At 50.7% G+C, this 56,778-nt stretch carries 61 protein-coding genes, 1 riboswitch and 1 other annotated feature (2 of these 63 running past the window's edge); of the genes, 30 read left to right on the top strand and 31 right to left on the bottom strand.

Features of this window, described 5'->3' with window-relative positions; genetic code table 11:
- The 9 genes from AC07UY_RS13395 to wzzB form a co-directional block, all read left to right on the top strand.
- Positions 1-590 carry the 3' portion of a glycosyltransferase family 4 protein gene (locus tag AC07UY_RS13395; RefSeq protein ID WP_494701313.1) on the top strand. 628 nt of this gene lie to the left of the window's left edge, so only the last 590 of its 1,218 coding nucleotides appear in the window; its start codon lies off the left edge, out of view; its stop codon occupies positions 588-590.
- Entirely contained in the window at positions 562-960 is a 399-nt protein-coding gene (locus tag AC07UY_RS13390; RefSeq protein ID WP_494701314.1) for a WbuC family cupin fold metalloprotein, read from the top strand. Before AC07UY_RS13395 ends, AC07UY_RS13390 begins: the two co-directional genes overlap by 29 nt.
- Before the next feature lie 165 nt (positions 961-1,125).
- The gene (locus AC07UY_RS13385) at positions 1,126-2,361 is read left to right on the top strand and encodes an EpsG family protein (RefSeq protein WP_494701315.1); all 1,236 of its coding nucleotides are present in this window, start codon (positions 1,126-1,128) and stop codon (positions 2,359-2,361) included.
- A 16-nt stretch (positions 2,362-2,377) separates the two neighbouring features.
- Positions 2,378-3,661 carry an O-antigen translocase gene (locus tag AC07UY_RS13380; protein WP_494701316.1) on the top strand — a complete coding sequence of 428 codons (1,284 nt, stop codon included), beginning with the start codon at positions 2,378-2,380 and terminating at the stop codon, positions 3,659-3,661.
- A gap of 16 nt (positions 3,662-3,677) precedes the next feature.
- The gene (locus tag AC07UY_RS13375) at positions 3,678-4,802 is read left to right on the top strand and encodes a glycosyltransferase (RefSeq protein ID WP_494701317.1); all 1,125 of its coding nucleotides are present in this window, start codon (positions 3,678-3,680) and stop codon (positions 4,800-4,802) included.
- 89 nt (positions 4,803-4,891) lie between these two features.
- On the top strand, positions 4,892-5,890 hold the full coding sequence (gene galE / locus AC07UY_RS13370) for a UDP-glucose 4-epimerase GalE (RefSeq protein ID WP_494701318.1): 999 nt from the start codon (positions 4,892-4,894) through the stop codon (positions 5,888-5,890).
- Between the two features lie 142 nt (positions 5,891-6,032).
- Positions 6,033-7,439, top strand: coding sequence for an NADP-dependent phosphogluconate dehydrogenase (gene gnd, locus AC07UY_RS13365; protein ID WP_494701319.1), 1,407 nt, complete (start codon positions 6,033-6,035; stop codon positions 7,437-7,439).
- A 239-nt stretch (positions 7,440-7,678) separates the two neighbouring features.
- Positions 7,679-8,845, top strand: coding sequence for a UDP-glucose 6-dehydrogenase (gene ugd, locus AC07UY_RS13360; RefSeq protein WP_494701320.1), 1,167 nt, complete (start codon positions 7,679-7,681; stop codon positions 8,843-8,845).
- Positions 8,846-8,990: 145 nt separating this feature from the next.
- Entirely contained in the window at positions 8,991-9,974 is a 984-nt protein-coding gene (gene wzzB, locus AC07UY_RS13355) for an LPS O-antigen chain length determinant protein WzzB (protein ID WP_494701359.1), read from the top strand.
- An 80-nt stretch (positions 9,975-10,054) separates the two neighbouring features.
- Here the strand turns inward: wzzB and hisIE are convergent, their stop codons facing one another.
- From hisIE to hisL, 9 genes are all read right to left on the bottom strand, one after another.
- Positions 10,055-10,666, bottom strand: a complete 612-nt coding sequence (hisIE, locus tag AC07UY_RS13350) for a bifunctional phosphoribosyl-AMP cyclohydrolase/phosphoribosyl-ATP diphosphatase HisIE (RefSeq protein ID WP_494701321.1) — start codon at positions 10,664-10,666, stop codon at positions 10,055-10,057.
- The gene (gene hisF / locus AC07UY_RS13345) at positions 10,660-11,436 is read right to left on the bottom strand and encodes an imidazole glycerol phosphate synthase subunit HisF (RefSeq protein ID WP_494701322.1); all 777 of its coding nucleotides are present in this window, start codon (positions 11,434-11,436) and stop codon (positions 10,660-10,662) included. The genes hisIE and hisF overlap by 7 nt, the downstream gene beginning before the upstream one ends.
- Entirely contained in the window at positions 11,418-12,155 is a 738-nt protein-coding gene (hisA, locus tag AC07UY_RS13340; protein WP_203360743.1) for a 1-(5-phosphoribosyl)-5-[(5-phosphoribosylamino)methylideneamino]imidazole-4-carboxamide isomerase, read from the bottom strand. Before hisA ends, hisF begins: the two co-directional genes overlap by 19 nt.
- Complete coding sequence (gene hisH, locus AC07UY_RS13335; RefSeq protein ID WP_494701323.1) at positions 12,155-12,745, bottom strand: imidazole glycerol phosphate synthase subunit HisH; 591 nt, start codon at positions 12,743-12,745, stop codon at positions 12,155-12,157. The genes hisA and hisH overlap by 1 nt, the downstream gene beginning before the upstream one ends.
- The gene (hisB, locus tag AC07UY_RS13330) at positions 12,745-13,812 is read right to left on the bottom strand and encodes a bifunctional histidinol-phosphatase/imidazoleglycerol-phosphate dehydratase HisB (RefSeq protein ID WP_494701324.1); all 1,068 of its coding nucleotides are present in this window, start codon (positions 13,810-13,812) and stop codon (positions 12,745-12,747) included. Before hisB ends, hisH begins: the two co-directional genes overlap by 1 nt.
- Positions 13,809-14,888 (bottom strand): histidinol-phosphate transaminase, encoded by a 1,080-nt coding sequence (gene hisC / locus AC07UY_RS13325; RefSeq protein ID WP_494701325.1) that lies wholly within the window; start codon positions 14,886-14,888, stop codon positions 13,809-13,811. The genes hisB and hisC overlap by 4 nt, the downstream gene beginning before the upstream one ends.
- Positions 14,885-16,189, bottom strand: a complete 1,305-nt coding sequence (gene hisD, locus AC07UY_RS13320; protein WP_494701326.1) for a histidinol dehydrogenase — start codon at positions 16,187-16,189, stop codon at positions 14,885-14,887. Before hisD ends, hisC begins: the two co-directional genes overlap by 4 nt.
- Positions 16,190-16,195: 6 nt before the next feature.
- Positions 16,196-17,095 carry an ATP phosphoribosyltransferase gene (hisG, locus tag AC07UY_RS13315; protein ID WP_162379918.1) on the bottom strand — a complete coding sequence of 300 codons (900 nt, stop codon included), beginning with the start codon at positions 17,093-17,095 and terminating at the stop codon, positions 16,196-16,198.
- A 45-nt stretch (positions 17,096-17,140) separates the two neighbouring features.
- Positions 17,141-17,263 (bottom strand) — a sequence feature (His leader region).
- On the bottom strand, positions 17,239-17,289 hold the full coding sequence (gene hisL, locus AC07UY_RS13310) for a his operon leader peptide (protein ID WP_001364200.1): 51 nt from the start codon (positions 17,287-17,289) through the stop codon (positions 17,239-17,241). (Overlaps the previous feature by 25 nt.)
- Before the next feature lie 174 nt (positions 17,290-17,463).
- On the opposite strand from hisL, the gene AC07UY_RS13305 reads away from it, so the two are divergent.
- The 4 genes from AC07UY_RS13305 to plaP all read left to right on the top strand — a co-directional run bounded on the left by AC07UY_RS13305 (position 17,464) and on the right by plaP (position 20,884).
- Positions 17,464-18,288 carry an SDR family oxidoreductase gene (locus tag AC07UY_RS13305; RefSeq protein WP_203360748.1) on the top strand — a complete coding sequence of 275 codons (825 nt, stop codon included), beginning with the start codon at positions 17,464-17,466 and terminating at the stop codon, positions 18,286-18,288.
- Positions 18,289-18,334: 46 nt separating this feature from the next.
- Entirely contained in the window at positions 18,335-19,258 is a 924-nt protein-coding gene (locus AC07UY_RS13300; RefSeq protein ID WP_494660284.1) for a LysR substrate-binding domain-containing protein, read from the top strand.
- Positions 19,259-19,473: 215 nt separating this feature from the next.
- On the top strand, positions 19,474-19,536 hold the full coding sequence (gene yoeI / locus AC07UY_RS13295; RefSeq protein ID WP_181684280.1) for a membrane protein YoeI: 63 nt from the start codon (positions 19,474-19,476) through the stop codon (positions 19,534-19,536).
- A complete protein-coding gene (plaP, locus tag AC07UY_RS13290; RefSeq protein ID WP_494660285.1) occupies positions 19,526-20,884 on the top strand; it encodes a putrescine/proton symporter PlaP in 1,359 nt (452 codons plus the stop codon). Before yoeI ends, plaP begins: the two co-directional genes overlap by 11 nt.
- A gap of 106 nt (positions 20,885-20,990) precedes the next feature.
- Here the strand turns inward: plaP and sbcB are convergent, their stop codons facing one another.
- The gene (gene sbcB / locus AC07UY_RS13285; protein WP_494701327.1) at positions 20,991-22,415 is read right to left on the bottom strand and encodes an exodeoxyribonuclease I; all 1,425 of its coding nucleotides are present in this window, start codon (positions 22,413-22,415) and stop codon (positions 20,991-20,993) included.
- A gap of 398 nt (positions 22,416-22,813) precedes the next feature.
- Here sbcB and phsA point away from each other — a divergent pair, with 398 nt between their 5' ends.
- The 7 genes from phsA (at position 22,814) to AC07UY_RS13250 (ending at position 30,067) form a co-directional block, all read left to right on the top strand.
- Positions 22,814-25,090 (top strand): thiosulfate reductase PhsA, encoded by a 2,277-nt coding sequence (phsA, locus tag AC07UY_RS13280; protein WP_494701328.1) that lies wholly within the window; start codon positions 22,814-22,816, stop codon positions 25,088-25,090.
- A 14-nt stretch (positions 25,091-25,104) separates the two neighbouring features.
- Positions 25,105-25,683 carry a thiosulfate reductase electron transport protein PhsB gene (gene phsB, locus AC07UY_RS13275; protein ID WP_494701329.1) on the top strand — a complete coding sequence of 193 codons (579 nt, stop codon included), beginning with the start codon at positions 25,105-25,107 and terminating at the stop codon, positions 25,681-25,683.
- Entirely contained in the window at positions 25,680-26,447 is a 768-nt protein-coding gene (phsC, locus tag AC07UY_RS13270; protein WP_494701330.1) for a thiosulfate reductase cytochrome B subunit, read from the top strand. The genes phsB and phsC overlap by 4 nt, the downstream gene beginning before the upstream one ends.
- A gap of 151 nt (positions 26,448-26,598) precedes the next feature.
- Positions 26,599-27,771: a serine-type D-Ala-D-Ala carboxypeptidase DacD gene (gene dacD, locus AC07UY_RS13265; RefSeq protein ID WP_494701331.1), complete on the top strand. Its 1,173-nt coding sequence runs from the start codon at positions 26,599-26,601 to the stop codon at positions 27,769-27,771.
- A 122-nt stretch (positions 27,772-27,893) separates the two neighbouring features.
- The gene (gene sbmC, locus AC07UY_RS13260; RefSeq protein ID WP_494660291.1) at positions 27,894-28,364 is read left to right on the top strand and encodes a DNA gyrase inhibitor SbmC; all 471 of its coding nucleotides are present in this window, start codon (positions 27,894-27,896) and stop codon (positions 28,362-28,364) included.
- A gap of 136 nt (positions 28,365-28,500) precedes the next feature.
- Entirely contained in the window at positions 28,501-29,559 is a 1,059-nt protein-coding gene (locus AC07UY_RS13255; RefSeq protein ID WP_494660292.1) for an FUSC family protein, read from the top strand.
- A 172-nt stretch (positions 29,560-29,731) separates the two neighbouring features.
- Positions 29,732-30,067, top strand: coding sequence for a DUF496 family protein (locus AC07UY_RS13250; protein WP_162379907.1), 336 nt, complete (start codon positions 29,732-29,734; stop codon positions 30,065-30,067).
- 33 nt (positions 30,068-30,100) lie between these two features.
- Here AC07UY_RS13250 and AC07UY_RS13245 read toward each other — a convergent pair whose 3' ends face one another.
- From AC07UY_RS13245 to pduA, 21 genes are all read right to left on the bottom strand, one after another.
- On the bottom strand, positions 30,101-30,967 hold the full coding sequence (locus tag AC07UY_RS13245) for an L-threonine kinase (protein WP_494660293.1): 867 nt from the start codon (positions 30,965-30,967) through the stop codon (positions 30,101-30,103).
- A 92-nt stretch (positions 30,968-31,059) separates the two neighbouring features.
- Positions 31,060-32,274, bottom strand: a complete 1,215-nt coding sequence (locus AC07UY_RS13240) for an acetate/propionate family kinase (protein WP_494660294.1) — start codon at positions 32,272-32,274, stop codon at positions 31,060-31,062.
- Complete coding sequence (gene pduV, locus AC07UY_RS13235; RefSeq protein ID WP_494701332.1) at positions 32,259-32,711, bottom strand: propanediol utilization protein PduV; 453 nt, start codon at positions 32,709-32,711, stop codon at positions 32,259-32,261. Before pduV ends, AC07UY_RS13240 begins: the two co-directional genes overlap by 16 nt.
- A 4-nt stretch (positions 32,712-32,715) precedes the next feature.
- Complete coding sequence (gene pduU, locus AC07UY_RS13230) at positions 32,716-33,066, bottom strand: propanediol utilization microcompartment protein PduU (RefSeq protein ID WP_192612689.1); 351 nt, start codon at positions 33,064-33,066, stop codon at positions 32,716-32,718.
- On the bottom strand, positions 33,066-33,620 hold the full coding sequence (gene pduT, locus AC07UY_RS13225; RefSeq protein ID WP_494660296.1) for a propanediol utilization microcompartment protein PduT: 555 nt from the start codon (positions 33,618-33,620) through the stop codon (positions 33,066-33,068). The genes pduU and pduT overlap by 1 nt, the downstream gene beginning before the upstream one ends.
- A gap of 2 nt (positions 33,621-33,622) precedes the next feature.
- Complete coding sequence (locus AC07UY_RS13220) at positions 33,623-34,990, bottom strand: 4Fe-4S dicluster domain-containing protein (protein ID WP_494660297.1); 1,368 nt, start codon at positions 34,988-34,990, stop codon at positions 33,623-33,625.
- Entirely contained in the window at positions 34,987-36,099 is a 1,113-nt protein-coding gene (locus AC07UY_RS13215) for a 1-propanol dehydrogenase PduQ (protein WP_494660298.1), read from the bottom strand. The genes AC07UY_RS13220 and AC07UY_RS13215 overlap by 4 nt, the downstream gene beginning before the upstream one ends.
- Before the next feature lie 10 nt (positions 36,100-36,109).
- On the bottom strand, positions 36,110-37,495 hold the full coding sequence (pduP, locus tag AC07UY_RS13210) for a CoA-acylating propionaldehyde dehydrogenase PduP (protein ID WP_494701333.1): 1,386 nt from the start codon (positions 37,493-37,495) through the stop codon (positions 36,110-36,112).
- On the bottom strand, positions 37,492-38,499 hold the full coding sequence (pduO, locus tag AC07UY_RS13205; protein ID WP_494660353.1) for a two-domain cob(I)yrinic acid a,c-diamide adenosyltransferase PduO: 1,008 nt from the start codon (positions 38,497-38,499) through the stop codon (positions 37,492-37,494). The genes pduP and pduO overlap by 4 nt, the downstream gene beginning before the upstream one ends.
- 9 nt (positions 38,500-38,508) lie before the next feature.
- Entirely contained in the window at positions 38,509-38,784 is a 276-nt protein-coding gene (locus AC07UY_RS13200) for a EutN/CcmL family microcompartment protein (protein WP_494660300.1), read from the bottom strand.
- Positions 38,785-38,787: 3 nt separating this feature from the next.
- Positions 38,788-39,279, bottom strand: coding sequence for a microcompartment protein PduM (gene pduM, locus AC07UY_RS13195; RefSeq protein WP_494660301.1), 492 nt, complete (start codon positions 39,277-39,279; stop codon positions 38,788-38,790).
- Positions 39,276-39,908: a phosphate propanoyltransferase gene (locus tag AC07UY_RS13190; RefSeq protein ID WP_494660302.1), complete on the bottom strand. Its 633-nt coding sequence runs from the start codon at positions 39,906-39,908 to the stop codon at positions 39,276-39,278. Before AC07UY_RS13190 ends, pduM begins: the two co-directional genes overlap by 4 nt.
- Complete coding sequence (locus AC07UY_RS13185; protein ID WP_494660303.1) at positions 39,908-40,372, bottom strand: BMC domain-containing protein; 465 nt, start codon at positions 40,370-40,372, stop codon at positions 39,908-39,910. Before AC07UY_RS13185 ends, AC07UY_RS13190 begins: the two co-directional genes overlap by 1 nt.
- A gap of 24 nt (positions 40,373-40,396) precedes the next feature.
- Positions 40,397-40,672: a propanediol utilization microcompartment protein PduJ gene (pduJ, locus tag AC07UY_RS13180; RefSeq protein ID WP_162379893.1), complete on the bottom strand. Its 276-nt coding sequence runs from the start codon at positions 40,670-40,672 to the stop codon at positions 40,397-40,399.
- Positions 40,673-40,691: 19 nt separating this feature from the next.
- The gene (locus AC07UY_RS13175; RefSeq protein WP_494701334.1) at positions 40,692-41,042 is read right to left on the bottom strand and encodes a glycerol dehydratase reactivase beta/small subunit family protein; all 351 of its coding nucleotides are present in this window, start codon (positions 41,040-41,042) and stop codon (positions 40,692-40,694) included.
- Complete coding sequence (locus AC07UY_RS13170) at positions 41,032-42,864, bottom strand: diol dehydratase reactivase subunit alpha (RefSeq protein ID WP_494660305.1); 1,833 nt, start codon at positions 42,862-42,864, stop codon at positions 41,032-41,034. The genes AC07UY_RS13175 and AC07UY_RS13170 overlap by 11 nt, the downstream gene beginning before the upstream one ends.
- 13 nt (positions 42,865-42,877) lie before the next feature.
- Positions 42,878-43,396, bottom strand: coding sequence for a propanediol dehydratase small subunit PduE (gene pduE, locus AC07UY_RS13165; RefSeq protein ID WP_494660306.1), 519 nt, complete (start codon positions 43,394-43,396; stop codon positions 42,878-42,880).
- Positions 43,397-43,410: 14 nt separating this feature from the next.
- On the bottom strand, positions 43,411-44,073 hold the full coding sequence (locus AC07UY_RS13160; RefSeq protein ID WP_203360772.1) for a propanediol/glycerol family dehydratase medium subunit: 663 nt from the start codon (positions 44,071-44,073) through the stop codon (positions 43,411-43,413).
- A 10-nt stretch (positions 44,074-44,083) separates the two neighbouring features.
- The gene (gene pduC, locus AC07UY_RS13155; protein ID WP_192612675.1) at positions 44,084-45,748 is read right to left on the bottom strand and encodes a propanediol dehydratase large subunit PduC; all 1,665 of its coding nucleotides are present in this window, start codon (positions 45,746-45,748) and stop codon (positions 44,084-44,086) included.
- Between the two features lie 18 nt (positions 45,749-45,766).
- Complete coding sequence (pduB, locus tag AC07UY_RS13150; protein WP_192612674.1) at positions 45,767-46,579, bottom strand: propanediol utilization microcompartment protein PduB; 813 nt, start codon at positions 46,577-46,579, stop codon at positions 45,767-45,769.
- Positions 46,576-46,860 carry a propanediol utilization microcompartment protein PduA gene (gene pduA, locus AC07UY_RS13145; protein ID WP_001183618.1) on the bottom strand — a complete coding sequence of 95 codons (285 nt, stop codon included), beginning with the start codon at positions 46,858-46,860 and terminating at the stop codon, positions 46,576-46,578. The genes pduB and pduA overlap by 4 nt, the downstream gene beginning before the upstream one ends.
- Before the next feature lie 516 nt (positions 46,861-47,376).
- Between pduA and pduF the strand changes: the two genes are divergently transcribed.
- The 10 genes from pduF to cbiG form a co-directional block, all read left to right on the top strand.
- Positions 47,377-48,186, top strand: coding sequence for a propanediol diffusion facilitator PduF (pduF, locus tag AC07UY_RS13140; protein ID WP_494660307.1), 810 nt, complete (start codon positions 47,377-47,379; stop codon positions 48,184-48,186).
- A gap of 200 nt (positions 48,187-48,386) precedes the next feature.
- The gene (gene pocR, locus AC07UY_RS13135; RefSeq protein WP_494701335.1) at positions 48,387-49,298 is read left to right on the top strand and encodes a transcriptional regulator PocR; all 912 of its coding nucleotides are present in this window, start codon (positions 48,387-48,389) and stop codon (positions 49,296-49,298) included.
- Between the two features lie 312 nt (positions 49,299-49,610).
- Positions 49,611-49,785: riboswitch (cobalamin riboswitch) on the top strand.
- Between the two features lie 96 nt (positions 49,786-49,881).
- Positions 49,882-51,261 carry a cobyrinic acid a,c-diamide synthase CobB gene (locus AC07UY_RS13130; protein ID WP_494701336.1) on the top strand — a complete coding sequence of 460 codons (1,380 nt, stop codon included), beginning with the start codon at positions 49,882-49,884 and terminating at the stop codon, positions 51,259-51,261.
- Positions 51,258-52,217: an adenosylcobinamide-phosphate synthase CbiB gene (gene cbiB, locus AC07UY_RS13125; protein WP_494660310.1), complete on the top strand. Its 960-nt coding sequence runs from the start codon at positions 51,258-51,260 to the stop codon at positions 52,215-52,217. The genes AC07UY_RS13130 and cbiB overlap by 4 nt, the downstream gene beginning before the upstream one ends.
- 10 nt (positions 52,218-52,227) lie before the next feature.
- The gene (locus AC07UY_RS13120; protein WP_494660311.1) at positions 52,228-52,860 is read left to right on the top strand and encodes a cobalt-precorrin-8 methylmutase; all 633 of its coding nucleotides are present in this window, start codon (positions 52,228-52,230) and stop codon (positions 52,858-52,860) included.
- Entirely contained in the window at positions 52,857-53,996 is a 1,140-nt protein-coding gene (cbiD, locus tag AC07UY_RS13115) for a cobalt-precorrin-5B (C(1))-methyltransferase CbiD (protein WP_494701337.1), read from the top strand. The genes AC07UY_RS13120 and cbiD overlap by 4 nt, the downstream gene beginning before the upstream one ends.
- A complete protein-coding gene (locus AC07UY_RS13110) occupies positions 53,990-54,595 on the top strand; it encodes a cobalt-precorrin-7 (C(5))-methyltransferase (protein WP_494701338.1) in 606 nt (201 codons plus the stop codon). The genes cbiD and AC07UY_RS13110 overlap by 7 nt, the downstream gene beginning before the upstream one ends.
- The gene (locus AC07UY_RS13105) at positions 54,585-55,154 is read left to right on the top strand and encodes a decarboxylating cobalt-precorrin-6B (C(15))-methyltransferase (protein ID WP_203360781.1); all 570 of its coding nucleotides are present in this window, start codon (positions 54,585-54,587) and stop codon (positions 55,152-55,154) included. The genes AC07UY_RS13110 and AC07UY_RS13105 overlap by 11 nt, the downstream gene beginning before the upstream one ends.
- Positions 55,147-55,920: a cobalt-precorrin-4 methyltransferase gene (locus AC07UY_RS13100; protein WP_276294715.1), complete on the top strand. Its 774-nt coding sequence runs from the start codon at positions 55,147-55,149 to the stop codon at positions 55,918-55,920. The genes AC07UY_RS13105 and AC07UY_RS13100 overlap by 8 nt, the downstream gene beginning before the upstream one ends.
- Positions 55,901-56,778 carry the 5' portion of a cobalt-precorrin 5A hydrolase gene (gene cbiG / locus AC07UY_RS13095; RefSeq protein ID WP_494701339.1) on the top strand. Its footprint extends 178 nt past the window's final position, so 878 of the gene's 1,056 nt are visible here — the first part of the coding sequence; the start codon lies at positions 55,901-55,903; the stop codon falls past the right edge of the window. Before AC07UY_RS13100 ends, cbiG begins: the two co-directional genes overlap by 20 nt.

Here is a 56,778-nt window from a genome sequence, read left to right as displayed (position 1 = left end):
TAGGCTTAAAAGATAAAGTGATATTCTTATATGGAGGGAATATTGGCCATGCTCAGGATATGGGAAACTTGCTGAGACTAGTTCGGAGTATGCTTCCGCATGAACAAGCTCATTTCCTTTTTGTTGGTCAGGGCGATGAGGTCGAACTTGTTCATTGCATTTCAGATGAGTGGGGCTTGAAAAATCTTACATATATTCCCTCTGTAACACAGTCAGAGTTTAAAGTTCTTCTTTCAGAAGTCGATGTTGGATTATTTTCTCTTGCCAGACATCATACGGCCCATAATTTCCCAGGAAAAATTTTAGGATATATGGTAAATTCGCTCCCTATTCTTGGGAGTGTAAATGAGGGCAATGATTTAATGCCTCTTGTTAATGATGCTAATGCCGGGATGATCTGTGTTAATGGAGAGGATGAGCGACTTTTTAATTTCGCCTTAACTTTGCTACAGGATAAAAATTTAAGAATAAAAATGGGAGAATATTCTCTGGCCCTTCTTAAAAGTGAGTTTGATGTTAAAGGCATTGCAGCCCAAATACTATCTAAGGTAGTTAAATTTCATGAAGAAAATAGACAAGAAGATTATTGACGAACTCTATCTGAAAGCAAATCATAGTGAAAGAAAACGTTCACATTATCTATTACACAAATCATATGATGAAAAAGTACAACGCTTATTGATTGCATTCATTAAAGGGAGTTATGTAGACCCTCACTTCCATAAAGAAGAACATCAATGGGAGATGTTCATTGTTTTGGAGGGGGTTTTTGAGTTAATTAAATATTCTATTCAGGGATGTATAATCGAAAAAACAATCATTGAAGCAGGTGTTGATATTTTGGCAGTGGAAATTTCTCCGAATGAAATTCATAGTGTTGAATGTCTTTCTGATAAAGGACTTCTTCTTGAAATAAAAGAGGGACCATTTGACCCATCTGCAGCAAAACAATTTTTATGATAATAAATCAATGATGCTTTTGTATGTCATTTTCTTTATTTATATACCATGATTGGAAATAAGATTTCAAAAAAAGTCGTGTGAATTATTTTTTGAGTTTTAAATATTACAATTATTTTTAATTAATGATGCTGTCTCAAATTAAACTATTATATGAAAAATCTGATGATAAAGAAAAATATATTATTTAGACCCTGCGAGTTGAGTTCAGGTATATACATTTTATTATCAATTTATAGTTTACTGGTTAGTGCATACCTTTTTATACCACTTTTTGTGTATGGCGTTATTAAAAATAAAAAAGGTGCGCCAATTTTTATAGGACTATTTTTTGGGGTCATTGGATATAGTTTTTCACCACCTCAAGAGTTTGATTTATATAGGCACTATGAATCATATGAATATTTTCTACAACATGGTGAATTCCTCTACAAGACTAAAGACTTTTATCTTGAGTTTTTGTTTTATGTTGGAAGTTGGCTATCATTAAATAAAGAATTTATATATTTTACATCTGTTGTGATTTATTATACAAGCATCATAACAGTGATAATGAAACTTAAGGAGAGAGCTCAGTTAAAAGGGCTAAGTTTTTTCCTTATTTTCATTCTTTTCCTTTTTACAAACACGATTATTGAAATTACCGGTATAAGGTTTACTACAGCACTTGGTTTTGTATCTTTATTTATTTACTATTATTATATTGAACAACGGAAATTATTATCCTCTGTCTTTTTGATTTTAGCGATTTGCAGCCATTTTTCTCTAGTCATATTACCAGCAGCAATGTTAACCCTACGTATCACTCGTACGTTTTTCAACTCTCGTCAACTTTCGCTCTGTGCCCTGATCATATCGGTTATATCTGGTTTTTGTTTAGTTGAACCTATTGTTACATTTATATTGCTAGGAATAGAACAAGTATTTAATGTCAATATCGGTGCAGCAACCTACACCAGTGGTTTATGGGGAGCAGATCGTGTTTCTCTTCATGGGTTTAGTCAATCTGGAATTGTTTTTGAAAACATAAAGTTGGGAGTAAGTGTAGCGATTCCTTTTATCCTAAGTTACACCTTTATCCAGAATAGAGATTACACCAAGGATGAGTTATCTAGGTTGTTTGTGGTGTGTTCAATAATTTTCTTTATTTTTATTCCTTTTGATACTGTATACATGCGCTATCAATTTTTATTGATAGTTATTGCATTAATAACTTATGCTAAAAGAGATTATAAGATTAAAAATCTTGATGGTCAGTTTATCGGGATTAGCATGATCTATTTGAAATTATTAATGCAAGTAACAGTGGGTTTGTTATCAACGTATGTTTTTTTCTTTCAAAATATAAAGTTGAGTCTGATAAATACAAATCTCGTGGCTGTGCTATTTGATTTTTTTTAACCTCCTGAGGTGATGAGTGAATATTTTCAAAACCGCCGCACTTAGCTTTGTATCTACAGCTGTCAAAATGCTTAGTGCGCTGGTTATTAATAAGGTCGTTTCTATTTATATCGGTCCTACAGGAATAGCAATGATCGGCCAGTTTCAGAATCTCATCCAGATGTCGAACACTTTCTCGCAAGGTGGTATATTAGCCGGTGTAACAAAATATACCGCAGAATATAACAAATACACTCCTGAGTGTCTTAATTATCTGTGGTCCTCAGCATTTAAGATCATCGTAACGCTTTCATTAGTTTGTGGTGCGTTATTGATAATTTGTTCAACATATTTATCTAACTTTCTATTCGCTACATCTGATTATTATCATTTTGTTCAGTTGTTGGGTGGGTTTACTATACTAACCTCATTAAATAGCTTTGTCCTGGCTATATTGAATGGGTTAAAGAAAATTAAGCTTTATGTGATAATTAATATATATCAAAGTATTGTGTCATTAGTTATCTCATCGCTACTAGTCATATATTTTAGTCTTAATGGTGCTTTTTTAGCTCTGATATTGAACCAATCTATTATCTTCCTTACTCTCTCTTTTGCATTTACGCGAAATGGTGGCCTATCAAATATACGGATAATTTTCGGGAAAATATCTGGTGTTGAATCAAAAAAATTATTCTCATTCTCATTAATGGCGATCACTTCGGCGATAGTTGGACCTCTTTCATTAATGCTTATTAGAAATTTCATCCAAGAAAACATCAGCACTACTGCGTCAGGTTATTGGCAATCGATGTGGTATATCTCCTCAATGTATCTATTAGTTGTTACGACAACTTTGTCAATTTATTATCTTCCTCGCTTATCTGAGCTTACAGATCAATATGAACTCAAAAAAGAGTTACTAAATGGACTAAAAATCATTGTTCCTCTTGTTTCTGTAGCTTCTTTTTCTGTGTATTTACTCAGGGATATTATTATATCAATTCTTTTTACACGTGAATTTCATGATATGCGAAATTTATTTAAATGGCAGGTGAGTGGTGATGTTCTTAAAATTACAGCTTGGCTTTTCTCTTATGTATTGATAGCAAAGGCTAAATCGAAAATATTTATAACGCTCGAAGTAATAAATTTTAGCTTTTTTGCAATTTTATCAATATTTATGGTTTATAAGTATGGTCTTGTTGGTGGTTCCTATGGCTATTTTTTATCTAATTTCATTTATCTAATACTTGTCTCTTCTGTTGTATACTTTCATTTTTTTAAAACAAGAAAGAATAATCATACAAAGTACATATAATACAAGGTTATATATTTTGGCTAATTATATCGTTATTGCAAAAAATACTGTGCCGCTTGCAAACCCCGCTGGTTTAGTTATCTATCGGATTGCAAAAGCGCTATCTGATTTAAACCACAATGTCAAAATCTATTCTCTCGATAATCCAACCGGAGAGCAAGAAATACCAGAATGGTTGACAAAGGGTGATCACCTTGCGGTTGAGAGAATTGATATAACAAAATTTAACAAAGTGTTTGTCTATTTAAATTTTCTTTGGCTTTTGTTTCTTAACATTAAAAAACTACTTAAGGAAAATAAGTCACTCTATATAGTGACCCATACTAACCCACTTTATTGCCATTGGTTTGGTTTTTTTTGTAAGCTTATCTTTTTTAAGCGAGTAAAATGGATTACATCATTCACTGATCCTTACGTCCGTTCTCCTTTTACAGGATATGCGAAGATCACTCCAGGTTCAGTTATTAGGTATATTGAGCAAAAATTAGCTTTTCGTTTCAGCGATAAATTAATCTTTGTAACGGCAACAATGAGGGATTATATTTGTAGTGGTCACAAAGAGGTAATATTAAAATCTACTGTTATTCCTTTTTTTTATTTGAGTGATTGGTCAGAAAAAATTAATAGAAAAACAAGTACCCCTCATGATGACAAGCGTTTGGTTATCATGCATGCGGGTTCTATTTATGGCAACAGGGATGTCTCCAAGTTTCTTGACGCTTTAAGTGATTATCAGTCTGAAATTTTATTTAAAAATTTCGGGAGGATAAATAAAATGCTTGAGTCATTAAGCACCAATGTATTAATTAGTGGCTCATTGCCTTATGATGAAATGATTGTTAATCTGAAATCTGCTGATTATATTCTTATTGTCGACTCTTTTTTTGATAATATAAAAAACCCTTATATGCCATCGAAAGTGGTGGATGCAATGTATCTACATAAACCTATTATTGGTATTACTGAAAAAAATTCTGAATTGGACATTTTCTTACATAAAACAGGGAATGTATCGATACCAAATGATAAGCAGATCATTGCAAATCTTCTCTCAACTTTGGTACGCGGAGAAATCAGGAGTGATTATCACATGTATTCCGATAAAAATCTCAGAAAGAAATTTAATGAGCTTGAGTTCTGAGATCATTAACCTGACTTAGCAAGTTTCTTATGAGTTAAATGGTTTAATTTTGTGACTCAGTATCAATAAGAGTATAGTAAGGAAGGCATATGATTTTTGTAACGGGTGGCTTGGGCTATATTGGTTCCCATACTGTAATTGAGTTGCAGTTAAAAGGGTACAACGTAATTGTTCTTGATAATTTATCCAACTCATCACTTGATGTCGCTTCTAAAATCAAAGCGATTAGTGGTGTTGAACCATTAGTCTATGAGGGAGATATCAGAGATGGTGAATTGCTAAGAAAAATATTCACTACTTACAACATTTCTCATGTGTTGCATTTTGCAGGATTAAAATCTGTTAGCGAGTCAATTCAAAAACCCGTTGAATATTATGATAATAATGTTACCGGCACTTTGAATTTAATAAAAAATGTATTGGAATTCAATGTTCAAAATTTCATTTTTAGTTCTTCAGCGACAGTTTATGGAACACCTGAAACGATACCCTTAACAGAAAATTGCAAAATTGGTGGGACGACTAATCCATATGGAACTTCAAAATATCTAGTTGAACGTATATTGCAAGATGTTGCAAAAGCAAATCATCAGCTAGACATAACTATATTGAGATATTTTAATCCAGTTGGTGCGCATACATCAGGTTTGATAGGTGAGTCCCCTAAAGGTATTCCGAATAATTTGATGCCATATATATGTAGGGTCGCTTGTGACCAATCGGAAAATCTCTCAGTATATGGTTCTGATTATGATACACCTGATGGTACTGGTGTCAGGGATTTTATCCATGTGATGGATTTAGCGAGCGGTCATTTGGCAGCATTAGAGAATAAAAATACTAATAATAATTTGCACGTTTATAATTTGGGTACTGGTGTAGGTTACTCTGTGTTGGATATCATAAAAAAATTCGAAAAAATCAATGGTGTAAAAGTGAATTACAAATTCACAGGGCGGAGAGAGGGGGATATTGGCGAATGCTGGTCAGATCCTAATCTAGCTCAAGTAGAACTTAACTGGCAAGCGACAAAAACGCTTGAAGATATGGTGAAAGACGTATGGCGATGGCAAAAAAATAACCACTGAAATTTTACATTGGCACTTAATGTGAGAAATACTTCTTTAAAATTATCTTTTCTGTTCGTTATGATCGAATCTGCGTTAATATCCGGTACACATTCAAGCCGCGCAAACGTCGCGCGGTGACCACACCTGACAGGAGTATGTAATGTCTAAGCAACAGATCGGCGTCGTCGGTATGGCAGTGATGGGGCGCAACCTGGCGCTCAACATCGAAAGCCGTGGTTATACCGTCTCCGTTTTCAACCGCTCCCGTGAAAAGACCGAAGAAGTGATTGCCGAGAATCCCGGCAAGAAACTGGCGCCTTACTACACGGTGAAAGAGTTTGTTGAATCCCTTGAAACGCCTCGTCGTATCCTGTTAATGGTGAAAGCCGGCGCGGGTACCGATGCCGCTATCGATTCACTGAAACCGTATCTGGATAAGGGCGACATCATCATTGATGGTGGTAACACCTTCTTCCAGGATACCATTCGTCGTAACCGTGAACTTTCTGCCGAAGGTTTCAACTTCATCGGTACCGGTGTTTCCGGTGGTGAGGAGGGCGCGCTGAAAGGGCCTTCTATCATGCCTGGTGGTCAGAAAGAAGCCTATGAACTGGTTGCGCCGATTCTGACAAAGATCGCAGCCGTCGCTGAAGATGGTGAGCCTTGCGTAACCTACATTGGTGCTGATGGTGCGGGCCATTATGTGAAGATGGTGCACAACGGCATTGAATATGGCGACATGCAGCTGATCGCTGAAGCGTATTCTCTTCTGAAAGGCGGCCTGAACCTCAGCAATGAAGAACTGGCGAACACCTTTACCGAGTGGAACAATGGCGAGCTCAGCAGCTACCTGATCGACATTACGAAAGACATCTTCACCAAAAAAGACGAAGAAGGTAAATACCTGGTCGATGTGATCCTCGATGAAGCGGCTAACAAAGGTACCGGCAAATGGACCAGCCAGAGTTCTCTTGACCTTGGCGAACCGCTGTCTCTGATCACCGAGTCTGTATTTGCACGTTACATCTCCTCGCTGAAAGATCAGCGTGTGGCGGCGTCTAAGGTTCTGACAGGACCGAAAGCGCAGCTGGCAGGTGAAAAAGCAGAATTTATCGAGAAAGTTCGTCGTGCTCTGTATCTGGGTAAAATTGTTTCCTATGCTCAGGGCTTCTCTCAGCTGCGTGCTGCCTCTGACGAGTACAACTGGGATCTGAACTACGGTGAGATTGCGAAAATCTTCCGCGCGGGTTGCATCATTCGTGCCCAGTTCCTGCAGAAGATCACCGATGCATATGCCGAGAATGCGAATATTGCAAACTTGCTGCTGGCACCGTACTTCAAGAACATTGCTGATGAATACCAGCAAGCGCTGCGTGACGTCGTGGCTTATGCGGTTCAGAACGGTATTCCTGTTCCGACCTTCTCCGCAGCTGTTGCCTACTACGACAGCTATCGTGCCGCTGTTTTGCCTGCTAACCTGATCCAGGCTCAGCGTGACTACTTTGGTGCGCATACGTATAAACGCACTGATAAAGAAGGTGTTTTCCATACCGAATGGCTGGAATAATACTGAAACTATGTATGCGTGAGCCCGGTTTATAACCGGGCTTTTTTTTGTCTTTAATCTGATTGATTTCTTTTCACTCCTTAATACTAACTTAATAAATATCGTTTATTCTGATAAAGAAAATCCGAAATGTTTTCGCCTTCATTGACACAATATTCACTCAGGCGTTAAAACTTTTAAATCTTATCAGGATGTCAAACATCGTGATTAATATATTAAGTTAATTCTGAGAGTATGAAATGAATATCACCATTTCTGGTACCGGATATGTTGGCCTGTCTAATGGTCTACTTATCGCCCAGCATCATCAGGTAATCGCACTAGACATTATCCCTTCACGTGTTGAAATGCTAAATGATCGGATATCTCCTATTTTTGATAAAGAAATTCAGCAATTTTTGCAGTCTGCTGATATTCAATTCGAATCTACGCTGAATAAAAAATATGCCTACCAAAATGCTGATTATGTCATTATTGCCACGCCGACCGATTATGATCCAAAAACCAACTATTTTAATACATCCAGTGTAGAGTCTGTTATCCAGGATGTCTTAGACATTAACCCGGATGCAGTAATGGTTATTAAATCAACAGTGCCTGTTGGTTTTACGGCGGCAATGTCTAAAAAATTTAATACTCAAAATATCATTTTCTCTCCCGAATTCCTGCGCGAAGGTAAAGCTCTCTACGATAACCTGCATCCCTCACGGATTGTGATCGGTGAACGCTCAGAACGTGCAGAACGATTTGCCGCGTTGTTACAGGAAGGGGCGATTAAACAGGATATCTCCACGCTTTTTACCGATTCTACCGAAGCAGAGGCAATTAAGCTGTTCGCCAATACCTATCTGGCTATGCGTGTGGCTTACTTTAATGAGCTCGACAGTTATGCAGAAAGTTTAGGCCTTAACACGCGGCAGATTATTGAAGGGGTGTGCCTGGACCCTCGGATTGGCAACCATTACAACAATCCATCATTTGGTTATGGTGGCTATTGCTTGCCGAAAGATACCAAACAACTTCTGGCGAATTACCAGTCGGTGCCAAACAATATTATTTCTGCCATTGTGGATGCCAACCGCACACGTAAAGATTTTATCGCTGAGGCGATCCTGGCAAGGAAACCGAAGGTGGTGGGTATTTATCGACTGATAATGAAGAGTGGTTCCGACAATTTCCGGGCATCCTCTATTCAGGGGATCATGAAGCGCATCAAGGCCAAAGGGGTTGACGTCATTATTTACGAACCGGTCATGCAGGAAGACGCATTTTTCAACTCCCGACTTGAGCGAAACTTAACCACTTTTAAGCAGGAAGCTGATGTGATTATTTCTAATCGCATGGCAACTGAACTTCAGGATGTCGCAGACAAAGTGTATACCCGAGATCTTTTCGGCAGCGATTAACTCAATTTAATCAGGGCTAAAACAGCCCTGATTACCTATCAAAGACATTCAAATAATATGTAATTTTTATCAATTATCCTATGGCTTTCACGATGTTTATGACTACACTATTTCGAGCTTAAGCCTTTTTCTCGTTAGGATATTGATAAGAGTGGATAATCACAACCTCGCTGGGCGCAGTAACGATCCGGAACAAATTGATTTAATTGACTTAGTGATGCAATTGTGGCGCGGGAAGGTAACGATCATCGTTTCTGTGATTGTTGCTATTGCGCTTGCTGCGGGTTATCTGGCCGTAGCGAAGGAGAAATGGACGTCGACAGCGATTGTGACTCAACCCGAAGTGGGGCAAATTGCCAGTTATAACAATGCGATGAACGTGTTGTATGGTAATAACGCACCTAAAGTCAGTGAGATTCAGGCCGGATTTATCGGTCGTCTTAACACGACTTTTTCAGCATTGGCAGAAACTTTGGAAAACCAAGAAAAACCTGAAAAACTGACCATTGAGCCGTCGGTAAAAGGTCAATCGTTGCCACTGGTTGTCTCTTATGTGAGTGATTCTGCCGAAGGTGCCCAACGTCAACTGGCGGAGTACATCCAGCAGGTTGATGAGAAGGTCGCGAAAGAACTGGACGTTGACCTGAAAGACAACATTAAATTGCAGACAACGACCCTCCAGGACTCGCTGAAGACACTGGAAGTGGTGTCTCAGGAGCAAAAAGAGTTACGTATTCAGCAAATTAAGGAAGCGCTCAAGTTTGCTAATCAGGCTAATATCGCCAAACCGCAAATCCAACAGACTCAGGATGTCACACAAGACAGCATGTTCCTGCTGGGTAGTGATGCGCTGAAGTCAATGATTGAGCATGAAGCGACACGCCCTCTGATCTTTTCAGCAAACTATTATCAGACGAAACAGAACCTACTGGATATTGAAAAGCTGAAAGTAGACACTTCCGCAATTCATGCCTATCGCTATGTGATGAAACCGACGCTGCCGATTCGTCGCGACAGCCCGAAAAAAGCGATTACGCTGGTGTTGGCCGTGTTGCTGGGTGGAATGATTGGTGCGGGTGTGGTTCTGGGGCGTAATGCGCTGCGTAACTACAAGCCGAAAGCACAATAATTTATCGCTATGTCGGATGGCGTTGCGCTTATCCGACCGACAAAAAACCGGGCATCGCCCGGTTTTTTTACGTTCTGAGTCTACTGATGCCGCTGACGTAAATTCTCAATGACTGTCGTCAGGTTGAGATCCTGATCCTGCAGCAGCACCAGCAGGTGATACATCAAATCTGACGCTTCATTGGTCAGTTCAGCACGATCGTTAACCGTTGCGGCCAGCGCCGTTTCGACGCCTTCTTCACCGACTTTTTGCGCAATGCGCTTAGTACCACTGGCGTAAAGCTTCGCGGTGTAGGAGCTCGCCGGGTCGGCAGTCTTACGCTCAGCCAGCAGTTGTTCAAGCTGGTAGAGGAATAACCACTGGTGACTGGTTTCGCCAAAACAACTGCTGCTGCCTTTGTGGCAGGTTGGCCCAACCGGATTGACCAGCACCAGCAGGGTGTCGTTATCGCAATCCGGTGCAATGCTGACCACGTTGAGGAAGTGACCGGATGTTTCACCTTTGGTCCACAGACGCTGTTTGGTGCGTGAGAAGAAGGTGACTTTGCCGCTTTCTATCGTTTTATCCAGCGCTTGCGGGTTCATATATCCCAGCATCAACACTTCACCGGATACCGCATGCTGTACAACGACAGGCATCAGTCCGTCGGTTTTTTCCCAGTCCAGTTGGCTGCGCTGTTGCTCTGTTAACATATCCTGATCTCCACGCCCTGGGTTGCCAGGTACGTTTTTAATTCACCAATATTAATGATCTGTTTGTGGAAGACGGAAGCGGCAAGCGCGCCGTCAACATCGGTATCGCGGAAGGCTTCCAGAAAGTGTTCCATGGTGCCTGCGCCGCCAGAGGCGATCAGCGGTACGTGGCAAACCTCACGCACTTTCTTAAGCTGCACCAGATCGTAACCATTACGCACACCGTCCTGATTCATCATATTGAGGACGATTTCACCGGCACCGCGTTTTTGTACTTCCTGAACCCAGTCGAGGGTTTCCCAGGTCGTGACGCGGGTACGGCTCTCATCGCCGGTATACTGGTTAACGTGGTATTTGCCGGTTTCAGCGTCAAACCAGGTGTCAATTCCCACCACGATACACTGCACGCCAAAGCGATCGGCCAGGCGGGTGATCAGCTCCGGGTCGGCGAGCGCCGGAGAGTTGATGGATATTTTATCCGCACCGAAGGAGAGAATTTTCGCGGCGTCTTCTGCCGACTTAATCCCGCCTGCCACGCAGAACGGAATGTCGATAACTTCCGCTACGCGGGAGACCCAACTCTTGTCGACGACACGGCCATCGCTGGAGGCGGTGATATCGTAGAACACCAGTTCATCGGCACCTTCTTCGGCATAGCGCTTCGCAAGGGGCACGATGTCGCCGATGATTTCATGGTTGCGAAATTGTACGCCTTTGACGACCTGACCATCACGAACATCCAGGCAAGGGATTATGCGTTTTGCCAGCATTGGATCGCCTCCTTAACGGTAAATTTGCCTTCCAGCAATGCGCGTCCGACGATCACGCCGCGAACGCCGGTTCCGCGAAGCGCGGCAACGTCATTGATGTCGCCAATTCCACCAGAGGACTGAAACGCCACCTGCGGGTATTTGGCGCACACTTCCTCATACAGTGCGACGTTGGAGCCTGCCAGAGTACCGTCGCGAGAAATATCGGTGCACAGCACATGCTTCAGGCCGACCGGCAGATACATTTCGACCAGCTGTTCCAAAGAGACGCCGGAGTTTTCCTGCCAGCCGCTGACGGCCACCTGCTTATTGCCCTGATCGTCAATGCGCACATCCAGCGCCAGCACCAGTGCGTCGGCGCCAAAGCGTTTGAACCAACGTTTAACTACGTCAGGGGATTTTACCGCCGTGGAGCCGACCACCACTCGCGCAACGCCAGCCTCGAGCAACGCCGCCACATCGTCTTCGCTGCGTACGCCGCCGCCAACCTGTACAGGCACGTTAACGCCGGCCACCAGGGCTTTAATCAGCGGAATTTGTCTTTTTGCCGGATCTTTTGCGCCGGTCAGATCGACCAGATGCAGCACTTCTGCTCCCTGGGCCGCGTAATCCTGCAAACGGGGCAGGGGATCGCTTCCGTAATCGCGCTGTTGGGCGTAATCGCCTTGATGGAGGCGTACCACGGTGCCGTCGATTAAATCTAATGCCGGAATAATCATTACATCTCCAGGAAGTTTTTCAGCAACTGTGCGCCCGCGGCGCCTGAACGTTCCGGGTGGAACTGCACGCCAAAGAAATTGTCTTTTTGCACGGCGGCGGTGAACGGTTCGCCGTAATGGCACTGGGCGATGGTCCACGGGTTCACCGGCATCGCGTAGCTGTGCACGAAGTAAAAATAAGCGCCGTCTTCAATGCCCTGGAACAGACGATTCCCGGCCTGTGGGTAGACGCGGTTCCAGCCCATATGCGGTAGCGGCAGACCAAAGTCGGTCATTTTAGGAACGTCCTGGTCGATAATCCCCAACAGATCAACACCGTGGGTTTCTTCGCTACGACGACCCAGAAGCTGCATGCCTAAGCAAATACCCAACACCGGCTGGGTACAGGCTTTGATAAGCTCAATCAGTTCTCGCTGGCGCAACTGGTCCATCGCCGCTTGCGCGGTCCCCACCCCTGGCAGAAACAATTTGTCTGCCCGCAGTACAATATCCGGGTCGCGACTGACCACCGGCTCGTATCCGTGGCGCACCACGGCGGATTTCACCGAGTTCAGGTTGGCACAGCCCGTGTCGAGGATCACCACGTTCATCACAGCACTCCTTTCGAGGAAGGAAGCGTGTCACCCTCCACGCGAATCGCCTGACGCAGAGTACGACCAAACGCTTTAAACAGGCTTTCCACGCGGTGGTGGTCATTTTTGCCTTTGGTTTTCAGGTGCAATGTCACACCCATGGTGTAGGAGAGCGAGCGGAAGAAGTGCTCAACCATCTCGGTGCTCAGATCGCCGACACGCTGGTAGGTAAATTCGGCGCGGTATTCCAGGTGCGGACGCCCGGAGATATCCAGCGCACAGCGCGCCAGGCATTCATCCATCGGCAGAACAAAACCAAAACGGTTGATGCCGCGCTTGTCGCCCAGCGCCAGTTTTAACGCTTCGCCCAGCGCCAGACCGGTATCTTCGACCGTGTGGTGATCGTCGATGTAGAGGTCGCCCTTAACGGCAATCTCCATACGAAAGCCGCCGTGGGTGGCGATTTGATCCAGCATGTGGTCAAAGAAGCCGACGCCCGTGTTGATCTTGCTGCTACCTTCGCGGTCGAGCCACACCTTGACGTCAATCTGCGTCTCTTTGGTGTTGCGCTCTACGTGGGCGTATCGATCGCGTTTCGTCAGCTGTTCGCCAATCATCGCCCAGTTCAGATTTTCGCGATGATAGCGTAGGCCGGTGATCCCCATGTTTTCAGCCAACTGGAGATCAGTGGCACGGTCGCCAATGACATAGCTGTTAACGCTGTCGATTGCCTGTTCGGCCAGATAGTGTTCAACCAGTTTGACCTTCGGTTTACGGCAGTCGCACGCATCCGCGGGCAGGTGCGGGCAGATCAAAACCTCATCAAACTGCACGCCCTGAGAGGTAAAAATCTGCATCATCAGGTTGTGCGGACCCTCAAAATCCGCCTGCGGGAAGCTCTGTGTTCCCAGCCCATCCTGGTTGGTTATCATCACCAGTTTAAAGCCTGCTTTTTGCAGCTTTAGCAGAACGGGGACAACGTCAGGCTCAAATGCCAGTTTGTCGAAGCGATCGACCTGAAAATCACTCGGCGGTTCAGAAATCAGGGTTCCATCACGGTCAATAAAAAGATACTTCTGGCTCATACTTGCTCCGCACGTAAGGCGTCAATGACGCGCTGGCTTTCTTCGCGGGTTCCCACAGTTACCCGCAGACAGCCGCTTAAAGAAGGTTGTTTATTCTGATCCCGTAAGATAATGCCCTGATCCCACAACGATTTAAACACGCTACTGGAGGCGGCGAACCGCGCCAGAACGTAGTTGGTTTCGGAGTCGAAGACCTGTTCTACGCAGGCTATTTCTTTCAGAGCATTGACCAGATACTGACGCTCGACCAGGATCTGCGCCACGCGCTCGCGCATCGTGGTAATGCCCTGCGGACTTAGGGCCTGGGCGGCGATGTCGGCAACCGGTGTGGAGAGCGGATAGGGGGCGATGACTTTCAGTAGCAGAGTGATGACCTCTTCGCTGGCCAGCGTAAACCCGCAGCGTAATCCGGCAAGGGCAAACGCTTTAGACAGTGTCCGTAAGATAACCAGGTTGGGGTATTCATCGAGCCAGCCAGCAAGCGTTGCCTGCGGGCAAAACTCAATATACGCCTCATCGGCAATCACAATGGCTTTTCCGCGGGTCAGCTCCAGCAATGTCCGCAGATCCTGCGGGTTGATCAACTGTCCGGTCGGGTTGTTCGGACTACAGACGTACACCACTTTCACGCCCTCAAGCTTGTCCGAAATGCCCTGCATATCCAGCTGCCAGTTTTCAAGCGTAGGCACGGTACGGCACTCCACGCCGATCGTTTCAGCGCTGACGCTGTACATACCGTAGGTGGGTGGGCAGTAAAGAATCGCATCTTTGCCCGGCTCACAAAACGCGCGGACCAGTAATTCGATACCTTCATCTGCGCCACGGCTGACCAGTACCTGTTCTGGCTTCACCCCCGCATACTGGGCATAGTTGGCAATGACCGCTTTTGGCTGACATTCCGGGTAACGATTGAGCGTCTGCTGGGTAAGCTGAAAATTGACCGCCGTGGGAAATTCATTGGCGTTCAGCCAGACATCGCCGTTACCACCCAGACGGCGTGCCGACTGGTACGGTATCAGTTTGCGGACGTTTTCACGGGCTAAGTCGGTGACGCTGAGGGTGTTTTCGGTGCTCATGCTTGCTCCTTCAGGGCGTTAACACGCAGGGTAACGGCATTTTTATGGGCGCTCAGGCGTTCGGCTGCCGCCAGCGTCTCGATGGTAGAGGCCAGGGCGGAGAAACCTTCTCGTGATAGTTCCTGCACGGTCATACGTTTCTGGAAATCAGCCAGCCCAAGGCTGGAACAGGTCGCCGTGTAGCCATAGGTCGGCAACACGTGGTTGGTACCGGAAGCATAATCGCCCGCGGATTCGGGTGACCAGTCGCCCAGGAAGACGGAGCCTGCGCTGGTGATTTCATCGACCAGTTCGCGCGCATTGCGGGTCTGAATGATCAGGTGCTCTGGTCCGTACAGGTTAGAAATGGCCACACATTGCGCCAAATCGTTCGTCACAATCAGTCGACTGGCGCTTAGCGCCTGACGCGCCGTTTCCGCGCGCGGCAGTTCGGCTAACTGGCGTTCAACGGCGTCGGCTACCCGACGGGCGAGATCGGCATCTGGCGTTAACAGAATCACCTGCGAGTCAGGGCCATGTTCCGCCTGGGAGAGCAGGTCGGAGGCAACGAAATCTGGCGTCGCGCCGCTGTCGGCAATCACCAGTACCTCTGACGGTCCCGCAGGCATATCGATGGCTGCGCCGTCGAGACGCTGGCTGACCTGACGTTTGGCTTCGGTGACAAAAGCATTGCCGGGACCAAAGATCTTATCCACTTTAGGGACAGATTCGCTGCCGAAGGCCAGCGCGGCAATCGCCTGCGCGCCGCCAACGTTGAAGACCTCCTGCACGCCGCACAGCTTTGCCGCGTAGAGAATTTCGTCGGCAATTGGTGGTGGAGAGCAGAGAACCACTTTTTTGCAGCCAGCAATACGTGCTGGCGTGGCAAGCATCAATACCGTCGAGAAGAGTGGGGCGGAGCCGCCGGGGATATACAGGCCGACAGAGCTCACCGGGCGGGTCACCTGTTGGCAGCGTACGCCTGGCAGGGTTTCCACATCCACCGTTGGTAGGGTTTGCGCGGTGTGGAACGTCTCAATATTTTTTACCGCAACCGCCATGGCCTGTTTGAGTTCGTCGCTTAGTCTGTCGCTGGCTGCGGCTATCTCATCGGCAGTGACTTTCATTGCGCCGACGTTCGTTTTGTCAAATTTGGCGCTGTATTCCCGAAGTGCGTCGTCACCGCGTGATTTCACGTTGTCCAGAATATCCGCAACGATACGGGTAATGCTGTCAGAGGCGGAAATGGCCGGGCGCATCAGCAAATCACGCTGCTGCTCAGGGCTACAGGTATTCCAGTCAATGATAGTATTAAAGCTCATGGCTATTTACTCCATCATCTTCTCAATGGGCAGCACCAGAATCGAACTGGCACCCAGCGCTTTCAGTTTTTCCATGGTTTCCCAGAACAGGGTTTCGCTACTGACCATGTGCATCGCGACGCGTTGCTGATCGCCTGCCAGCGGCAGAATGGTTGGGCGCTCGGCGCCCGGCAGCAGGGCAATGACTTCATCCAGACGCTCGCTTGGCGCGTGCATCATGATGTATTTGGATTCACGGGCCTGAATAACGCCCTGAATACGGGTCAGTAATTTATCAACCAGCAGTTGTTTGGCATCGGCCAGTTCGCCGTCTCGCTGAATCAGACACGCTTTAGAGCGGTAGATAACCTCAACTTCACGCAGGCCATTGGCTTCAAGCGTCGCGCCGGTTGACACCAGATCGCAGATTGCATCAGCCAGACCGGCACGCGGGGCGACTTCAACAGAGCCATTAAGCAGACAGGATTTAAACGAAACGCCTTTCTGATCCAGATAACGTTTCAACAGGTGTGGATAAGAGGTGGCAATGCGTTTGCCATCCAGCCCGGCAGGGCCATCCCACGCTTCGTCGACAGGGGTCGCCAGCGAGAGACGGCAACCGCCGAAGTCGAGACGACGCAGCGTAAAATAGCGTGGGTCTTCACCCTGCGCACGACGGTTCAGCAGTTCCTCTTCGAGGACGTTTTCACCGATAATACCCAGATCAACAACGCCGTCCATGACCAGGCCCGGGATGTCGTCGTCACGCACGCGCAGAATATCGATAGGCATATTCTCCGCCATCGCAATCAAACGCTGAGTATGTAAATTAATTTTAATCCCACAGCGGGCCAGGAGTTCGCGTGAATCGTCGCTTAAACGGCCTGATTTTTGAATAGCTATGCGTAAACGAGTGTTATCTAACATCTTTTAATCCTCTTTATCCTGTCTGAACCGAGCTGAGTCACGCACAAAAAAAAGCCCCCGGAAGAGATCTTCCGGGGGCTTTTTCATACGTTCATGCACCACTGGAAGATCTGAATGTCTTCCAGCACACATCGCCTGAAAGACTAGTCAGGATGATGGTGATGATGGTGGTGTTTAAATTGAACGCGTGTCATAAAATTCTCGATGAATGCTTATTCATTTGATGTCTTTTAACCTAAACCACTTTAGAGCCGGAAAGCAAGGGCTTTTTATGTACATTAATTCATTTCATATTGGTGGTATGAATTGTCAGTCACACCATGCTGGCGTAGCCTTATATAAATGGTGCCAGATTCAGGAGAAAAGGGATGAAAAAGGTCGCGATTGTCGGTTTAGGTTGGTTAGGCATGCCCCTGGCGATGTCTCTGGCTGCGAAGGGCTGGCAGGTTATCGGCAGCAAAACCACTCAGGATGGGGTGGACGCGGCCCGCATGAGCGGCATTGAAAGCTATCCGCTGCGCCTGGAGCCGGAGCTGATTTGTGAAACGGATGACCTTGATGCATTGATGGATGTGGATGCATTGGTGGTAACGCTACCCGCGCGTCGTAGTGGTCCCGGTGAGGATTTTTACCTGCAGGCGATGCAGGAGCTGGTGGATAGCGCGCTGGCGCATCGTATCCCGCGTATTCTTTTTACCAGTTCTACATCGGTCTATGGCGATGTGCAGGGGACAGTAAAAGAGAACATGGCGCGCAACCCGGTGACGGCGAGTGGACGCGTACTGAAGGAGCTTGAAGACTGGCTACATAATTTGCCTGGCACCTCCGTGGATATTCTTCGCCTGGCGGGGCTGGTGGGGCCAGGAAGACATCCCGGGCGTTTCTTTGCCGGTAAAATGGCACCTGACGGCGAGCAGGGGGTGAATCTGGTGCATCTGGAGGATGTGATCGCTGCCATCACCCTTCTGTTACAGGCACCTAAAGGAGGACACATCTATAATATATGTGCGCCCGCGCACCCGGCGCGTAATGTGTTCTATCCACAGATGGCCCGTTTATTGGGAATGGAACCGCCGAAATTCCGGGAAGGCCCGGAAAAGGGAAGAGGTAAAATTATTGATGGCAGCCGGATTTGTAATGAGCTTGGATTTGAGTATCAGTATCCTGATCCGCTGGTGATGCCAATGGAATGACGCGAACGGCCAGCAGGTGATCGCCATATACCCTGAGGGGGCGAGCATGAAACCACTGCTGGACGTTCTGATCATTCTTGATGCTTTAGAGAAAGAGGGCAGTTTTGCGGCGGCGTCGGCAAAATTATTTAAGACGCCTTCTGCTCTCAGCTATACCGTCCACAAACTCGAAAGCGATCTGAATATTCAGTTACTGGATCGCAGCGGTCATCGGGCCAAATTCACCCGTACCGGCCAAATGCTGTTGGAAAAAGGCCGGGAAGTCCTGCACACCGTACGCGAGCTGGAAAAACAGGCTATCAAACTTCACGAAGGCTGGGAAAACGAACTGGTCATCGGTGTGGATGACACATTCCCTTTTTCACTTTTGGCACCACTCATCGAATCTTTCTATCAACATCACAGCGTTACCCGCCTTAAATTTATCAATGGCGTACTGGGCGGCTCCTGGGAAGCGCTCACGCAGGGACGGGCGGATATCATTGTGGGGGCAACGCATGAACCGCCGCCTTTAAGCGGTTTCGGTTTTGTGCAGTTGGGGTATCTTGAGCAAGTCTTTGCGGTCGCACCGCACCACCCCTTAGTGCAGGAACAAGAGCCATTGAGCCGCCGTATCATTAAACGCTTCCGCGCCATTGTGGTTGGCGACATTACTCATCCGGCGTCCTCATCTCAGCTTCTTGAAGACCAGGAAGCGATAACCGTGTTTGATTTTAAAACCAAACTGGAATTGCAAATCAGTGGGCTGGGATGCGGCTATTTACCGCGCTATCTGGCGCAGCGATTTCTGGAAAGTGGCGCGCTGGTTGAGAAGAAGGTGGTGGCGCAAATCTTCTTTGAACCGGTATGGATTGGCTGGAACGAGCAGACTGCCGGACTGGCCAGCGCATGGTGGCGAGATGAGATTTTAGCAAATAGTGCTATTGCTGGTGTCTACTCAAAAGATGCTGTTGATAAATCAATCGTTTAGGCAAATTAATTTGGGGCAGGGGTCTCATTCTCTTGTCATTTCTCCTCAATCTAGTGCAAAATACGCCGCTTGCAAAAAATGACATTAACCGACGTTTTAATACGCGTCGGTTATTTTTTTGCATCAAACCAATCATTCATAAAAGAGGCCGGGCTTCGTACCGGATAGATACTTACTAAAAACCGACAGTTGTTGTCGCTGAGGAATCCATAGAAATGGGGCAATTTTTTGCTTACGCGACGGTATTCGCCGTAAAGGGGAATGACCATGTCGCATAACGTTACTCCAAACACCTCTCGCGTGGAATTACGTAAGACGCTTACGTTAGTTCCGGTTGTTATGATGGGCCTTGCCTATATGCAGCCGATGACGCTGTTCGATACATTTGGTATCGTTTCAGGCCTCACAGACGGTCACGTACCGACGGCATATGCCTTCGCGCTGATCGCTATTCTGTTTACGGCGCTGAGTTACGGGAAGCTGGTGCGTCGTTACCCTTCTGCAGGCTCTGCGTATACCTATGCCCAGAAATCCATTAGCCCTACCGTTGGTTTTATGGTGGGTTGGTCTTCTCTGCTCGACTATCTGTTCGCGCCGATGATCAACATTCTGTTGGCGAAAATTTACTTTGAAGCCCTTGTGCCTTCGATCCCGTCGTGGGTGTTTGTTATCGCCCTGGTGGCGTTCATGACGGCATTTAACCTGCGCAGTCTCAAATCCGTGGCCAACTTCAATACCGTTATTGTGGTGTTGCAGGTTGTGCTGATCGCGGTCATTTTGGGCATGGTGGTGTACGGTGTATTTGAAGGCGAAGGCGCCGGTACGCTGGCCAGCTCGCGTCCGTTCTGGTCTGGTGATGCGCACGTGATTCCGATGATCACCGGTGCGACGATTCTGTGCTTCTCCTTTACCGGATTTGACGGCATCAGCAACCTGTCGGAAGAAACCAAAGATGCAGAGCGCGTTATTCCGCGTGCTATCTTCCTGACCGCGCTTATCGGCGGCCTGATCTTCATCTTTTCAACCTACTTCCTGCAGCTGTACTTCCCGGATATCTCTCGCTTTAAAGATCCGGATGCCTCTCAGCCAGAAATTATGCTGTATGTTGCGGGTAAAACCTTCCAGGTTGGCGCGTTGATCTTCTCCACCATTACCGTACTGGCTTCTGGTATGGCGGCACATGCGGGCGTAGCACGTCTGATGTACGTGATGGGTCGTGACGGCGTGTTCCCGAAAAGTTTCTTCGGTTACGTTCACCCGAAATGGCGTACCCCGGCGATGAACATCATCCTGGTAGGGGCAATTGCTCTGCTGGCAATCAACTTTGACCTGGTGATGGCGACTGCGCTTATCAACTTCGGTGCGTTGGTGGCCTTTACATTTGTTAACCTGTCGGTGATTTCACAGTTCTGGATCCGTGAAAAGCGCAACAAAACGCTGAAAGACCATTTCCAGTATCTGCTCCTGCCGATGTGTGGTGCGCTGACCGTTGGCGCGCTGTGGGTTAACCTGGAAGAGAGCTCCATGGTGCTGGGCTTGATCTGGGCCGCGATTGGCCTGATTTATCTGGCATGCGTGACCAAAAGCTTCCGCAACCCGGTGCCGCAGTACGAAGACGTTGCATAACCACTGACTTTTCCGCGCCTGTTCGTCAGGCGCATAATAAAAAACCGGAGCGTTGTCTCCGGTTTTTTTATGCCGCAAATTCAGTCAGTAGGGACTTTTTCGGTTCTCAAACAATCTCTTCGGCGTACTGCCACAGTGATTTCAGCAACGTTTGCTTCCCGCTATCATTAGCATACTGCTGGTACAACATCTGCAATTCATCCGCATAGCGTTGCAAAAACTCTGGTGTGAAGACCTGACGGCGGTGATCCAGCCAGCGCTGTTGTTCCGCTTCATCCAGGGTGCCAGGGAAATTACGGGCGCGATAATTAAACAGCAGTTTTTCTATACGCTTATCGGCGAAGGTGATATCAAGCGCGGGTAAATTGCGCGGCTCCGTTTCCAGAATGATCTTCATGGCAGCACGGTCCGCATCGCTGAAAAACCCGTTATAGATCTGTGCATCAACGTTATCCGAAGGGGTAAACGGCTCTGCTTCTGCAAAGATCGCCACGACTTTATCGCGTACCTGCGGGTTTTCGCGTAACACTTTCAGATTATCGAGACACTGCTGGCGATTAATGCCCAGCCGGTCGGCATCCTCCGGGCGCAGCGTATTGGCCTGCGCCAGAACCGGGCACTTATTGATATGCACCAGTTTGACGGGAACCGCGGCGTTATCGCCCAGATCGGCTTTGGCTGTGTATAACCGCTCGCGCAGGGTATTGCTGTCAAGCTCCAGCAGCGGAGAAATATCGCCCGCCAGATCCACCATGATCACCGCATTCCGATTTTCCGGGTGCCAGGCCAGCGGGGCGACCCAACTGGTATTGCCGCGCCATGCGCCAAACATACCGGAGACATGGACCAGCGGTTTCATCTGAGGGACATCAATCAGCGCGGCCAGCTTATGCTTGTTACGGTGGGTGTAAAGGTACTCAAACAGACGTGGCTGGCGTGACTTCACCAGTTGCGCCATCGCAATGGTCGCATAAACATCGGCCATCGCATCGTGTGCGTTGGCGTGTTCAATCCCGTTGGCTTTAGTTAAATGTTCAAGGCGAAAACTGGGCAGCCCGTCTTCGTTTTCGGGCCAGTTGATCCCTTCCGGTCGCAGTGCGTAACAGGCGCGCATCACATCCAGCAGATCCCAACGCGAGTTATCGTGTTGCCAGCTCCAGGCGTAGGGATCGTAAAAGTTGCGGTACAGAATATTGCGCGTGACTTCATCATCGAAGCGGACATTGTTGTAGCCAAGGATACAGGTCTTCGGCACGGTAAACAGGGCGTGAATTCGTTGAGCGAAGGCGGCTTCGTTTTCCCCTTTTTCCCGCGCTTCCTGCGGCGTGATGCCGGTGATCAGCACGGCCTGCGGTTGCGGGAGGTAATCATCGGCAGGCTTACAATAAAACACCTCCGGTTCGCCAATAACGTTAAAATCGCTATCGGTGCGAATCGCGGCGAACTGCGCGGGTCTGTCCAGTGCGGGGTGTGTACCAAATGTTTCGTAATCGTGGAACAAAAAGGTAGGAAGCTGCTTGCCGTCATTCATTGTGGAGTTGTACCCGGTTTCAATTTTCGCTCTGGTAAGAGTAACAAAAAACGACCGGGTAATCAGCAAGACCTATGCTTTGCCTGAATCACGAATGCGAATTAATTGGGTTGTTATTAAATTTCAGCGAATACAGAAATAACGTAGCCGATTTGTATCTTTTTTTTAATAGAGTGAATCTGGGCAATGATATAAATTTACGCTAATTTTACGACATCCAATGGGGTTATTTTCTTGCTGACTGTCATTATTTGACAGTATTCGGAATCTTTTGATAAGTAACAATTTTTAGCTATTTATCTATTTTATTGCTCTCTGTTATGAATTGTGAGTAAGGACATAAACTTACGATATATATTCAATATAATTATTGGATATATCTAATAACAGGAGGTTATATGAGCATCAGTCGGCGTAGTTTTTTGCAAGGCGTCGGGTTGAGTTGTTCCGCGTGCGCCATAGGTGGCTTTGCACCCGGAGCACTGGCGCGCAATCCGACAGAGGGGGTGAGCGGTAAAACATCCCTGACGCCCAGTCTGTGCGAAATGTGTTCGTTTCGGTGTCCGATTCAGGCGCAGGTTATTAAAAATAAAACGGTTTTTATTCAAGGTAATCCTCATGCCCCCCAGCAGGGAACGCGGGTTTGCGCCAGGGGCGGCAGCGGTGTCAGCCTGGTCAATGATCCTCATCGTATTGTGAAACCCATGAAGCGTACCGGCCCACGCGGCGGCGGTGAATGGCAGGTCATTAGCTGGCAGCAGGCCTATCAAGAAATTGCTGAAAAAATGACGGAAATTAAAAAGCAATATGGGCCGGAAGGGGTCGTATTTTCTTCCAAGTCCGGTTCGCTTTCAGGTCATCTGTTTCATCTTGCTACCGCATTCGGTTCTCCCAATACCTTTACACACGCCTCAACCTGTCCTGCCGGAAAATCCATTGCGGCAAAAGTGATGATGGGGGGAGACCTGGCGATGGACATCGCCAATACCCGCTACATGGTCTCATTTGGGCATAATTTGTATGAGGGGATTGAAGTTGCGGATACCCATGAATTGATGACGGCGCAGGAGAAGGGGGCCAAAATGGTCAGCTTCGATCCGCGTCTTTCCGTTTTCTCCAGCAAAGCAGATGAGTGGCATGCGATTCGTCCCGGCGGTGACTTACCGGTGTTGATGGCAATGTGCCACGTCATGATCAACGAAAATCTCTACGATGCCGCCTTTGTTGAGCGTTACACCAGCGGATTCGCGCAGCTGGCGGAAGCGGTGAAAGAGACCACGCCTGCGTGGGCGCAACAGCATGCTGACGTGCCTGCCGATGTCATTACTCGGGTCACGCGAGAGCTTGCCGCCTGCGCGCCGCATGCCATGGTTAGCCCCGGTCATCGCGCGACATTCTCTCAAGAAGAGATCGACATGCGGCGCATGATTTTTACCCTGAACGTGCTGCTCGGAAATATTGAGCGCGAGGGCGGGATGTACCAGAAAAAAGGGGCCGCAACGTATAACAAACTGGCAGGCGAAACGGTCGCTCCGGTGCTGGCAAAACCTGACGTCAAAAATATGCCCAAGCCGACGGCACAGCGCATTGATTTAGTGGCGCCGCAATTCAAATTTATCGCGGCCGGCGGTGGCGTCGTCCAAAGCGTGATTGACGCTGTGCTAAAACAGACGCCTTACCCGGTGAAGGGCTGGATTATGTCTCGACATAACCCTCTGCAAACCGTCACCTGTCGACCGGATCTGGTGAAAACCATGGAGCAGTTGGATCTGGTCGTGAGTTGCGATGTTTACTTAAGTGAAAGCGCGGCTTACGCAGACTATCTGTTACCGGAATGCACTTACCTCGAGCGTGATGAAGAAGTCTCCGACATGTCTGGGCTGAATCCCGCTTACGCGTTGCGCCAGCAGGTGGTGGATCCTATCGGCGAGGCGCGTCCGAGCTGGCAAATCTGGAAAGAACTGGCAGTGCAGTTGGGCCTGGGGCATTACTTCCCCTGGCAGGATATGCAGACTCGCCAGCTGTATCAGCTCAATGGCGATCATGGCTTGTCGGCGGAATTGCGCCAGAAAGGGTATAGGGAATGGGGTGTACCGCTGTTGTTGCGTGAGCCCGAATCCGTTCGTCAGTTTGTCACGCATTTTCCCAGTGCGGCAGCGACAGACAGTGAAGGAACCTATGGCGATCAGCTACGTTTCAAATCGCCGTCCGGCAAAATCGAGCTGTACTCTGAAGCGCTGGAAGCCTTGTTGCCTGGTTATGGAGTACCTCAGGCCCGCCATATCGCGCTTAAAAAAGACGACGAACTCTATTTTATTCAGGGCAAGGTTGCCGTACACACCAACGGCGCGACGCAGTATGTCCCGTTACTCAGTGAGTTGATGTGGGATAACGCCGTTTGGATCCACCCGCAAACAGCCCGTGAAAAGGGTATCCGCAACGGGGATGAGGTCTGGCTGGAAAACGCAACCGGCAAAGAAAAAGGGAAAGCGCTGGTAACGGCAGGCATTCGACCCGATACGCTGTTTGTTTATATGGGATTTGGGGCGAAGGCCGGGGCGAAAACCGCCGCGACAACGCACGGCATTCACTGCGGAAACTTGCTGCCGCATGTGACCAGTCCGGTTTCTGGCACGGTGGTGCATACCGCTGGCGTCACGCTTAGCCGGGCATGAGGAGGGAGAAAAGCATGAATCAACCGACGAATTCATATGTCATGTTGCATGACGAGAAACGCTGCATTGGATGCCAGGCGTGCACGGTGGCCTGTAAGGTACTTAATGATGTCCCGGAGGGATTTAGCCGCGTTCAGGTGCAGATCCAAACGCCTGACCCTGAATCTGCCACGCTGGATCATTTTCGTTTTATCCGTGTCTCCTGCCAGCATTGCGAAGACGCCCCCTGCGTCACGGTATGCCCAACCGGCGCCTCATTCCGTGATGAAAACGGCATCGTGCAGGTCGATAAATCGCGCTGTATCGGCTGCGATTACTGCGTTGCAGCGTGTCCGTTCCACGTTCGCTTTCTGAATCCCCAAACGGGGATTGCCGAAAAATGTAATTTCTGTGCCGATACGCGTCTGGCATCAGGACAACAACCTGCCTGCGTCTCCGTGTGTCCGACGGATGCGCTGAAATTTGGTCGACTCAATGAACCGGAGATCCAACACTGGATCGGCCAAAAAGAGGTGTACCGGCAGCAGGAAGAACGCAGTGGCGCGGTCAGTTTATACCGACGCAAGGAGATACATCAGGAGGGTAAAGTATGAATACCATCTGGGGTGCCGAACTGAACTACGCGCCGGATTACTGGCCTTTATGGCTCGTCTGTGCGGGGGGCGTGGTGTTGATGCTGCTTGCCGCACTTGGGGCGCATGCGCTGTTGCGCGCCATGTTTGCACCGAAAACGGCGAAGGGGGAAGAGCAACGTGACTACCTCTATTCACTGGCGATCCGCCGCTGGCACTGGGGAAATGCGCTGCTGTTTGTCCTGCTTTTGCTCAGTGGTCTGTTTGGCCATTTTTCAATCGGCCCCGTGGCATTAATGGTGAAACTGCATACCGTGTGCGGATTTGCACTGGCGGCATGTTGGATTGGTTTCATCCTCATTAATGCGTTTGGCGGTAACGGACATCACTACAAGGTGAACGTCAACGGACTGGTCACGCGGTGTCTGCGGCAGACGCGTTTTTACCTGTGCGGCATTATGCATGGCGAAGCGCACCCCTACGCCGCCACGACGGAAAACAAATTTAACCCGCTACAGCAACTGGCGTATCTGGCCATCATGTATGCGCTCGTACCTCTGTTGATCATCAGCGGATTTCTGTGTCTGTATCCGCAATTCATGGGGGCGGGTCCGGTCATGCTGGTGTTGCATATGGCGTTAGCCGTCGTTGGGCTGTTGTTTATTTGCGCACATATTTACCTTTGCACGCTCGGTGATACACCCGGGCAAATTTTCCGCAGCATGATAGACGGTTATCACCGCCATCGCAGTCATCATGCGGAATCTTCGCCGCGTAAGGGATAATTTTTCCTCGCGCTGAAACCCGGAAAACAGGCGCGGTGGGTTAAAATCATGCAAGAAAATGTGCTTTTAGTCACATTTTCTTGCAATTTTTTCATGTTTGTTCACCCGAACTTCCGTAAAAAGAACAGCAAATTATTCTCTTTCTGAGGACATGCTGTTGAAATCCCGTTTGTTTATTGTCACGTCTCTGTTTGCGTTGAATCTTACATCTGCCTTTGCTGCTGATACCCCCGACTTTGCCCCCCAACCGCCAGCCATTGACGCAGGGGCGTGGGTGCTGATGGATTACACGACAGGACAGATTCTTACCGCCAATAACGAACATCAGCAGCGTAACCCTGCCAGCCTGACCAAACTGATGACCGGGTATGTGGTTGACCGCGCCATCGACAGCCATCGTATTAGCCGCAACGACATTGTGACTGTCGGACGTGATGCCTGGGCAAAAGACAATCCCGTGTTTGTGGGGTCCTCATTGATGTTCTTAAAAGAGGGCGACCGCGTCACGGTGCATGATTTAAGTCGCGGACTGATCGTTGATTCAGGCAACGATGCTTGCGTTGCGCTGGCGGATTACATTGCCGGAGGACAACCGCAGTTTGTTGCCATGATGAACCGCTATGTGCAAAAGCTAAATTTACAGGATACGCATTTTGAAACGGTACACGGGCTGGATGCGCCGGGTCAGCACAGTTCGGCATATGACCTGGCGGTGCTTTCGCGGGCGATTATTCATGGCGAACCCGAGTTTTATCATATGTATAGCGAAAAGAGCCTCACCTGGAATGGCATTACGCAGCAAAACCGCAACGGCCTGCTGTGGGATAAAACGCTAAACGTTGACGGTCTTAAAACCGGACACACATCGGGTGCCGGATATAACCTTATCGCCTCTGCTGTGGATGGGCAGCGCCGTCTTATCGCTGTGGTGATGGGGGCTGAAAGCCCGAAAGGCCGCGAAGATCAAGCCCGTAAACTGTTGCACTGGGGGCAACAGAACTTCGACACCGTACAAGTTCTTAAAAGTGGGAAGAAAGTCGGTAGCGAGCGTATCTGGTACGGTGACAAAGAGAAAATTGCATTAGGCACTGAGCAGGATTTTTGGTTAGCGCTTCCAAAAGCAGAAATTCCAAATATCAAAGCAAAATATGTGCTTGATAAAAAAGAGATTGTCGCCCCCATTGCCTCACATCAGCGGGTTGGTGAAATTGAACTCTACGATCGGGACAAATTGGTTGCGCACTGGCCGCTGGTGACGCTGGAGTCCGTTGAGGAAGGCGGTGTTTTTTCGCGTCTGAGCGATTATTTTCACCATAAGGCATAACGGAATTATTCCAGGGCAGACTGGCGAGAGTGCGAGTCTGCTCACATAATAATCACTATTTCCTTGTGGCTGTTATGTGAAAATTATACTGTATATAATTACAGTATAATGGCGGAGGCATTATGAACTACGAGATCAGACAAGCAGAGAAACGCAGGATTGCCGGTTTTCACATGGTTGGACCATGGGAAAAAACGGTAAAACAAGGTTTTGAACAGTTGATGATGTGGGTTGATGGAAACCAGATCGTGCCGCTGGAATGGATTGCCGTTTACTACGATAACCCTGATGAAGTCCCGGCGGAGAAACTGCGTTGCGATACCGTTGTTTCAGTACCCGCTGATTTCACGCTACCTGAAAACAGCGAAGGCGTGATCCTCACGGAAATTGTGGGCGGTCAATATGCTGTTGCTACCACTCGCGTTGAAAATAACGATTTCGCGACGCCGTGGTATCAGTTTTTCAATAGCGTGCTGCAGGATAGCCGCTACCAGATGTCCGGCAAACCGTGTTTTGAGCTCTATCTGAACAATGGGGCAGAAGACGGGTACTGGGATATTGAAATGCATATACCGGTACAACCGAAGTCGTGATATTGATGTTTTCGGCGTTACTGCGCGGACGATCGCGACATTCGTTCATCCTGGATAAGATCTGTCCGCAGCAGTGATGTTTTCAGTGAAAAAGCAGGTACAATGCGTTCTTTGTGATTTCCAGATGGAGCCGAAAGTGCGTACTGATAAGTCGCTGAGCCCCTTTGAAATTCGTTTGTATCGTCACTACCGCGTCGTGCATGGCATTCGCATTGCGCTGGCATTTATCCTCACGTTTCTGTTCGTTCGTCTGTTCCATATTCCGGAAGGCACGTGGCCGCTTATCACGCTGGTGGTGATTATGGGGCCGATCTCCTTTTGGGGTAACGTGGTGCCCCGGGCCTTTGAACGTATCGGCGGTACGATTCTGGGGGCGGCGTTAGGGTTGGTGGCGCTGCGCCTGGAGCTTTTCTCATTACCGCTGATGATTATCTGGTGCGCGGTGGCGATGTTCCTGTGCGGGTGGTTGGCGCTCGGCAAAAAACCGTATCAGGCGTTGTTGATAGGAATCACCCTGGCCGTGGTGGTGGGTGCGCCGGCAGGTGATATGGAGACGGCATTATGGCGAGGTGGCGATGTGATTCTGGGGTCACTTTTGGCGATGTTGTTTACCGGTATCTGGCCGCAGCGGGCGTTTATACACTGGCGGATCCAACTGGCGCAGTGTGTCACGTCTTATAACCGACTCTATCAGGCGGCGCTTTCCCCTAACTTGCTTGAACGTCCACGGCTGGATAAACACTTACAACAGCTACTTGGGGATGTCGTGAAAATGCGCGGCTTGATTACGCCCGCCAGTAAAGAAAGCCATATTCATAAATCGATATTTGAAGCAATTCAAACGATTAACCGCAATCTGGTCTGCATGCTTGAGCTGCAAATTAATGCACACTGGGCATCGCGCACCAGCCATTTCGTGATGCTGAATGCCCATACACTGCGCGAAACACAACACCGGATCCAGCAAACGTTACTGACGATTACGCATGCGTTGTATGAAGGAAACCCGCAGCCCGTGCTGGCCAACACCGGGAAGCTGAACGACATTGTGGCGGAACTTCGGCAACTGATTAATGAACAGCATAGCGACAGTGTGGCTGAAATCCCCATTCATGGCTATGTTTGGCTAAGCATGGAAACCGCGCGCCAACTGGAGCTACTCTCGCATTTGATCTGTCGCGCATTGCGCAAATAAAGAGCAGATAAGGTGAATGATTCTACTGCTGCTTCGATTCAGCAAGGAATAAGGGTATGATACGGAAAAAGGATAAAACCATTGTCATCTGCAACGGCTAAAAGTAATGTTGACCCTTACTTGTCGCGGTTGCTTAAACGAATCCGAATCTCACATTATCAGGGGTGTAAAAATGGAAACTACCAAGCCTTCTTTCCAGGACGTGCTGGAATTTGTTCGTCTGTTTCGCCGTAAGAACAAGCTGCAACGTGAAATCCAGGACGTTGAGAAAAAGATCCGTGATAACCAGAAGCGTGTGCTGCTGCTGGACAACCTGAGCGACTACATCAAACCTGGTATGAGCGTTGAAGCGATCCAGGGCATTATCGCCAGCATGAAAACCGACTATGAAGATCGTGTTGATGATTACATCATCAAAAACGCAGAAATCTCCAAAGAACGTCGCGACATTTCTAAAAAGCTCAAAGCAATGGGTGAAATGAAAAACCCTGACGCAAAAGCAGAATAATGCGTTACCGCAGTGAGGATCGTGGTTCGATTCTCACTGCAGTTCAACCCCACCGTTGACCATTCTGAGTAAATGCTGTTCTGGCCAATGGCTCGTCAGTTTTCTTTCTGCAAGCGTCCATTGAATGTAATCGACATCATGACGCTCCCGGTCCAGCATCAAACCGACAACGCTGCCACTGTGCGCCACATTCACGCCATATAAATCGCACTCTTCAACGAGCGATAACAACGCATTGAAGTCGGGTTTTGGCAGTAACATCTGGCTGGCGATGGCGCTCAGGGTCGCGGCTTCTCCCATTCGTCGCGGATTTTGCGTTACGCATGCTTCCTGCACTTTTTCCCAGGCTTGCTGCAAGGCTGCCGCGCCCGCGTGTAAACGGTCAAGGCGGGGAATACGGTGATAATCCGAGGTACGTAACGTCACGGGGCTTTCGAGCACTAAAAGATCGAGCCGCGGTTGCGCTTCGCAGGCGATCTGCGTTGAAGCATCATTATGATCAAAAAGCGTAAGCTGGCGGAAAATGGTGCTGTCGGTCGGTTCGAGTGACACGCAAAGCTGGGCAAGGGTGGATTCATTAAGCGTGTGGCCCAGATGGTGCGCGGTGGCAAGCGCCGTTGCCGCGATGTCTGCCGTGCTGCTGGCCATTCCTTTGGCGACAGGAATGGTGGAATGGACATCCACCCGTATTTCCTGGCTCCAGTGGGCAGGGTAGTTAAAGTGCGCAAGCACCCGATCTACCATCGTGCGTGAAAGCGAACGTTCATCCGTCAAAGGCGAGCCTGAACTCACCTCGACGGTGCTGTACCAGTCGACAGGGCAGGAGACCAGCTTCTCACTGCCAAGAATCCAACCCTGAATAAGTTCACCGCATGACGCCGGGCATTGTGCTACAGCCATGTATTCACCTTTCTGATCAGCAATTCTCGGCGCATAGTGTCATGCTGATCATGCTATTACCTTGATTTGCCGCAACTTGTGGTGATGCTTTATTACGCAGGTACGCAAAAAGCTGCCGTTTCGCTTAAGGCAATTCTCATGACATCTTGCGCGATCATGAGTTCTTCATTGGTATTAATCACCGCCACCTTGACCATCGCGTTGTCTGTTTGAATGAACGTGTTGTTGCGTTGATTTTTTTCTTCATTAATCGCCAGCCCAAGAAAATGCAGGTTATGGCAGATTGCTGACCGGGCGCGGGAGGAGTTTTCGCCAATCCCACCGGTAAACAGGAGAACATCCAGTCCGCCCATCTGCATAATGTAGCTGCCTATCGTGGCGCGGATACGTTCGGCAAACAGGGTGAGTGCCAGTGCTGCCTGTCGATTCCCTGCATCAGCGGCCTGTTCAACATCGCGGTAATCGCTGGATATTCCGGAGACCCCCAGCAAACCTGACTCGTTGTTTAATAAATGATTTAGTTGCTGTGGTGTTTTACCTTCTCGCTGGGCAATCCACGGTAAAATGGACGGATCAATATCGCCACTGCGGGTCCCCATCATTACGCCTGACTGCGGCGTGAATCCCATTGAGGTGTTTACGGACTGGCCTCCCTTGATTGCACAGATACTGCTGCCGTTGCCGAGATGACAACACACAATGCGTAGCGCGCTGAGTGGAACCCCCAGTTTTTCTGCCAGTGTGGCACTGACATATTTATGGCTGGTGCCGTGGAATCCGTAGCGACGAATGCCGAGCTCTGCGTAATAGCGCCAGGGCAGCGGATAGACATAGGCGGGTTCATCCAGCGTCTGATGAAAAGCTGTATCAAAAACGGCCACTGACGGCGTGTTGGGGAGCAATTGACGAAATACTTTAATGCCAATGACATTGACCGGATTGTGCAGCGGGGCCAGTTCCGCGAGATGTTCTATTTGCGCCAGCGTTTCATCAGTGATCAGCGCCGAATCTTTAAACGATTCGCCACCGTGCGCGACACGATGACCGACACCGGTGATGTCATTTAATGAATTGATAATTCGATAATCAATGAGCTTCTCCAGCAGTAACGCAACGGCTTCACGATGATCCGCCATCGGCAATGTTTCTTGCCATTTTTGCGTGGGCGTTTTTATCGTGACCTGCGCATTAACCATACCAATACGCTCGATCAAACCCTGGCAGATAGCCGTGCCTTGCGGCATCGCCAGTAACTGAAATTTTAGCGATGAACTGCCTGCGTTAATGGCCATTATTTTGTGAGACATGAAGCTTCCTTTGCGGTCAGAAAATCAAACATTTCATCGACGCCTGAATTCGTCGCGGCGCTGGTGGTAAAGATGTGTTCAGCCCCGGCCTGGGTCAACCAACTCTGTACGGTTGATATACGCGACGCGTTTGCCAAATCGGATTTGGTGACGATGCCAATGACGGGTCTGTTCATCGGCGCTGTGAACCCCGGTGAAAAGGGAGACCAGGGCGCATCGGCGTTCAACACCAGGGCAATCATTTCAGCTTCGCAGGCGCTCACCAGCAGTGCGCTGTAGAGACAGCGGTTCTCAAGGTATTCGCCCGGAGTGTCAATCGTGTCAGGAGACCACACGATGGCCTGTGTTTTTTGGTAATGAAGTTTCTCACCACGTAAACATTGTGTGAGTGACGTTTTACCGCACTGGCTGGGGCCAATAAGCATCATGCGCTTCATGGTGTTAGGTCCGGGTGACGGGGCATGAGGTAAAAAGCATCATTTCACTCAATACTCTCGTGACCTGTTTCAGTGCGTATTCAACGGCAGAAACATCGCCCGTCAACACAACGGCTCCTGTGAATCTGTCGAGAAAACCAATCTCTACGGCTCCTGACTTGGTGGCGATATCACAGGCGATAATGGAGGCCTCGCTGGGGGTGATAGTCAGAATACCGATGGCTGATACGGCATCCTGAAGTCCCAGTTTTTTAAATAAATCTTTGCCCGGATTGGCAATCAGATGCGCCAGCGTAACCTGCTTACCAGGGACATATTCCTGGATCATACGATCCGTCGTGGGTTGTCTTTCCATTATCCCTCCACAATCTGCCGCCACATGGCTTCATGTGGACGAGGAATCACTGAGCGGTAGACCAGCAGCCCTTTTTCGCCCGCGCTTTCACTGGCAACGGTAACGGCGTTGTTAACATCAGAAACATCGCCCGCTACCACCATGTAGCATTTACCTCCGATGCCAAACGCCATATGTACCCGAACCAGCGTGACATTTGAGGCTTTGACCGCACGGTCGGCGGCGCTGATGCATGCCGCCACGCTCCACGTTTCCACAATCCCGACGGCCTGACGCTTATCAACACTGTTCAGCCCGCTGATGGCGGGGAGGACGCTGGCATGAATATTGGGTAACACCAGGCTGTCGACGAGCATGTCACCGGCGAGTGATAAACCGGTCTCTATGGCTTGTTGCACAGCCCCCACATCACCGCCGATCATCAGTAAAAATTTGCCTGGGCAGATGGTCTTACTGACCAGAAGATTCACGTTGGCGCTTTTCAGCATGGCATCGCCTGATTCCATTCCTTTAGCGATACTGGTGAGTTCTAAAATACCTATTGCCTGAGACATGGTTAACCTCTTACAACCGTAATGGCCTGGTCAGTGACGTCACAAACGATGCCGTCAATACTGGCGTGAATGGGCGCGCCTAATGCACCCGCGGGGACATCTGCGACGCACTGGCCACGAATGACCCGGTCACCTTTTTGCACCTGTGGGAGGGCATTGGCGCCAATATGCTGGCGCAGAAGCAGAGTGACGGTATCCGTCAGGTGTTCGGTTTCTGATAACGGTGCTTCGTGATACCAGTCGCTAAGACCCAGCTTAGTAATCAGCCGTTTTACCGGCACCAGTCGATATTTCGCCATTTCATCGGCAGGATTCAGTGGCCCTTCATAACGCAGGTTTTGCGCCCGCAACTCACGCTTGAGCATGCGGTTAATACGCATTGGGGAGATACCCACCGGACAGGCGACACTTTCACACACATTACATTCCGAACAGGTCAACGCGCTGAGCAACAGTTGGGGTGTTGCGGCTTGTTGATAGTTCACCGCACGTACCAGCAGGTGTGGCGATAACTCATGGCCTATCAAATGTCGAGGGCACAAATCAGTACATAACCGACACTGTTCGCAGACCGTTTTCGCAATGGAAAGCACCGTGCGTTCATCCTGCATACGCCGCTGGATCAGTGGGTGCTTTTCGGGCAATACCAGCAATCCCCCCGTGGTTTTGGTTACCGGGGTATCCAGCGTGGTGAGCAAATGCCCCATCATTGGGCCGCCATTGATAAACCCGGGGGAATCAATGGTGGCTCCCCCCGCCAGAGAGAGAACCTCACGCAATGACATACCGATGGGGACAGTCAGCGTCTGGGGATGAGCCACGGCGCCATTAACCGTCAGAGTACGGCGTGTGACGGGAAACTGCTGTTCCACCGCTCTGGCGATATTCAGCACGGTCTGCACGTTATTGACGACGACGCCCACGCTGACAGGCAGAGCCGCAGGAGGGACGCGCCGACCTGTCGCCATCCAGATGGTCAGAACCTCATCACCTGCCGGATAGACATCCGGCAAAATGTGCAACCTGATGTCTGAAGGGAGAAGCGGGGTTAAGGCGGCGATGGCAGGTCGGTATTTTTCTTTGAGGGCAATAATGCCTTCACGGGCGCCGGTTGCTTTCATTGCGTATTGCACGCCACGAACCAGACGAGCCGCCTGTTGGGCCATGAGCTGTTGGTCGACCTTCAGCATCGGTTCACATTCTGCGGCGTTGACGAGGAAGATTTCCACCTGCGCCTGCAATTTGACATGGGCGGGAAAACCAGCGCCTCCGGCACCTACCACCCCCGCAGCACGAACTCTTTCACGGATTGCCTGAGCATCGCAAACGATAAGTTCAGTGAATTCGAAGGCATTAGGAGACGTATTCATATCAATTCCTCCAACAACGCTTGAATAGCGCTGGCGTCAGTGGGACGCGGATTAGTTTTTAACGTGACATCTGCCAGTGCAGCCTGAACCATGGCAGGTATTCGCTGGGAATACTCCGTTTTACCATCAGTCAGCACTTCGGAAAAAGAAGGAATGGCGCATTGTCTTATGAGTTGTTCAATACTGCGAATCAGCGCATTCAACCCTGTGATATCGTTCGCATTGTCCGGACATAACTGACAAGCTTTCGCGAATCTTACGTACCGCTTTGCCGCTCGCGGATCCTGTGCATTAAAACGAATGACTGAGGTAAGTAGCAGCGCATTGGCCAGTCCATGAGCGAGGTGAAATTGGCCTCCCAACTGGTGTGCGATGGCATGGTTAAGCCCCAGACCGGCCTGGCTAAACGCCATGCCAGCCAGGGTTGACGCATTGTGCATTTTTCCGCGTGTCGCGAGGCAATCCCCTTTTTTAACGGCTACGGGCAGATACTGAAAAACGATTTGCGCGGCTTTTTCCGCCAGTGCGTCAGTGAAATCACTGGCCCGTGATGAAACATAGGCCTCAAGGGCATGCGTCAATACGTCCATACCGGTGTTGGCGGTGATATTAGCGGGGACGCTGACGACCAGTCGGGGATCGAGGATCGCCATATCCGGATAGAGCGCATTGTTGAACAGCGGGTATTTAATCCCTTTATCGGGATCGCTTATCACACACGCGCTGGTCACTTCAGACCCGGTGCCGCTGGTGGTTGGAATGGCAACACAGGTTTCGATTTCAATACCAAACTGGCGGCTGAACCAGACGATGGCTTTGGCGGCGTCGAGCGCGGAACCGCCCCCAAAACCTATTACGACATCAGGGTGCAGGGATTGCATTTGCGCAATCCCTTGCACGACGGTGCTGATGGTGGGGTCTGGCGTTATCTCGCTAAACACGCTGATGCGATTACTGTCAGGCAACGTTTCTCGCAGCGTGTCGATTAGCGGCGAACGCGCAAGAAAACCATCACAAATAATCCAGATATGCTTATTCGTAAAGCGCTTCAGCACGTCCAGACTGCCCTGGCCACTGTACAAACGGGTTTGTAGTGAAAAGGTATTCATCACACCCTCATTAACGGATTGAAAAACCGTTTGTCAGTACGCAGCGACGAGACCGCGCGAATGTTTTGGCTGAGGTTGTCCCTTCACCCGTTGGCGTGGCAATCGTAAAGGTGGTGAACCCTTCGCCACCAACGCCGATTCCCGCATAGGACGGACCGTTTTTCACAAAAATAGAGGTCTGCAATGTGCGGGCTGCCAGGTTCAGTCGTGAAACATTCTGCGAGTGCATAATGGCGGTATGGTGCAGGCCTTCTTCGACTTTGATGGCCAGCGTCAGTGCGCTGTCGAAGTCCTTCACTTTCACGATCGGCAACATCGGCATCAACTGTTCACTGGTAACCCAGGCATCGTTCGCGTCAACGACCGCGATCAGCAAGCGTGGTTTTTTGGCTGGAACCGCGATACCAGAGGCTTCCAGCATGGTTTCGGGGCTTTTGCCAACCAGTTTTTTATTGGCTTGACCCTCCGGAAGGCAGGTTGCACGGAGCTTATCCGTTTCTGCTGGGGTGAGGAGCATCGCGCCAAAGCTTTGCATTTGTTGGATCAGGTTGTCGGCAACGGACTCCACGACGATCAGGCTCTTTTCTGCAATACAGGGCAGGTTGTAATCGAACGAGGCGCCATTAATGATATCTTCCGCAGCTTTCACTAAATCTGCAGTTTCATCGACGATGCAGGGGGGATTTCCCGCGCCTGCGCCAATGACTTTTTTGCCGCTTTTCATCCCCATCGCCACGATACCAGGACCGCCGGTGATCGCCAGTACCGCAATGTGAGGGTGAACCATCATTTGCTGGGTCGCTTCAAACGTGGGTTCTGCGACAGTAACGACCAGGTTGCGGATCCCACAACTGCGAAACGCAATCTCTTCAATCATGCTGATCAACTTAAGGGAGACGTTTTTGGCCCCAGGATGCGGACTGAAATAAACGCTGTTTCCCGCCGCCAGCATGCTGATGCTGTTATTGATGATGGTTTCGGTGGGGTTGGTGCTGGGGGCGACGGAACCGATAACGCCAAATGGCGAATATTCGAATAGCACCATGCCGCCATCGCCTGTCAATGCCGTGGTGGTGAGATCTTCAATACCCGGCGTGTTTTCCAGGGCGGCTTTATTCTTGAGGAACTTATCCTCTTTATTACCCATTCCGGTTTCTACCGCGCTCTCTTGCGCAAGCGTCGCAAGGTGCGAATTGAGCTCTTCACGAATAGCGCTGATAATGGCGCTTCGGGTTTTTAGCGGGCACTGCTGATAACGTAAGAAGGCCTGGTGTGCGGCGTTGATTGCCTCATCAACGGACTGAAAGATACCATTCCCTTTTTCGTCCGCGCTGGTGGGCGCTAACTGTTCGCTCAGAATGGTTCGGATGAGGGTTTCCAGTTCGGAAGTATTCATTGATGTGTTCTCACGTTAATAGCCGCAATGGCGGTTTGTGCAATTTCCATGTCCTGTTCAACGCTACCGCCGCTGACCCCAAGACCCCCAATCAGTACACCGTCACGCCATAGCGCATATCCGCCGCCAAACGTCACCACTTTGCCTTGCAGATGACTTTCCAGACCATAAAGCGCCGCGCCGGGTTGAACCGCAGCGGAAAGTTCATGGGTCGCTGTTTTCATCGCGACAGCCGTCCATGCTTTCTTCGGTGCCAGTTCACTGCTCACTAATAGAGCATCCGGCATACGCCAGGTCACGGTCTCGACGCCATGAGCGTCAACGATGCTGACGACAACAGGCACCTGTAATTCTTGTGCCCGTTCAACGGCTGAACGGGTTAACTGATGAAGCTCCTGAAATGAGAGGGACATTGCGGATTCCTTCATGGAGGGGGAGTGACCAGAAGCCAGATAACGCTTTGTCACTTCCCGAATAATGTTGCTTTGATGAGCGTCGTTGTCTTCGGCGCGCGCCAGGGCATACAAACAATCTGAGAGTCGGTTGATGTAGCGCATCAGTACATGCCTGACCGCGACGCCTTCAGATAGCTCCACCAGACGTCGCTCTGCGCGACGCGCTAACGTACGCGCGAAGTGCAATCGACTTGCCGCCTCGCACCGACCTGGCAGGATAAAGCTGTGCAAGGGGGGGATGCGGCCCATCGCGGTATCAATAGCGATTTCAAGCGCGGTAATTTCTTCTGAACTGATGTAACGTTGCCCTGATGCCGGTTGTTCGCTTTCACTGGCAAGCTCAGCGCTAAACCAGAAGATCTGCAACTGAATAGACTCCAGCAGCGTGCGATGTTGCGCGCAGGCGCAAGCACATACACACAGACTCAGCGCGGCATTAAGTTCATCCAGCGTTCCGTAAGCTTCAACACGCGGATGGGTTTTACTGACGCGTTGGCCGGTAAACAGGGCGGTTGTTCCGGCATCACCTGTTCGGGTATAAATCGCCATCATTCCCCCTTAACTTGATACCGTGTCGACGATGCCGACAATGGCCAGGTCTATGGCCTCATTGGGACCGCTAAATACATGTCTGGCGCTGGAGCCGCTGCTGAGCAACACTAACTCGCCAATGCCAGCCCCTACGGAATCAACCGCCACTTCATCACCTGTGGTGGGAGGCGAGGGAAGTTCCCCATCGGCACAGACCCGACGAACCAGCAGGAGTTTTTTCCCCACCAGAGAAGGTGATTTTTGTGTGGATACCACCGCGCCTGTAACGCGTGCCAGATGCATGGTTCACTCCTGTTTAATGAGATGAATATTGCGTGTGCCAGCGGCTTCACGAGCCAGTGCGGTAATGACACATTGACGACGCAGCACCAGCGATACACAGGGAAGGCGAGCCACGTCGGCATAACTTAAAAGATTGACCGGGTGCAGGATGACGGTCTGCCCCAGCTCATCACTGAATATCAGAGGCAGGCGTGCCAGCTTTTTCACCGGTAACGCCGGTAACAAACGACGTTGCACTGACAGCTGTACGCGAAGTCCAAATGCCAGCGCCTCGTGAATCATTACCGCCGTTGTGTTTGACGAATCGTTCTGCGCAAGTTGTTCCAGTAATGGCAAGTCAACCTGCTGAACATGCAGATATGAATACTGGCAAAACAGGGTCCGGGCATCGATATCCCGTAGTTGCGCGGCGCTGAGCGTGACCGTACTGTCGGCACGACGCAGCAAACGTGCAACGACCTCCTCGACGATACGCTGCACCATTTCGCCGTTCATCGTGGCGTTACCAGTTTGGCGAATGCGTGCGGGCTATCTGCGCCAGCCGCATTGGCTTCGTCTGTGTCGATGTGCATCTCAAGACGCATATCGGGTGAAACGCGAACGGCAACGTTGTCAAAAATCAACCGCCGTTCATCACCCTCAATGGCCACAGAGACGCTGTCGCCGTGCGAAACACGCAGGATCAGTGCATCCAGCGGTGACATATGAATATGGCGGCGGGCGATAATCACGCCCGACGTGAGATCCAGTTCGGCAAACGGGCTGACCAGGCGGATCCCCGGCGTTTCTTGCAGAGCGCCTGACATACGCAAGGGGGCTGCGACGCCCAATGTTCTGGCGTCGGTACGGGAGATTTCAACCTGACTCGTACTACGCAATGGTCCAAGCAGGCGAACATTTTTTAGCTGACCTTTTGGGCCAACCAAAGTGACGGTTTGCTCGGCGGCGTATTGTCCGGGCTGTAATAGTGCTTTTTTCTCGCTGATCGGTTGGTCAGGAAAAAGACGGGCATAGTCTTCTGCGCAAAGATGGATATGACGATTAGAAACGCCCAGCGGAATAGGGCGCTCACGCATCTCATCCAGGACCTGGCTTACGGTCGTCTCCAGCAGTTGCTTATCCATTACGCGTCACCTCGCTTACCGGAATGCAGACAGAGAGAGCGGGGTTCCCCTTTCTGGCGTTTGCATTGTGGATCGAGGCAAAGATTGCAACTGATAAGCTCAGTTCCCTGTGCGCTCTCGGGTAAAAACGGCTCAACAAGGATCTCTTCCTGAGGCTCTTCGTGAGCAGCGTCGGGAATTGGCTCAGGCGACGTCTCTACGCGGTAAGAAAGAATGCCTTCTCCAGGCCGTGCGATGACTTTATGTGCGACCAGGCCTGCTTGCTGGTCGGCAAAACTGGCGCCAGTGATGATGGCCGCCTGAACAGAGGCCACATCACCGGTAATTTTGAGAACCGTCCAGCCTGAACCGTTGGTCTTTTCGAGGCCAACCAGCGTGATGGAAGCGGCTTTCGCCATGACATCCGCGCAATTGATGGCTAATGCCAGACCACTAACTTCAAGTAATCCCAGTGATTGCTTCACGCTGTGCTCCTTTTTCGAAGTGACTTAGGCAGATTTAGGTAAAATGGCCTCAACGTCGCTGTGCGGGCGTGGGATGACGTGGCAGGATTTGACTTCGCCTACCGCGCTTGCCGCAGCACTTCCTGCGTCTACGGCCGCTTTTACGGCACCGACATCACCGCGAACCATCACGGTCACTAAACCCGAGCCGATCTTTTCATAGCCGACCAACTGCACGTTGGCGGATTTCACCATGGCATCGGCGGCTTCAATCGCGGCTACCAGCCCTTTTGTTTCAACTAGACCCAGTGCGTTATTCATACTGCGGTTCTCCTGTGGATTATGAGTGACCATCCCGGAAGGGAAGGCCTTTAACCAGCCGCGCGGCGTTGTTGCCAATACGTCGACGGGCAGGGTTATCTTGGTGATAGGTCAGCGTAAATAGCGGCGCTGATGCGGGTAAATTCTTGTAATGCACAACCAACGTTTCACTGTCGCAGGCGATGCCTACGAGCAGCTGCGACTGGCGCGCTGCTTGCCAGGCGCAGCGAACGACATCGTCTGAGACCTGCTCCTGGACAACGAAGGGAATACCTTCTTCTTCGATACCCAACAGAACGTCATTCCAGGCGGAGAGTGTGCCGTCAATGGCCGCGACAACAATCGCCGGTGCGATATGGTTACTGTCCATAGGCAAACTCCTTATGCCAGGACAAGATCAATCCTGTTGCGACGGCGTTTCTTGGCCCTTCGCTACCGCGAATGTTTCCTCGCCCGGCCACCAGCCGATAGTGCGCCAGCGCATCGGTGACCAGTTGCGGGACTTCAAAATCCAGGGAAGAACCGCCAACCAGCACCACAAACGGGATGTCGCGGATATTGCCGGTTGGGCTTACCTGACGCAGCGCACGCAGGGCGTTAGTGACAAAGACCCGCTCTTTCGCGCTGCGGCGAATGGCGCGCACTTTCTCCAGAGCCAGGTCGCCAGGAAGAGGAAGCAGTTCATCGGGTTTCACCACGCAGACACGTGCGAACACCGAGGGCGGAAGCGGGGTGGGGAAGAACTGAACGCTGCCGTCCTCATGGCGCAAGTGAAACAAACTTTCCACCTTGGCCAACGGGTACTTTTTGATCTCCTCGGCCAGATAACGATCTTCCAGACCCAGTTCACGAGCGATGATCATCGTGACCATATCGCCAGCACCGGCGAGGTGAGTGGCGATAATTTCGCCTTTAGGGTTGATGATTGAAGCGTCAGTTGAACCCGCGCCCAGATCCAGAATTGCCAGTGGCCGCGTGGTGCCAGGCGTGGTTAAGGCACCCAGAATCGCGGCTTCGGCTTCTGCGCCGCCGACCTGAACGTCAACGTTGAGTTTTTGCTTAATTTCGCGGGCGATCATCGCCATTTGCAGGCGATCTGATTTCACCATTGAGGCGATGCCGACGGCCTGCTCCAGCGAAAACTCTCCGGCTAGCCCACCGGTGACACTCACGGGTACTGACGTATCGACGGCTAACAGGTCCTGGATGAAAACTTCGTTGCTGGGTTTGTTGGTGAGTTCTGCCATTGTCTGGCGCACATGCTCCAGCATGCCGCCAATATTGGTTCCGGCTTCACCGGTGACATTATCCAGTTTGGGGTATTCGCCGACCGCTTTCATGATGGCGTCGGCACCAGCGGCAACATCGACTCGACGCGTGCGTCCCTGCGACAGCAGTTCGATATTTCCGGCTGGTATGGCGCGAGCTTTCACATCACCTGAGGGGGTTTTCACCACCACGGCGGAACGGTTGCCAATCAGCGCGCGCGCCATAGGCACAATGTTTTTGGTCTCGTCGGCACTGAGATTAAAAACCGTAGCGATGCCGTAAGGGTTAGACAGCGTTTCGATCACCTTCCCGGGGACGGCAACCTCAATAGCGGCCAGCATCCCGAGAGGAATTCGGTCGATATACCGAACTTCATCAACAATAGGGACGGGTTTTTCAAGACGATTACTGACCAGTACACCGTCATCCTGTTGCAGAATGACGCCGGTCAATTGATACCCCGCCCGCACGGAGGCGTTAATCATGGTAGCAACATCGGCGAAATCGAACGCTGCTGATACCACCAGGATGTAAGAGACATCAGCCGGGCGAGTCAACAACTCTTCCGGCGTAATGGTTACCCCGACGCCAAGACCGACCCCACCCGGTGTTTTCGGGTTGTGGCCGATCATGGTTGACTCAGTGATGATGGTTTCCGTGATGGTTTCCATCGCCACATCGCCAATCACTGGCGTGGCTTCGTTGATGCGGATGAGCGAAATATCACTGACATTGATGCCGGCGTTTTTTGCCGCCAGCGTAAGCGCCTCCTGAATACCGAACACATTACGTAATGTGCCCTTGATTCCGGTCGTTTCCGCCAGCGCACTGCCGGTGATTGTCAGTACGCCAGACTCATTCAACGTCGCCAGAGCGACTTCTGTTGATGAGTTGCCAATATCAATGCCAGCGATATACCGCATGGATTCTCTCCGCTTAATCGTCGCCTTTAAGTTTTTTGCGCTCGATGTACAGCATGGCCGCTTCACGAACGAAACCTGCGCAAATCTTTGCCTGATAACGATTTTCGAGATCGTCCGCAATGGCCATCAGCTCTTCTTTCGTTGAACGGTAAGGACGCAGTGCGTTGTAGATTTCAAGGATCCGTTCGTCAGGTACAGCAGTCAGTTCCGCTGCGCGTTCAAAGTTCATCGCCAGTCGGTCACGGCCAGCATCTTTGGCGATAGCAGCCTGAAGACGCAGAGTTTCCGGCGTGATACGCATGTCCTGCGCGGTCACTTTATTGCTGAGGACATTCTCAAGCGTGAAGTCATCCAACGTTTTGTTGGTGGCTGTTTTCACCCACTCAGGATGCTTGTTTGCCAGTGGGTAATCGGTCACCTTCGCGGTGTGCGTCGACGTATTCACTGCAGCAGAGGCGGGAGTTTCGCCTTGCAGGCTGTTCATGCGGCTCAACACATCCCGTACCATCGATTCAATTGCTTCGGTATTCATGGCGGTATCCTTTGTTAAAGCGCCACGCGCAGTTCTTGCGCGTTTTTGCCCGTCACGACATGCTTCGTCTCTTTGATATGCAAAATGGCCGATTTCGCCTGATATTTAGGGCGCGCCATTTGATCATTCAGCGTCGGAACAGGTTGCGGAGATTCTCTCTTGGCATAGCGCGCGGCGTTTTTACCAATTTGGCGGTACGTTTCCAGCGTGAGTAACGGGGCCTGAGGGAAAAGCTCCAGGTTGGAAAGCGGAGGTAACCCTTGTTGGTGAATAACCGTCGTCCCTTTAGACTGGATGCCGATAGAGATGCCAGAACCGCTCAGACGATTCCCTTCTACCGCGACGAACGCCACATCGGATGATTTGAAGCAACGAATAACACGTGCCTTGATGCCTTCTTCTTCAATACCCGCGATCACTTCGCGCAGAATGCTCTTGTGCGGCAGACCCACGATATTGACGGTTTGCGACAGACCAAATGCCGGACCAACAGCAATAATGACTTCGTCTTGCTGGGCACCTTGTTTGGCTTCGCCAATTTCAGTCAGAAAGCTTTCACCCTGTGCAGGGGCCGCCTGAACAGCGGGTGTACGCAAGGTCACCGGTTTGTCACTGCTCTGCATTTCGGACAGCACATCTTCAATTATCTGGCGCAACAGCTTTTCATTAATTTCCATTTTTCACCCCTTAGCCAAGTTCGTTGGGATCGAGTGCGCCAGGGATATTTTTTATCTCTTCCCAGCGTTCGCCTTGCAGGCGATAGCCTGTTGCCGGACCGGCATAATCGTTAATGTCATTCACTGCTGAGAGCACTTGTCCATCACCAACGATAATGGCGGAGGTATGCAGATAGTCTCCGGTCAGCTTGGCTTTCTGGATGTTGAGCATGTCCTGAGCAACGTCGGTGAAACCGCCCTGGGCGAGGGCTTTTACCACTTCCAGACCGTTACGGTTCTTACTGATGATCTCCTGCGCGAACTTGAGATCTTCAACGATGTTACGTTCCGGCATGTCTTTCGAACCGTGGGCGTAAGTGGCGGCTTCGACTTCTTCGTCAGTGATTGGTGGAAGACCCATACCGGCAAAGACGGCCTGCAGCGCGCGAGCGGCTTTATTACGAATAGCGATGACGTCTTCTTCACGTACCGGACGTAAACCCCCGTCCACTTTCAGGTCGCGCTGGAGAACGTTGTAGTCGTCAAAATCCTCGGCATCTTCGTTGGAGCCGGCAAACATGTTGTCGTAGTTCGGCACCGCAGAATAACCGGAGGAGATAAAGTCCGTTCCCGGCAGGAACTGCATCAGCAGGCGCGCAGTACGGCGCATGTCGGAGTGGGTGAAGGTCTGGTCGTTACTGGAGGCGCACTCCAGATCCAGCGACGAGCAGATCAGGTTTTCCGCCAGCACGGCGCGAATCCCTGATGGCACCGCAGAAGGCACGCCAATGCAGCTCACCGAACCGTTTTGTAACCCCTGTACGCCAGCGGCTTTCGTGATGTAAATGCAACGCGCTTCCAGGTACAGCATCGACTTGCCTTCGGCGTAACCCATTTGTACTTCAGAGCCAGAGCCAGAGGTAAAGCGCATTTTCAGGCCGCGAGAGGCATAAGACGAGGCCAGAAAGCCTTTTGACCAGGGGGTATCGTCACCGTCAGTAAAGACAGGTTCGGTACCGTAAACGGAGATGGTTTCGGCGTAGCAGGTATGGCCTAACATGCCGAGCTTCAGTTCGGTAGCTTCTTCCAGCGAACACTGGGTTAATACGCCAGGACGACCGACCTGGGAGCCAACGAGCAGAGCGATAGCGTTGAACGGGGCGTAACGCGCAACTGCAACGGTCGTCTCTTGTTCATCAAATCCGCGCCATGCGCCTTCGGCGGCATCGGCAGCGATCTGCACCGGGTTATCTTTGATGTTGGTCACGTGCGCCTGTTGAGAAGGGGTACGACGAGCGCGCATTTTCTGCATCGCCATCATCATCTCAACCACGTTCATGTGTGACACCACTTCAACGATTTTCGCCGGTGTCATCGCGGTGGTGAGCGGTACGATGTCACTGCGTTTTACATTAGGGTCGCAGAGCATATTGGCGAGCTTGACCGAGTCCATCTTCATGACTTCTTCGGCGCGCGCCAGATTGATCCCGTAGCGGGCGATAAAATGGTCAATCAGGTCAAATTCGCTGGCGGCTTTGCCATCCAGTTCGGTCACTGCGCCGTTGACGATTTTAATCGAGGGTTTAGGATCGTTCGGGCTTTCCATTGCAATGAAGCCTTCTTCGATCCACTCCTTAACGAAGCCGTCCTGATTCACAGGGCGTTTCGCCAGTGCTTCAAATCTTTTCGATCTCATGAATCAGCCTCATGGGTATTAGATATAGGACGGACGATCGTTTTTCGGTTCAGAACCGAGGGTCGACAGGACGGTTTTGCCAATTTCGCGCGCAGAGATAACCGCCTGACGTACAGCGCCGGAGTCACCGGAAATCACCAGAATGGCTTCATTACTGAAGCTGGTTCCATGTGCCGGAGAGCTGTAGGCCACAACCTCAACGTTGGCGGATTTCAGCGCGGTATCAGCCATTAACACGCCAACAGACGCTGGAGCGCCAACGATGACGCCGCAGGCACGACCGAGTGGTGCGCCGAACGCTTTTTCAAGGGCATAACTGGCACGCGCGGTGTACTGCAGTTCCAGATGGCCCGCTTCATTGGCGTAAACATCGCCAAAGGTACGGTCAAGTTCCTTGAGTGCGACTTCGATGCCGCGTTTTACGTCTGAAACATCGTTGCCGCCCAGAATGATCAGTGAACCATGCCCGGCGCCGCCCTTGGTGTCGCGGGGAAGCTCAATGCTGACCACTTCCGTATTCGTCGCTTTTACGGCTTCATCAGCGGCCATGATGTGTGGACCTGCGCCCGTACGTGCGCCCAGAATGCCAATTGAGCGATAACGCTTCTCAAGCTTCATTGCTTCCAGTAAGGCACTGTCTACGTTCGCGATGACCAGACCAACAGTGTCGCCAATCGCGGTGCCGACAAATTCCGTTAAACTGCAGCTCTTTTCTGCCATAGCCGTCTCTCGTTTTGGATAGGGTTTATCAGGGGTGACCGGTTGAGCGGGGGTTGCCACGCGGGCAATCACCTGCGCCATGATCTGTTCCACCAGCTCATTGCTGCTCATTGGCTAATTCCCTTCGGTAAGATTTTTTCTACATCGGTATGCGGGCGTGGAATAACGTGTACGGCTTTCACTTCTCCCACGTTGCGGGCAGCTGCCGCACCTGCATCGGTAGCCGCTTTGACTGCGCCGACGTCACCACGAACGATAACTGTCACCAGTCCAGAGCCAATTTTTTCGTAACCGACCAGCATGACATTGGCTGATTTCACCATCGCATCAGCGGCTTCGATGGCAGCGGTTAAGCCTTTGGTTTCTACCATTCCTAATGCTTCTTGTTGCATAAAGACCTCGCCTGGGTTGTCCCGATAATCAGGACTATAAAAAGAAGCGAGGAAAAAGAATGGCTGACTTATCTTTGAACGTGAAAAAATAGTGGGTAGTTGATAGTATTAAATTGCTTAAATTAATTGTATATTGCTGTTTTTAATGGAAAATAAAATAAATTATAATGTAATTATTTTGCTTTTGTTATTTCATTTTTACATTTTACCAGATGACAAAATAAAATTAATTTGCCAGGGGTAAATGAATGTGTGATGTTTGTTGGAAATTTAAATATTGGATTTAGCCATTTTTTATTAATACAACGATCGTGCTTTATTTATCGAATCGCTCGTGGCGTCTGCTCTAGGGGGTAAACGGATAGCAATAATTTGTTATTGCGGCACGATTTTTCAGAGCCAGCCAGCCTTCAGGTTGCCAACAATTTGCAGAGAACAGTTTTTATAGTGAAAGTCGGGCCGTCAGCGGGGGTAGCTTGCTGACACAGACACAAACTCTGCTTAGAAGGTGTCACAATGAACGACTCACTAAAAGCGCAATGCATTGCCGAATTTTTGGGCACCGGGCTGTTTTTGTTTTTCGGTATTGGTTGCCTCAGCGCGCTCAAAGTTGCTGGCGCAAGTTTGGGATTATGGGAAATCTGTATCATTTGGGGGTTAGGGATCTCGCTTGCCGTTTATCTGACGGCCGGAATATCCGGTGCGCATTTAAACCCGGCAGTGACGATTGCATTATGGTTGTTTGCCTGTTTCCCTGGCCGTAAGGTTTTGCCTTACACCATAGCCCAGCTTGCTGGCGCGTTTGGCGGGGCGATGCTGGCATATCTGCTGTATGGCAGTCTGTTTATCGAATTTGAAACGGCTCATCAATTGGTGCGTGGCAGCGTCGAGAGTTTGCAACTGGCGAGTATTTTCAGTACCTATCCGGCTGCGGCCTTGAGTGTATGGCAAGCGGCGCTGGTGGAAGTGGTGATCACGTCCATTCTGATGGGGATGATCATGGCGCTGACTGACGATGGCAATGGTGTGCCTAAAGGACCGTTGGCCCCTTTGCTGATAGGGATACTGGTGGCGGTTATCGGTGCTTCCACCGGACCTCTGACCGGATTTGCGATGAACCCTGCGCGTGATTTTGGCCCGAAACTGTTCGCATGGATGGCAGGATGGGGAGACATTGCGATGACGGGCGGACGTGATATCCCATATTTTATTGTACCTATCGTGGCACCTATTGTTGGGGCTTGCGGGGGGGCGGCAATCTATCGCTATTTTATTGGCAAAAACTTACCGTGTAATGCCTGTAAGCTGGAAGAAAATCAGGGGTAACGCCGTTTTTATGGGCTTTTTCTGAAATAGGTAAATGATTTCGTGATCTGGTTTCACGAACTGAATAAAACGTCTCCCAGGGATGGGGGACTTTTGTTATTGTGCATTTTGCTTTGTTCATTAATATCCCAGGAAAATGATCAGGCGAATGTAAATAAAATGTGCTGTTTATAACAATAAATTAACTGAGGGGTTTTATCATGATTTCTGCGAGCGCTCTGAACTCAGAACTCATTAATAAAATCGCCCAGGATTTTGCACAAGCCACCAGTCTGGCCGTTGTGGTTGTCAATATTCATGGTGATGAGATTTCTGAGTTGTTTAATTTCACACCATTTTGTCAATTGATGCGCCAACATCCTCAACACAGTACGCGTTGTCGTATGAGCGATCGCTGCGGCGGTCTGGAAGCATCAAAATCAGACCAACCTTGTATTTATCGCTGCCATGCGGGTTTAACCGATTTTTCTATTCCGTTGGTAATTGCAGGTCATCTGGTTGGTTTTGTCCTTTGTGGACAAGTGCGTTTAAGCAACGATGTCGGCCTGGTGGATATTCTTAGTGTGGATGACCGTTGGCAAGCCGATCCCGAACTGCTGAATGAATTTCATAACGTACCTGAGATGGACTATTCAAGGGTGATGGCGTCAGCAGACCTGTTGAAGCTTATTGTTGAAAATTGCCTTAAAAAACAACTTAATTTTGTTGTTATCAAGGATAACCCACAGCAAGCTGAACCTGCCCGGGCGAACCGTAGCCCTAATCCGCATGACAGTAAAATAAAGAAAGCGCTGCGCTACATTGATGCGCATTTGTCGGACGATCTGCGTCTTGAGGATGTCGCTTCACATGTTTATCTTAGCCCGTACTACTTCAGCAAATTATTTAAAAAATATCAGGGCATCGGTTTTAACGCTTGGGTAAACCAGCAAAGAATGGCCAGCGCCAGGGAACTGCTGTGCCACAGTGACTGGAGCATTGCCAGCATTGCGCGTAATTTAGGCTTTTCTCAAACCAGTTATTTCTGCAAAGTTTTTCGCCAGACGTATCAGGTGACGCCGCAGACGTTTCGCCAGCAAATTAATGAAAATTCCTATATTGAATCTGCGTAAATATCAATATCTGGCAATTGCCGATTTTTGATATCCTGTGGCATGTCAGCCTTTATAAAATGAAAACAATCATCTCAATGCGATAAGTTGTCGTAGCGCAACAAAATAGTCTTATTTGAGGGATAAACTGCGTCTGTTTTTATTTTTGTGATGGGGTGCAGTTTCGGGAAGTGTGGTTTTTATTATTATTTCCCCGCTGCACTCATTCAATACATATACGAGTGAAATATGCATGTAAACGCCAGGAAATTGGCGTAAGAAAGAGTGAGATGTAATTAGAGTTTAATTACCGTTATGGGTTACGAAAAATGCCCATAACGTAAGTCGACAGGTTTGCCACATTTGTGGCAGGGAAGGGGGTGAGAATCCCCCGCAGCCCCCGCTGCTGTGATGCTGACGACCCCGTAAACGCCACTGATCGCAAGATTGGGAAGGACGGGTGAGGATGACGCTGAGCCAGAAGACCTGCCTGTCGACCATTACCAACAACTTCGGTGGGAAGTGGGTTGATCGGAAGCGTATCGTCTGAAGACGGGTTACAAGCGCATCTCTACACCCCTACCACCCTGAACAGGATCAGGGTATGGCGGCACGTTCTCACGCATTTATTCTTGCAGGCACCGGAAGCGGCTGTGGCAAAACCACGGTAACGCTGGGTTTGCTGAGTCTGTTAAAACGTCGCGGTCTGCGTGTGCAGCCCTGCAAAGTGGGACCTGACTATCTCGACACGGGCTGGCATACGGCGGTCTGTGGCACGGCCTCCCGCAATCTCGACAGTTTTATGCTCCCTGAGCCCGTTCTTAATGCCTTGTTTTGCGAGCATATGCAGCAGGCTGACATTGCCGTCATCGAAGGGGTTATGGGGCTGTACGACGGCTACGGCACCGACCCCAATTATTGCAGTACGGCGGCAATGGCGAAGCAACTGGGTTGCCCGGTTATTCTGCTGGTGGATGGCAAAGCGGTATCAACCTCGATTGCCGCGACGGTGATGGGGTTCCAGCACTTTGATCCTGACCTCAACATTGCGGGCGTTATCGTCAATCGCGTTAATAGCGAAGCACATTACCAACTCCTCAAAACGGCAATTGAACGCTACTGTACGGTGCCCGTTCTGGGCTATGTCCCTCGTGCTGAGGGCGTTTCATTGCCTGAACGCCATCTTGGACTGGTCACCGCCCGAGAGTCGCTTATCAATCAGCAACCGTGGCAGGAATTTGCCAGTACCCTTGAGCAGACACTGGATATCGACCAGCTGCTTTCACTGAGTCATCTCACGTCGTTGCCTGAAGGAGAATGGCCGACATTACCCTCCGCTTCTGCTGGTAAAGGGCTTACGCTGGCGCTCGCGGATGATGAAGCCTTCAATTTTTATTACCCGGACAACATCACTCTGCTGGAGCGTACTGGCGTCCGTATCACGCGTTTTAGTCCTCTTCATGACCGCAAACTCCCTGACTGTCAGATGATTTGGCTTGGCGGCGGATATCCTGAACTGCATGCGGCGGCGCTTGCTGAAAACAGAGAAATGCTGTCGCAATTGCGGTCAGCGCATCAGCACGGTGTGGCTATCTATGCGGAGTGCGGCGGATTGATGTACCTGGGAACCTCGCTGGAGGATTCAACCGGGGCGGTCTATCAGATGGCCGATGTTATTCCAGGCCACAGCCGGATGGGAAAACGACTTACCCGCTTCGGCTACTGCGAAGCGCAGGCCCTGCAGCAAACACTGCTGGCAGCGGCAGGTGATGTGCTTCGTGGGCATGAATTTCACTACTCGGATTTTACCCCAGAAATACCGGCCGTGATGGCGTGTCGCAAAGTCCGTGACGGTAAAACCTTGCAGGAATGGTCCGGCGGCTGGCAAGTGGGCAATACCTTTGCCAGCTACCTTCACGTTCATTTCGCGCAGCGTCCACAAATGTTGAACCACTGGCTGGCTGCGGGCAGGGAGTCACTATGACATTGCTGGCATGGGGCGTTGCCTGGCTTCTCGATTTCATTATTGGTGACCCGCAAAACTGGCCGCATCCGGTGCGCTGGATAGGCAATTTAATTTCCTCAGTTCAACGCCTTGTCAGACGTTATTGCCATAGCGAGCGCGCGCTGCGGGTAGGTGGTGCGGTGATGTGGGTGCTGGTGGTCGGCGTGACCTGGGGTGTTTCCTGGGGCGTGCTGACGCTGGCGACGATGATTCACCCCTGGTTTGGCTGGCTGGTTGAAGTCTGGATGATCTTTACCGTCCTGGCAGGGCGTTGCCTGGCAAAGGCCGCGATGGATGTTGAACGTCCATTGCGGGCTGGCAATCTTGCCGAAAGCCGGGAAAAGCTCGCCTGGATTGTGGGTCGGGACACGTCGCAGTTACAGCCGGATCAAATCAATCGTGCAGTGGTAGAGACCGTGGCGGAAAACACCGTTGACGGCATTATTGCGCCGCTGTTTTTCCTGTTGATTGGCGGCGCACCGTTAGCCATGGCCTACAAAGCGGTCAACACCCTTGATTCTATGGTGGGCTATAAGCATGAAAAATACCGGGCCATCGGTATGGTCAGCGCCCGCCTTGATGATGTGGCGAATTACTTTCCAGCCCGTCTTAGCTGGCTGTTGCTCAGTCTTGCCGCAATCCTGTGCCGTCAGGATGGCGCCCGCGCACTGCAGATCGGCTGGCGTGACCGTTACAACCACAGCAGTCCAAACTGCGCCTGGTCTGAGGCTTGTGTGGCTGGGGCGCTAGGGATTCGCCTGGGCGGTCCGAATAACTACTTTGGGCAGCGCGTTGAGAAACCCTGGATAGGCGATGCGCGGCGCGACATTTCTGTAGACGACATTTCCCAAACGATTCGATTGATGTGGGTAGCTTCGACCCTGGCCCTTGCGCTGTTTATGGTGGCGCACTGGCTGGTAGTTGGCGCGGCCTGAGGAGAAATACATGCAATACATCCAGCAACCCCAGGCGATTGAAACCAAAAGTTTCGACATCATTGGCGAGATTATTCGTGAGACCCGCCCGGATTATCAATTTGCCAGCCCGTTGCATGAAGCGATCATCAAACGGGTTATCCACACTACGGCAGATTTTGACTGGCTGGACATTTTGTGGTTTTCCAGAGATGCGCTGGAGCACCTGTGTGCGGCACTCCAGCGTCAGTGCGTTATCTATACCGATACCACGATGGCGCTTTCCGGGATCAATAAAACCCTGCTGGCCAAATTTGGCGGTGAATGCCGCTGCTACATCAGCGACCCGCGCGTCGTGAGTGCAGCAAAAGCGCAGGGGATCACCCGCTCAATGGCGGCCGTTGATATTGCGGTTACTGAAGAGAGCGAAAAGGTGTTTGTGTTCGGCAATGCGCCAACGGCATTGTTCCGACTGCTTGAACATGATGTTGCCGTCAGCGGCGTGGTCGGTGTGCCAGTAGGATTCGTTGGCGCCGAAGAGTCGAAAGACGCGCTAACGCAAAGCAACCTGCCGGCGATCGCCGCATTGGGGCGCAAAGGCGGAAGTAACGTGGCTGCGGCCATCGTGAACGCCATGTTGTACCACCTGCAGGGGGCGCGATGAGCGACGCATCCTTTGATGCCCCGGTATGGCACAACGGCAAAGCGCTTCGCAAGGGGTATACCACGGGATCCTGTGCAACGGCGGCAGCAAAAGTCGCTGCACTCATGGTATTGCGCCAGCATTTGATTCATCAGGTTTCTATCGTTACGCCTTCCGGGGTAACGCTGTGTCTGAACGTTGAGTCTCCCCACATCGAAGGGCAGCAGGCCATTGCCGCGATTCGTAAGGATGGCGGAGATGATGTGGACGCCACCCACGGCATGTTGATTTTTGCCCGTGTGACGCTGAATGACAGCGGTGAGATCGTCTTGCTGGGCGGAGAGGGCGTTGGCACGGTCACCCGTAAAGGTATCGGTTTGCCTGTCGGTAGCGCGGCGATCAACCGCACGCCCCGGCACACCATTGAATCCGCAGTACGTGAAGCCATTGGTCCGGCGCGTGGCGCAGAAATTGAAATCTTCGCTCCGGAAGGTGAAGAGCGAGCGCAAAAAACCTACAACTCACGCCTCGGGATTCTGGGGGGGATTTCGATCATTGGCACGACAGGAATTGTGACGCCAATGTCGGAAGAGAGCTGGAAACGTTCGTTGTCGCTGGAGCTGGAGATCAAACGCGCAGCGGGTCTGGACAGGGTTGTGCTGGTGCCAGGCAATCATGGTGAACGTTTTGTCCGCGAGCAAATGGGAATCGACACTCAGGTTGTCGTCACCATGAGCAATTTCGTCGGCTACATGATTGAAGAGGCAGTGCGACTGGGGTATCGCCACATCGTGCTGGTGGGACACCCTGGTAAGCTCATCAAAATCTCCGCTGGGATCTTCCATACGCACAGTCATATCGCCGATGCCCGCATGGAAACGTTAGTGGCGCATCTGGCGCTCCTTGGCGCACCGCGTGAACTGCTGACGCTGGTCAGCGACTGCGATACCACCGAAGCGGCGATGGAACATATCGACGCCTACGGATTTCAGCGCATTTACCCGCATCTGGCCGAGCGAATTTGTCTGCGCGTCATGCAGATGCTGCGTTTTACGAAAAACCCGCCTTGCTGTGACGCCATCATGTTCTCTTTCGAGAATCAGGTTCTCGGCAGTAACCGCCCGGTCGAAGAGATTGCGAAGGAGATGCAATGTTAACGGTGGTGGGAATGGGGCCCGCAGGGCTACATCTGATGACGCCAGCCGCCCGGGAAGCGGTGGCGCAAGCCGACGTCCTGGTGGGCGGGAAACGCCATTTATTACAGTTCCCTGATTTCAGCGGCGAACAGTTTGTGCTCGGCGCCAACATTGCGGAACTGCTGGACTGGGTTGCCCGCCAGAATGATAAACGCGTGGTGGTACTGGCCTCTGGCGATCCGCTTTTTTACGGTATCGGCACGCGCATGGTGGCGCATTTTGGTCTTGAGCGGGTGCGGATTATTCCGGGCATCAGCGCGGTGCAGTATCTCTGTGCGCAGTCAGGCGTTGATATGAACGATATGTGGCTCACCAGCAGCCACGGGCGCAGCGTCTGTTTTGACGAACTGGCACGACATAGCAAGGTCGCGATGGTGACAGACACGCTCTGCGGCCCACGCGAAATAGCGGCTCAGTTAATGAAACGCGGTAAGGGACATCGCTGGATGGTGATCGGTGAAAACCTGGCGATGGAAAACGAACGGATCCACTGGCTGCCCGTCAGTGAGGTCAACAGCGACTATGAGATGAATGCAGTGGTGATCCTTGATGAAAGATGAGCTGTTCCTACGTGGAGAGAAAGTGCCGATGACCAAAGAAGTGGTTCGTGCACTCGCCCTCTCGAAACTTGAATTGCACCGCGCAAGCCATCTCATAGATGTCGGCGCTGGAACCGGAAGCGTCTCGATTGAGGCGGCGCTGCAGCATCCTTCTCTGCATGTCACCGCCATTGAGCGCAATCCCGCAGCGCTGCGGTTGCTGGATGAAAACCGCCAGCATTTCGCCTGCAGTAACATTGATATCCTGCCAGGTGAAGCGCCAATGATGCTGACCGAGAAAGCCGATGCGGTGTTTATGGGCGGCAGCGGTGGTCACCTTACCGAACTGATTGACTGGGCAATGCGCCAGCTTCACTGCGGCGGCCGCCTGGTCATGACCTTCATCCTGCAAGAAAACCTCAATACCGCGCTGGCGCATCTGGAGCACATTGGTGTGCAGGACGTGGATTGCCTACAGCTACACGTTTCGTCACTGACTGCCCTCGGCAGTGGTCACTATTTCAAACCGAATAATCCTGTTTTTGTTATCGCCTGTCAGAAGGAAGAACACCATGTCTGAGACATTTGATCCCCGTAGTGTGTGGTTTGTCGGCGCAGGTCCTGGCGACCGTGAGCTGATCACCCTCAAAGGCTACCGTTTGCTGCAACAGGCGCAGGTGGTTATCTATGCAGGCTCATTGATTAATACCGAATTGCTGGATTACTGCCCGCCAGACGCAGAGTGTCACGACAGCGCGGAACTGCACCTGGAACAGATCCTCGACCTGATGGAAGCCGGAGTGAAGGCGGGAAAAACGGTGGTGCGTCTGCAAACCGGCGATGTATCACTGTACGGTTCTGTACGCGAGCAGGGCGAAGAGTTGACCCGGCGTGGCATCGACTGGCAGGTGGTGCCTGGCGTCAGTGCTTTCCTCGGCGCGGCCGCCGAGCTTGGCGTGGAATATACCGTCCCGGAAGTATCGCAGAGCCTCATTATTACCCGTCTGGAAGGACGGACTCCGGTACCGGAACGTGAACAACTGGAAGCGTTTGCCAGCCACCAGACGTCAATGGCGATCTATCTTTCTGTCCAGCGAATTCATCGGGTCGCGGAGCGTCTGATTGAAGGTGGATACCCGGCAACAACCCCTGTGGCGGTGATCTACAAAGCGACCTGGCCGGAAAGTCAGACCGTACGCGGCACGCTGGCAGACATTGGCGACAAGGTCCGTGACGCGGGGATCCGCAAAACGGCGCTCATTCTGGTGGGGAATTTCCTCGGTGATGAATATCACTACTCCCGACTTTATGCTGCGGACTTTAGCCATGAATACCGTAAAGCCTGAGTCTATTGCGCTTTTTTGTTTGACGCCTGGCGGAGTCATGCTGGCGAAACGGCTGGCGGCAATGCTGCCGCTGACCTGCTTTACCAGTGAAAAATTGCTGGAAGAGGGGTTTGTGCCGTTTACCGATGGATTTGCCAGTACGGCACGGGACGCGTTTGCTCAATATTCGGCGCTGATTTTTATTGGCGCGACCGGTATTGCGGTACGCGTGCTCGCCCCGCTGGTGAATGACAAATTCAGCGACCCGGCGGTCGTCGTCATCGATGAGCGCGGGCAGCATGTGATCAGCCTGCTCTCCGGCCATGCCGGGGGGGCCAATGCGCTCACCCGTTACCTCGCGGGCATGCTGGGCGCCGATCCGGTGATTACCACCGCGACCGATGTTAACGATATGGCTGCGTTGGATACGCTGGCGTTCCAGCTTAACGCCCGAATGAATGATTTTCGCACTGCCGTGAAAACCGTTAACCAAATGCTGGTCAGCCAGCGGCGGGTGGGGCTGTGGTGGGACGACGCGTTAGCCGAAGAGGTCAGCCACTGTGACAAACGCGGCTTTATCATCGTAACCGACCTGCAGCAACTGCCGGCGCTGGATGCGCTGATTTGCATCACGCTACGCACCGATTTACCTGCTCTGCCAGTACAGCACTGGAAGCTGGTGCCCCAGCGGGTTGTCGCCGGGATTGGCTGTCGTCGGGACACGCCATTTCCGCTATTAGCCGCTCTGTTGGCGCGTCAGCTTGAAGCACAGCGGCTCGATCCGCTGGCATTAAAAGCGATTGGCAGCGTCAACCTCAAAAAAGACGAGCAGGGGCTGATTCAACTAGCCTCCTGTTGTCGTGTTCCTTTCGAAACCTT

The organism is Citrobacter sp. GW821-FHT02E08 (genome assembly GCF_059421685.1).
The sequence above is the reverse complement of the archived record's forward strand: the minus strand, read 5'-3'. Positions and strand labels throughout refer to the sequence as shown.

Excerpts from the sequence above, each read along its gene's own strand:
- pduJ (WP_162379893.1), bottom strand. The coding sequence starts at position 40,672 with ATGAATAACGCACTGGGTCTAGTTGAAACAAAAGGGCTGGTAGCCGCG.
- phsB (WP_494701329.1), top strand. The coding sequence starts at position 25,105 with ATGAATCAACCGACGAATTCATATGTCATGTTGCATGACGAGAAACGC.
- pduC (WP_192612675.1), bottom strand. The coding sequence starts at position 45,748 with ATGAGATCGAAAAGATTTGAAGCACTGGCGAAACGCCCTGTGAATCAG.
- AC07UY_RS13200 (WP_494660300.1), bottom strand. The coding sequence starts at position 38,784 with ATGCATCTGGCACGCGTTACAGGCGCGGTGGTATCCACACAAAAATCA.
- phsA (WP_494701328.1), top strand. The coding sequence starts at position 22,814 with ATGAGCATCAGTCGGCGTAGTTTTTTGCAAGGCGTCGGGTTGAGTTGT.
- hisD (WP_494701326.1), bottom strand. The coding sequence starts at position 16,189 with ATGAGCTTTAATACTATCATTGACTGGAATACCTGTAGCCCTGAGCAG.
- AC07UY_RS13245 (WP_494660293.1), bottom strand. The coding sequence starts at position 30,967 with ATGGCTGTAGCACAATGCCCGGCGTCATGCGGTGAACTTATTCAGGGT.
- pduE (WP_494660306.1), bottom strand. The coding sequence starts at position 43,396 with ATGAATACCGAAGCAATTGAATCGATGGTACGGGATGTGTTGAGCCGC.
- AC07UY_RS13190 (WP_494660302.1), bottom strand. The coding sequence starts at position 39,908 with ATGGATAAGCAACTGCTGGAGACGACCGTAAGCCAGGTCCTGGATGAG.
- hisIE (WP_494701321.1), bottom strand. The coding sequence starts at position 10,666 with ATGTTAACAGAGCAACAGCGCAGCCAACTGGACTGGGAAAAAACCGAC.
- plaP (WP_494660285.1), top strand. The coding sequence starts at position 19,526 with ATGTCGCATAACGTTACTCCAAACACCTCTCGCGTGGAATTACGTAAG.
- AC07UY_RS13175 (WP_494701334.1), bottom strand. The coding sequence starts at position 41,042 with ATGGACAGTAACCATATCGCACCGGCGATTGTTGTCGCGGCCATTGAC.
- hisC (WP_494701325.1), bottom strand. The coding sequence starts at position 14,888 with ATGAGCACCGAAAACACCCTCAGCGTCACCGACTTAGCCCGTGAAAAC.
- dacD (WP_494701331.1), top strand. The coding sequence starts at position 26,599 with ATGCTGTTGAAATCCCGTTTGTTTATTGTCACGTCTCTGTTTGCGTTG.
- pduV (WP_494701332.1), bottom strand. The coding sequence starts at position 32,711 with ATGAAGCGCATGATGCTTATTGGCCCCAGCCAGTGCGGTAAAACGTCA.
- pduA (WP_001183618.1), bottom strand. The coding sequence starts at position 46,860 with ATGCAACAAGAAGCATTAGGAATGGTAGAAACCAAAGGCTTAACCGCT.
- galE (WP_494701318.1), top strand. The coding sequence starts at position 4,892 with ATGATTTTTGTAACGGGTGGCTTGGGCTATATTGGTTCCCATACTGTA.
- hisG (WP_162379918.1), bottom strand. The coding sequence starts at position 17,095 with ATGTTAGATAACACTCGTTTACGCATAGCTATTCAAAAATCAGGCCGT.
- AC07UY_RS13110 (WP_494701338.1), top strand. The coding sequence starts at position 53,990 with ATGTTAACGGTGGTGGGAATGGGGCCCGCAGGGCTACATCTGATGACG.
- AC07UY_RS13130 (WP_494701336.1), top strand. The coding sequence starts at position 49,882 with ATGGCGGCACGTTCTCACGCATTTATTCTTGCAGGCACCGGAAGCGGC.
- pduT (WP_494660296.1), bottom strand. The coding sequence starts at position 33,620 with ATGTCTCAGGCAATAGGTATTTTAGAACTCACCAGTATCGCTAAAGGA.
- sbcB (WP_494701327.1), bottom strand. The coding sequence starts at position 22,415 with ATGAATGACGGCAAGCAGCTTCCTACCTTTTTGTTCCACGATTACGAA.
- cbiB (WP_494660310.1), top strand. The coding sequence starts at position 51,258 with ATGACATTGCTGGCATGGGGCGTTGCCTGGCTTCTCGATTTCATTATT.
- phsC (WP_494701330.1), top strand. The coding sequence starts at position 25,680 with ATGAATACCATCTGGGGTGCCGAACTGAACTACGCGCCGGATTACTGG.
- gnd (WP_494701319.1), top strand. The coding sequence starts at position 6,033 with ATGTCTAAGCAACAGATCGGCGTCGTCGGTATGGCAGTGATGGGGCGC.
- AC07UY_RS13170 (WP_494660305.1), bottom strand. The coding sequence starts at position 42,864 with ATGCGGTATATCGCTGGCATTGATATTGGCAACTCATCAACAGAAGTC.
- cbiD (WP_494701337.1), top strand. The coding sequence starts at position 52,857 with ATGAGCGACGCATCCTTTGATGCCCCGGTATGGCACAACGGCAAAGCG.
- sbmC (WP_494660291.1), top strand. The coding sequence starts at position 27,894 with ATGAACTACGAGATCAGACAAGCAGAGAAACGCAGGATTGCCGGTTTT.
- pocR (WP_494701335.1), top strand. The coding sequence starts at position 48,387 with ATGATTTCTGCGAGCGCTCTGAACTCAGAACTCATTAATAAAATCGCC.
- AC07UY_RS13120 (WP_494660311.1), top strand. The coding sequence starts at position 52,228 with ATGCAATACATCCAGCAACCCCAGGCGATTGAAACCAAAAGTTTCGAC.
- AC07UY_RS13305 (WP_203360748.1), top strand. The coding sequence starts at position 17,464 with ATGAAAAAGGTCGCGATTGTCGGTTTAGGTTGGTTAGGCATGCCCCTG.
- hisB (WP_494701324.1), bottom strand. The coding sequence starts at position 13,812 with ATGAGCCAGAAGTATCTTTTTATTGACCGTGATGGAACCCTGATTTCT.
- AC07UY_RS13105 (WP_203360781.1), top strand. The coding sequence starts at position 54,585 with ATGAAAGATGAGCTGTTCCTACGTGGAGAGAAAGTGCCGATGACCAAA.
- AC07UY_RS13250 (WP_162379907.1), top strand. The coding sequence starts at position 29,732 with ATGGAAACTACCAAGCCTTCTTTCCAGGACGTGCTGGAATTTGTTCGT.
- hisA (WP_203360743.1), bottom strand. The coding sequence starts at position 12,155 with ATGATTATTCCGGCATTAGATTTAATCGACGGCACCGTGGTACGCCTC.
- AC07UY_RS13390 (WP_494701314.1), top strand. The coding sequence starts at position 562 with ATGAAGAAAATAGACAAGAAGATTATTGACGAACTCTATCTGAAAGCA.
- AC07UY_RS13160 (WP_203360772.1), bottom strand. The coding sequence starts at position 44,073 with ATGGAAATTAATGAAAAGCTGTTGCGCCAGATAATTGAAGATGTGCTG.
- pduU (WP_192612689.1), bottom strand. The coding sequence starts at position 33,066 with ATGGAAAGACAACCCACGACGGATCGTATGATCCAGGAATATGTCCCT.
- hisF (WP_494701322.1), bottom strand. The coding sequence starts at position 11,436 with ATGCTGGCAAAACGCATAATCCCTTGCCTGGATGTTCGTGATGGTCAG.
- pduP (WP_494701333.1), bottom strand. The coding sequence starts at position 37,495 with ATGAATACTTCCGAACTGGAAACCCTCATCCGAACCATTCTGAGCGAA.
- pduF (WP_494660307.1), top strand. The coding sequence starts at position 47,377 with ATGAACGACTCACTAAAAGCGCAATGCATTGCCGAATTTTTGGGCACC.
- pduO (WP_494660353.1), bottom strand. The coding sequence starts at position 38,499 with ATGGCGATTTATACCCGAACAGGTGATGCCGGAACAACCGCCCTGTTT.
- AC07UY_RS13215 (WP_494660298.1), bottom strand. The coding sequence starts at position 36,099 with ATGAATACCTTTTCACTACAAACCCGTTTGTACAGTGGCCAGGGCAGT.
- AC07UY_RS13240 (WP_494660294.1), bottom strand. The coding sequence starts at position 32,274 with ATGTCTCACAAAATAATGGCCATTAACGCAGGCAGTTCATCGCTAAAA.
- AC07UY_RS13385 (WP_494701315.1), top strand. The coding sequence starts at position 1,126 with ATGATAAAGAAAAATATATTATTTAGACCCTGCGAGTTGAGTTCAGGT.
- AC07UY_RS13100 (WP_276294715.1), top strand. The coding sequence starts at position 55,147 with ATGTCTGAGACATTTGATCCCCGTAGTGTGTGGTTTGTCGGCGCAGGT.
- AC07UY_RS13300 (WP_494660284.1), top strand. The coding sequence starts at position 18,335 with ATGAAACCACTGCTGGACGTTCTGATCATTCTTGATGCTTTAGAGAAA.
- pduM (WP_494660301.1), bottom strand. The coding sequence starts at position 39,279 with ATGAACGGCGAAATGGTGCAGCGTATCGTCGAGGAGGTCGTTGCACGT.
- pduB (WP_192612674.1), bottom strand. The coding sequence starts at position 46,579 with ATGAGCAGCAATGAGCTGGTGGAACAGATCATGGCGCAGGTGATTGCC.
- hisH (WP_494701323.1), bottom strand. The coding sequence starts at position 12,745 with ATGAACGTGGTGATCCTCGACACGGGCTGTGCCAACCTGAACTCGGTG.
- AC07UY_RS13220 (WP_494660297.1), bottom strand. The coding sequence starts at position 34,990 with ATGAATACGTCTCCTAATGCCTTCGAATTCACTGAACTTATCGTTTGC.
- ugd (WP_494701320.1), top strand. The coding sequence starts at position 7,679 with ATGAATATCACCATTTCTGGTACCGGATATGTTGGCCTGTCTAATGGT.